The following is a 56592-nucleotide window of genomic DNA, read 5'->3' as shown; positions in this document are numbered from 1 at the left end:
AGGATCGGATACTCGTTCCCACCAAGAACGTTTCTCTTAATTCATTGTCTTTTACTGTTAATTATCAATGCTATCATACAATACGCGATCGCACGTCATACTTAACGACCAAATGCAATCATTTTCCGCTTCTCTCAATATTGTCGCAGACTGTGCGATCGCTCTCACTCACATTTGGGTTAGTTTTGAGATAATCTTGCAGCCAATTACAACCGCGTACCAGTAAATTAGCTAGAGTTAAATCCCACAGTTTCACAGTACCATCCTTACTAGCCGAAGCAATTATTTGACCGTCAGGACTGAATCTCACACTCTTAATAATCCGAGTTGTTGCTGCTGACGAATAAATGCGGCTAGATAATCATGAACTAATTGATACCGATCTGCCGGAATTTCAGGCAAGAGAAACACTAATCCTGATTCAACAAAAATCCTGAGTACCAAATCTAATTTACTCGCATCCGTCGTTAAATCATCAACGAATTCCTTTAAATCCCGTTCTAATTCAGCGCGAGTCTTTAGCGGACGAGTTCCCTTTTCATCCGTCAGCAAATACAACATTAATTCCGCTGCTTGCCGATTCTCAACACCACAATCCTCAATCACAGCTTCGACATAGTGCCTGACTAACTCTTCCTTTGTCCCTACCTCTCTATATTCAGCCAAGGTTTTAATAGTTTCGGCTTGCAGTTGCGCCCCGACAATCTGTAACTCAATGGGTAATATTTCCCCCGTTTTACCTGCTAAATCTTTGACCAATTCATCAATTAAGGCAGGTTCTAGATAAAAGCGCGATCGCGTGGTTAAATCTTCTATAATTGAGCGAGCATCTGCAGGTAAAAAATTCCCTAACCCATACAGCACATTTTTGCCTAAAATATCATGACTAATGACACTCATGCTATCGAGGCGATTGCACTCTAGTAGATAATGGAGGTAATCTTCCCGCAGCGATAAAATTACCTTGACTGATAAAATATTTAGACATTCTCCTAAAAAGTCCCAAAAGGGTCGCCGTTCTGCTAAATTGGGATAAACAAAGAAGAATTCTTCAAACTGGTCAAAAATTAGCACTGTCCTAATATTGTGCTGTTCATTTTGCTTTAACTGTTCCAGGATTTTGGCGTAAGGCGGGGTTTGTGGTGAGGTTGGTGTTTTTCTGGAAAAGTTATTGTCTACATCCTGAGAAGCTGAGGGCGGGTTTTGTTGAGAGGTTAGTGGTTTTCTAGAAACTTTATCTCCTAAACCCGCCCCTACAGAAGAATCGGGCGGGTTTTGTTGAAAGGTTGGTGGTTTTCTAGAAACGCTATCTCCTAAACCCGCCCCTACAGGATTTTTTGCCGTTTTTTCCTCCTCTAACTCATCCGTGACTAACTGCTTGCTCAAGTCATCTACCCAATTGGTATAAACTCGGATTAAAAGAGGTAAATTATTTTGAATACCAATAACTCTGTGCTTCAACGCTGGGATTAATCCCGCATTCACTAGGGAACTTTTGCCCACGCCAGATAGCCCATGAATCACGATTAACTTACTATCATTTCTGCCAATTCGCTCCAATAATCGCTCTAAATCTCGCTGTCGCCCTGATGCGGTAATTTCCGGCGCAACTGTCTCTTGATTATCGGTTTTGGCTGATGCTTCTTGTCGATGGGGTTGGAGTCTTCCCGCACCAATAAAAGCTCGAATGCTATATTGTTGTTCAATAGAGAGCCGCAGTTGCTTTGTGGAAAATGCTGCTAAATAATGCTTTTGTTCAAAATAAAGGTCGCGTAATTCGGTTAAAATTCGGATATATACTAAAGGATGTCCTTTATCACCTAAATCTCTGGCTTGCACCAAATGCGCGATCGCGTCGTGTTTATTCCCTAAATGGCGTTCGGCTTGGGCTAAAAATAGCAAGTTTAATCCCTGAACCCATCGCTTCTGTTCCGGGAGTTGCGCTAAAATATTCACAGCTTGTTGTGCAGCTTGGCGACTATCTTCCCTGCGCTGTTGCTGTAAGGCGACTTCTGCTAAAAAGCTATAATCTTGGGCTAATTTATTGGTAATTCCATACCGTTGATGCAAGGATACTGCCTTTCGCGCTATTTCTTCTAATTCATCCCAGGATTGCATCCGTTGCAAGACTCGTTCGAGTTGGGTAATGGATTTTGCCGCTAAATCGGGGCGGTTTTCTTGTTCAAAGATGTCCAAACTTTGCTGTAAGGGAATCTTGGCGGGTTGCCAATTTACTTCGCGGTGTTTTGTTCGATCAACGGCGTAATAGTGGTATAGTCCAATGTGAAATAATACTAACCCGACTTTTAATTTAGGGTTAATCGTTTCTCCGGGTTCTTCAATAAGGATTGGTTTATTTAGATTATCGGTTTGATTAGAACGAGTATCGGTAAAATTGACATCGACGGCTGGAAACGGGGCGGGTTTATTTACGTTATCTGTTTCAGCCGAAGGGTTAGCTGTAAAACCCGCCCCTACATGGGTTTGTTGTTGCCAAAATTCCAGGCTTTTCTGGAAATAATCTAAGGCTTCTGGACTATCCCCGGCATTTAATCCGCGTAGAAATGCTAAATCTGCCTCAAACTGGGGGGTTAAGTCTAGTTTCGGCTGGGATAATTCTTTTAAGGCTACCTCGAATTCTGAACTAGTTAAGTAATTTAGGTCTAAAACGTTGGCTAATTTATATAAAGATTGAGGAGAATTTACGGCTAAGGCTTTGGCGAATAGGAACTTGACAGCCTGCAGGAGAGCATTAATTAAGTCATCTGTTGGTATCGCAAAGGCGGTTGTTGTTGCCCAACTCTCGAAATCGGGTGCAATTCTCAACAGTCGAATATAAACCCGATCATTCATCCATAAGATGAAAGGAAAAGGAAAATTCTTGCGAAACTCTTCCCGCACCTGATTCATCGCCGCGAACATTTCGTCCACATTGTCTAAAGCGGCAAAGCCAGATACCATAAGGGCAGAAGGCATCTCTTGTCCTAGTTGCGATCGCACGGTGCTAAATAGGGTTCTGTCTTCTGGCTTCAGGTGAATGACTCGGATATCAAAGGTGCATTCCTCTTGCAGTTGCTGGATTAGGCGTTGTTGCAAATACCCATAGTTACAACGCGCCAACATCAGGCAAAACTGTCCCTGAGAGGCTTCCATTGCCCAGGCTAATTCATCTAAAGACTCCTGATTGGCTAGAGTAAAATCGTTCAAGTCTTCACTCCTACATCATTCATTTATTGTAGTGAGTTGAGGGAAAAAGGAACAAAAGATATGACAACTTATTCTGATTGAGGGTTCCTATCGGATTATTTACTACATTAAACCCGATCAAATCGATGTACTGGCTGTGATACATGGTTCCCAACAAATTACTGAAGATTATCCTCCATCATCTTTTAAGATTGGGGTTTAGGTAAGACTTGGAAGACAGGTAGACCAGTAGACAAGGAAGAGTGAGAACGAAAAATAGGGCGTTTCGGCTTTTAGAAGTTAGTTTGACCGAACCTAATTCTGTACGGTTTTTCCCCCTTGTCTTCTTTCCTTCCTTGTCTTCCTTGTCTTGCCCCAACCCCACAGTAAAAAACCTACACCTGTCAGCTGGGGGTGAGGGGTTGAGCTGAAGTTGACACGGATGACGGAGCCTGCGCCCCTACGGTTAACGCTTCACCAACTTCTTCGTCACCTTCCGCAACCGCACCGACTGCGGTGTGACTTCCACCAACTCTTCGGGTCCGATATATTCCAACGCCCGTTCCAAACTCATCTCGGCTGGCGCTTGCAACTGCACCAATTCATCCCCGGTGGCGGAACGATGGTTAGTTAACTGCTTAGTCTTACAAACATTCAAATCCAAATCTTGAGGACGGTTGTGTTCGCCAACAATCATCCCCTTATACACCCGCGTCCCCGGTGTAATAAAGAATACACCTCGGTCTTCGCCATTTTTCAAGGAATAGAATGTCGCCACCCCTTCCTCAAAGGCAATAATCACCCCATTGCGGCGGGTTTCCACATCACCGGAAAGCGGACGATAATCCAAGAAACTGTGATTCATAATCCCATCACCACGAGTCAGGCGCATGAATTCACCCCGGAAGCCAATTAAACCCCGTGCGGGAATCACAAATTCCAATTGAGTGCGACCATTACCACTAACGTGCATATTCTGCATTTCGCCCTTGCGCTGTCCCAACCGTTCAATACAGCTACCCACGGCTTCTTCAGGAATGTCTAGCGCCAAAACTTCGTAAGGTTCGCAGGGTTGACCCTTGACTTCCCGATAAATCACTTGCGGCTGAGACACCTGAAACTCATACCCTTCCCGGCGCATGGTTTCAATCAGGATACCCAGGTGTAATTCGCCTCGCCCAGAGACTAAGAATTTATCGGGAGAATCGGTTTCATCGACACGCAGAGCCACATTCGTCTCTAATTCTCGCATCAAGCGATCGCGCAATTGCCGGGAAGTCACGTAATCCCCTTCCTGACCCGCAAACGGCGAATCGTTCACCGAGAACGTCATCTGCAATGTCGGTTCATCAACCTTAATTAAAGGCAAGGCTTGGGGTTCATTAGGACAGGTAATCGTCTCACCGATATTAGCATTCGCAAAACCCGCTACGGCGACAATATTTCCAGCCGAGGCTTCCTCTAAATCAACCCGCTGGAGTCCATCAAACCCCATGAGTTTACTAATTTTCGTCTTGACAATTTCTCCACTTTCTGTTACTAGAGCCGCTTGCTGACCCGCTTTAATCGTGCCATTATGGATTCTACCAATCACAATTCGACCCAGATAATCCGAATAATCCAGCGTCGTGACTTGCAATTGCAGAGGTTTAGTCACATCACCCACAGGCGGCGGAACATGGCGCAGGATAGCTTCAAACATGGGTTGCATATCCACCCCTTCGCCATCTAAATCGTCTTTAGCGTACCCTTGTAACCCTGAAGCAAACAGGTAAGGAAACTCACACTGATCATCATCCGCCCCCAACTCAATAAACAAATCGAGGACTTTATCCACAGCACCGTATGGATCAGCTTGAGGACGGTCAATTTTATTCACCACCACAATCGGGCGCAGTCCTTTTTCCAAGGCTTTTTTGAGGACGAACCGGGTTTGTGGCATCGGTCCTTCATTGGCATCCACAATTAAGATACAACCATCCACCATACCCAATACCCGTTCCACTTCCCCACCAAAATCGGCGTGACCGGGAGTATCAACAATATTGATTAAGATATCTTTATAGTGAACTGCTGTATTTTTAGACAGAATCGTAATTCCCCGCTCTCGCTCCAAATCATTGGAGTCCATAACGCAATCGGGAACCTCTTCCCCTTCACGGAAGATACCGGATTGTTTGAGTAGGGCGTCAACCAAGGTGGTTTTGCCGTGATCGACGTGGGCAATAATGGCAACGTTGCGAATCGGAAGAGTCATAGAGGCGTTAGGCAATGAGTTGGGAGAGGTCAGATCTCTTAATATAGATTTCTTAATAATTGTAGCTTACTCAAAGGGGAGCCGGGTTGTAGGGGCGGGTTTTACCGATAACGTTTTGCAGACAACCCTTGTACAGACGCGCCATGGCGCGTCTCTACTAAACCCGCCCTTTTTCGGGGTGTCGGTGCATGTTTCAGACGTAAGGCGTGGAACGTCTGAAACCTCATCCCATAATTGAGCATGTCACCGTTGTCGGTTGGGTTGAGGAACGTAGTGGAAGAGATTTTACCGTTAAATAGGGCGCACGTCGGTTAAATAGGGCGCACGTCGGTGCGCCCCTACGGTTTGCGGGCGTCAGGTTAATTTATCTTGTTTAGGTGTGCTACGTCACTACAATGTGGCTGATTGAGAATCGTGCAACAGATGAGATATATCTGGTTTTGTTTCAGAAGTTGAATGATTCTCTCTCCTTTATATAAATGCTTCGCAGCCATTCTAGGGTTGCGCCAGACAGTCCAAATTGAATCCGGTTCACCAACTCCCCCCATTGATACAGTTCTGACAGAGATAGGGATTGCTGAAACTTCTGCTGGTAAAATTTAGCCCAAAAGTCCGGTGCTTTGTACCGATTCTTGCGCCAGCGCCTGCGCCAACAGAGGGTATCTTTCAGCGTGGGCGAGTCTACCCCTACAATTGGTGGGATATCAGCATAACTCACAAAAGTACTGATTCCCTTGCCAACAACGTGGATTACATATCGCCAGCAATCAATGCGATAAATCTCGTCAGGATGGAGATTGAGCAGAAGCGCAATGGCTTCTGGGGTAACAAACCGTTGTAAAGGATGAGTGGCTCTTGATTTTAGATGAAGTGTTGATAACATAAGAGATGCACCCCACACAATGGGGTTGTGTTTTGATAAGATACGGCGATCGATCTTTGGCTTCGTAAACTTAGGTGCGATCGCTTTTAATTTGCTTAGTGTAGACGAAATTTAAACTTTATGTCAAGAGGTGAACGAGTTCGGTTGCGGATTAGGGAACTAGCTGCCAGGGAGAACTGGACGTTGCTGGATGTCGCTGAACGGTCTGGAGTTCCCTATAGTACCATCAAAACCTACGCGCGATCGCCAGGAATGACGATGGTGGATATTGGGGCGCTGCTGAAGTTGGCACGGACATTTGATGTATTGATAGAGGATTTGTTTGAGATTGTGAAGGAGTAGGTCATTTGTCATTCGTCATTTGTCATTCGTCATTTGTCATTTGTCATACTCGCTTCCGAAAAGAAGCAAGTTACGTTTATGTAAGGATTTGAGGAATATTTTATTGATGAGCTTCACACCCGGAAAACGTAGGGGCGCACCGACGTGCGCCCTTTCCACCGACGTGCTAGCGTGAGTTCGGTTGATACTCTGGTGGTAAACCCGGATTAAACATCACCACAAATTGGGCATTCGGCATCAGACGGCGAAGTATGCGAAGATGACCATCAGCATCGGAACGGCTACGATACTGTGCTACAGTGACTCCTTGCATTTTGGGTAGCAGTCGAACCAGCACCCAAGGATAAAGGCGTTCTTTGTAAGGCATAATAAATGTGTCTCCATCTGAAATTGGAGCCAGAGCCAGTGCTAAGAGGTTGGTAGCCGGGATGCACTGGCTTTCTGACCATATGAAGTTATGCCTTCATACTACGGGCAAATTCTGGTTAAGTCAATTTAACCATGAGGATTTTGGAATAAAACAGTAATGACGAGTGTGGGGGAAAAGCTTAAACGCCAGCGTGAATCACTGCATCTGACGCAGCAGCAAGTCGCTGATCAATTGGGTGTGACGGTAACTACTGTGAAAAATTGGGAAGCTGGCAGACATATCCCAAAGCTATACCCCATCCAGACCAAAGCATTGTGTGATTTGCTCGATTTAACCTTAAACGAGTTGGCAGAGTATAGTTAATGATGCCCAAGAGTCAGACAGCAAACGTGAGTAACTGATTGGGAAAGGAATGTAGGTAAAGGCAAGACGCGATCGCTTAAAAATGGCTAATTTGGGAGAAAAGCTAAAACAACGACGAGAATCGTTGAATTTGACGCAACGGCAACTACCTCATGAATTAGATGTAATGATAACAATGGTGCAAAACTGGGAAGCTGGCAGGCACATTCCCAAGCTATACCCAGCACAAAGGAAAATATTGTGTGATTTGCTAAGCCTTACCTTGGAAGAGTTAGCCGAGTGGCATATTTAGTTGAGTTGTGGGTTATGAAAATTAACTAAGATTTAACCTTAGAAGTTACGCTCCGCTAACATGCCACTACTGGCTCGGCACGCTTACGTTACTGCCCCCTAGTTTTCAGTATCTCTATAATTGATAATAAACACCATTTTGGAGCATATCACTAATGCCACTTGCGCCAGCCGAAAAAAAAATGTGGGAAACTCACCCAGAGAAAGATCCCAAGAAAATGTCTGACGATGAGATTAATGCCAAGTATGAGAAACGAGAAAGAAGAATACTCACTGAAATGAATCGTGAGAAGCTGCCCAGTTTTGCCGATGCGCTCAAAAAACCTGGCTATATGGAGATTAGACCATTTTTCCAGCGTAGACCCCGTTGGAATAAAAAAATGCAATCACGCCTAATTGAGTCATTTCTAATCAACATTCCTGTTCCACCCATTATTCTGTACGAAAAGGAATATAACTCCTATGAAGTCATGGATGGTCAACAGAGAATCACTACCATTCAAGATTTTTACGACAACAAACTCAAATTGACAGATTTAGAACTTTGGCCCGAACTAGAAGGATGCACTTATAATCAACTTCCCGAAAAAATAAAGGCAGGAATTGATCGTCGGTCTATTTCATCTATAGTGCTGATCACGGAATCAGCCTCTGACCCCGAAGAAGCACTTTTCTTAAAACAGCTTGCTTTTGAACGCCTTAATACTGGAGGAGTGGCTCTAAGTCGTCAAGAAGTGCGAAACTGTTTATATTCCGGAGATTTTAACGATCTATTGGTCGAACTCGCTAAAAATCCTATATTTGCCCGATCTTGGGGAATACCCATTGACGACAAGGAAGCACTTGAGAAAAACAGTTTATACAAAAAAATGGAAGAGGTGGAATTAGTTCTTCGCTTTTTTGCTCTGCGTAATTATCATCAATTCCATGGAAAATTAGAGGAATTTCTTGATAAATACATGATTAAAAGTCTAAAATTTACCAAAGAAGACATTGTTTTTTTGAAAGATATATTCGTGAGAACTATTTCTATTGTCAACCAAGTTTATGAAGATAATTTATTTAATCCGAAACAATTTGAACCCAATAATATGAACTTTCAAGATCAGCCCTACAAAGCCTATTATGATGCGGTGATGGTGGGGTTTAGCAATCATTTAGATAGTGAGGATGTTTTAATTGCTCGAAAACAAAAAGTAATTGAAGCAACTCAAAAACTCTTTGAAGAAGACAAAAATAAACTTTTAACAGGTAAAGGAAAAACGAAAGCGGATATTCAGAAACGACTGGGACTATTCGATGATATGCTTGCTCAAGTCATCAACGAATAAGTTATGATGTTTCAAGAGCTTCTGAAAACCGTACAGATCAATATTTCTACTGTTCGTTCTATTATCCAAGTTAACGAAAGACTTAGAGAAAATGTTTTTGGAATCAAGAGTATAATCGCACAGGAACGGGGAACGCAAGCAAACTCTATCATTGATGAACTAACACAGAATGCCCCAGAAGCTAGAAACTGGAGAATTTACGATCATTGTGCTGTAGTAACACGCTTATACGCCATTTATGAGCGTTTTGTTGAAGACTTAATTCGAGAATGGATACAACTTCTGCCAGATTTATTTCCAGTTTATGCAGATTTGGGAGACAGAATTTGTAATACACATCGAGTAGGTGTAGCCCGGTTACTGTTAGATATAACAAAAAATAGATTTGGACATCTTTCTGTTGAAGAGGTTATTCGAGGATTATTTTATGGAGCTAGTGGTACTGGAGAAAAGTATGAACTACTCCCGGATGCATTTCTATTGCACGAGCAGAACTTACGCAAAAATACTTTAGATAAATTATTCGCTGATGCTGGTATTTCCCAGGCTTGGAGCTGGGTTGAAAAGCATAGAAAAATTAAGTATTTTGTTGAAGAAATTAGAGGGAGTGAAAATACAGCAGAAGGAGAACTCAATGAACTTATTGACTATCGAAATGATGCTGCCCACGGTGCTTTCATCGATACTATATTAAGTTCAAATGCACTGCTAGAATTGTGTGATTTTGTTGAAGCTTTATGTCAAGCGCTAGCTGAGTTGGTGACTTGTCAAATTATTGAACAGCAAACATCAACAGGTCAGGCTCAAGAAATTGGTCGAATTACGAAATGGTTGAAGAAACGCCAAGCGGCAGTTGCTAAGGTAGAGGAAACGACTTTATCAGTTGGAACAAGTGTTTTTCTTATGGGTGAAGCATACTGTCAATTGGCAAGGATTCAAAGTATTCGCATTAATGATGCTGATCAGGAGTCAGTACAGACAATCAGTGGCATGGAAGTGGGATTAAAATTTGATGTAGAAGCCCGAAACAACTTACGTTTATATGTGGTTAAATAAGCGAGGGCTAGTCTGTCAAACTAGGATAATTTTGACAAGGGCGATCGCGGCCTCAATCTCAAACCAAAAGAGCGGGATTATTCTCTGATTAATAAATTATCATTTTGCCGTTAGTCGATAATCTCAGTCCTGGGAAATTCATCCCACATTCTCTTCAGACTATGCCAAAATCGATGATATGTATCATGAATTTTGAGCAATGACTTGGTCTTCTGGACAGAAGTTGCATGGCAACAATTATATTCTGGAAAAAGAATTAAAACGCGGACAATTTAGCGTTACCTATCTAGCTAGCGATCGCAAGAAAACTCAATGGGTGGTCAAAACCCTGAGTGATCAGTTGATCCACGACTTCAGCCAACCGGAAGTCGATCAGCTTCAGGAAACGTTTTTGTGCGAAGCTGTAAAGCTGGTAAAATGCCGACATCCTAATCTGGTGCAAGTTAAAGAACCGTTGGTCGAAGGACACCAGGTTGGCATGGTTATGGAGTATCTCGATGGTGTCGATTTAGCCAGCCACGCCCAAAAGGGTTTGCCAGAATCAGAAGCGCTGCTTTATATCCAACAAATTGGCGAAGCGCTGAAAGTGATTCACGAGGCGGGGTTAATCCATCGGGATGTAAAGCCAAGTAATATTCGGTTACGAACGGGTCAATCAGAAGCCGTGTTAATTGATTTTGGCTTAGCGCGAGAATGTAATGATGCATCAACAACGGTTGATACTCATACAGCCGATGGGTTTGATGCCCTAGAGCTTTATAATGTAGAAACTCCCCTAGGAGCTTATACGGATGTTTATTCATTAGCCGCAACGCTATACTTTTTAGTTACGGGAGAAATTCCGCCAACGGCAATGGATCGCTGTCTGTCTAAAGCGCGATTAATTCCGCCAAAACAGATCAATGAACAAATTAGCGATCGCACCAATGAAGTGATCCTCATCGGTATGGCGCTACAGGTTGATGAACGCCCTCAAACCATACAGGAATGGCTAGATTTACTGGGATTGCAGCGCCAAATTCCTGGAGCAAAACGCCAGAAGTCTCCCCTGATCTGGATTGCTGCGATCGCCGCCGTCGTTGGTGTGTTAGGTCTAATTGCGGCTTGGTTCTTGTTTAAACCTGCATCAATCCCTCAACAACCCACACCGGTGCAAACACCAGTCTCTTCCGTGATGCATACCCCAGCGAGTAACGTTTACCCAATGACATTTTGGTCAAAGGTTTAACCGATATCCTCCGTCTTATGTCAAGGATGAAGGGTCATACCTCACGCCAATCCCTTTGCCGTTATATTTTTTTAACCAGGGTTTATTTTTTTTAAGAAATCTGGACATTAGCACCATTACTGTCAAACTAAATAATATCTCTACGTTGTAGGAGATTTGGCAGTGGACTATGAAATTCGCTACAAGCCAGCATTTGCCGCTATTTTCCTGACACTCAATCCCGGTGACAGAATCACAGCCCAAGCAGGTGCGATGACCAGTATGGATGGTAGACTCACCGTGAAGACGGAGTTTTCGGGTGGTTTTATCTCAGGCTTACTCAAAAAGTTCTTTGGGGGAGAATCGTTATTTGTTAATACATTTCATAATAAAACGCAACAACCCTTAACCTTGGTTCTCACTCAGTCCACCATTGGCGACATTGTTGGTGTGGACTTGGGCGGACGTTCCTTTTGCTTTCAACCCGGTGCTTATATTTGCCATACCTCTGGCGTCAAACTAAGTGTGCGGTGGGCGGGTTTGAAGAGTTGGTTTTCTGGAGAAGGGTTATTCAAACTTCAAGTTAAGGGTCAGGGTAAGGTATTTTTTGGTGCCTATGGTGGATTGACGAAAAAGCGGGTTAACGGTGATTTTATTGTCGATACGGGTCATTTAGTTGCTTATGAACCGGCGATTCGTATGAATGTTGGCTTAGCGGGCGGTTTATTTGGTTCAATGACTTCTGGCGAAGGATTCATTAATCGACTCACGGGTACAGGAGAAATTTATCTCCAGTCTCGCAGTATTAGTGGTTTAGTCAGCTATTTACAACCAAAATTGCGTTAATATAAAACTCCAAATTTTTCCACAATGAATATTGAACTGTTGCATCAACCAGATAGTGCGATCGCGCGTGTTGTTCTGGACGCTAATGAAGAATTAGTGGCGCAAGCTGGCTGCATGATTGCCATGAATGGTTCCATTAATGCGAGTACCACATTGCGCCAGGGAAAGGGTGGCGGTATTTTGGGCGGACTCAAACGCATGGTGGCGGGGGAATCGCTATTTTTAAGTGTTTTCCGTTCACCAAGGGCGGGGGGTGAAGTCTTTCTCGCCCCTAAACTTATGGGTGATCTTCTCCTCTATGAGATGAAGGGTAAAAAGTTAGTGGTTCAGGCGACATCCTATTTGGCTAGCGAGTCAGGAGTTGATCTTGATCTCGGCTTTCAAGGGTTTAAATCTCTGTTTTCAGGTGAATCCATTTTTTGGTTGAGTCTTAGCGGCTATGGGGTTGTCTTGTTAACTTCATTTGGCGGAATTTATAAAGTGCCTGTCAATGGAGAATATGTTGTGGACACTGGTCATATTGTCGCTTTTGAAAAAAGCCTGACTTTTGATATTACCAAAGCCGGATCGAGTTTGCTGAGTGCCTTTTTGGGCGGAGAAGGACTGGTTTGTCGATTTAAAGGACAAGGAAACGTCTATTGCCAAACTCACAACCCTGGTGCTTTTGGTCATCAGGTGGGTTCTCAACTACCGCCGCGATGATCACAGTAAAATAGTTAAGTTCAGTATCGTCCCTTACTTAACTGTAAGTGGACTGAAGTGGTGGGAAAAATAAATCAAGGATAAATTATCATGAGTCATCAAATTTCCTATAAAATAGAGCATTCACCGTCTTATGCTTCTTTGGTGCTTAACTTGAAAACCAATGAAACGGTTTTAGTTGAATCCGGTGCTATGGCAGCAATGGATACTTGTATAAAAATGAAGTCCAGGTCTAAGGGTGGCTTAATGAAAGGACTTGGGCGAATGGTGAGTGGTGAGTCTTTTTTTATTAGTGAGTTTACGGCTGAAGGCAAATCAGGAGAGTTGTATGTTTCGCCCGGAGTACCGGGAGATATTTGTCATTATTACTTGCAAGGGAATGGTTTAATGATTCAATCCTCTGGATTTGTCGCCGCTAGTCCCACGGTAGAGATAGATACCAAGTTTCAAGGGTTTAAAGGCTTTTTTAGTGGCGAATCATTGTTTTTAATTCGGGCAACTGGGACAGGGGATATTTGGTTTAGTTCTTATGGGGCGATTATAGAAATTCCCGTGGCTGGGGATTATGTGGTGGATACCAGTTACATTGTGGCATTTGAAGATACGTTAAATTACAACGTAGAAATGTTGGGCGGTTTATCGTTTCGTGGATTAAGAACGGGACTTTTAGGGGGGGAAGGATTAGTTTGTCGGTTTAATGGAGAAGGGCGTTTATGGGTGCAGTCGAGAGAACTCTATAGTTTGATTAATTTCTTAACTCCCTTCCGCCCGACGAAGAGTAATAATTAGTATGTAGTAAGCGCTTTAGCGCTTCTAGGCACTAAAGTGCCGACTACATACATACAAATAGCTTGTAGTAAGCGCTTTAGCGCTTCTAGGCACTAAAGTGCCGACTACATACATACATACATACATACACATACATACGAGTCATAATATTATGTATGAATATCGCCAACTAACTCCCACACAACGAGCTGAATTAGTTCAGCAACGTTTGTCTCGTGGTTATCCACCTCACGCGCCTCCCCATGTTGTGACTGACAAGGAATTTTATCTTTTAACAGCAGCTTGTTATGAACACAAGTGCCATGTTAAGGATGAATATCGCCGCCAAGAGTTACTCAATTTGCTATTTGATGCGTTCGTAACTGCTGGGATGGAAATCCGCGCCTGGGTTGTTCTGCCAAATCACTATCATCTCCTGGTACATCTGACTAATTTTGATGAGTTGAGTCGCCTGTTTCGCTTAGTACATGGTCGTACTTCTTATCAATGGAATCGGGATGATAATGTCACCAGTCGCAAGGTGTGGTATCGTTATAGCGATCGCGCTATTCGCTCAGAACGACATTATTTTGCTACCTTAAACTATATCCATTACAATCCAGTCAAACATGGCTGGAGCAAATCTTCCTATGAATGGCGTGAAAGTAGCATTCATTGGTATCTGGAAAATTTCGGACGCCAGTGGTTGAGAGATGCGTGGATTGAATATCCTGTGCGTGATTACGGTAAAGATTGGGATGATTTTGAGGAAGATGGTCATTATTAGAGCGCTAAAGCGCTCACTACGAACGAATTTTCTATGTCCAATGATCCAATAAATCGCAATCCCCCGCCGGGTAATCGCCAACTCCTAATTTTATTGGGGCTATTTCTTGGATTTATTGTGGCTGTTCTCTGGCTGTTGAATCTTCTGGTAAATGGTTTAATTGGGATGATTCCGCCCAGTGTGGAGCAAAAATTGGGTGCGGTAATTGTGCCAGTTTATGAGAAACAAGCTAAACCGTCCCCGACTCAAGATACCTTGAACCAATTATTAGATCGTTTAGAACAGGAACTTCCCCCGGAACAACAAAAAGCGCGGGATTATCAGGTGCTGTATTTGCCAGAGTCTACGGTGAATGCTATGGCGTTACCAGGAGATGCTATTGTTATTTATCAGGGTTTACTGCAACAAGCAGAGTCTGAGAATGAATTGATGATGGTATTAGCCCATGAGTTAGGTCATTTTGCTCACCGAGATCACCTGCGGGGTTTAGGACGAGTCTTGGTGGTACGGGTAGCCTTAGCCTATTTTATTGGGGACGTGGGAGCCTTGCAATCAGTGGCTTCGGCGGCGGTGGAGACAATTGCGCGATCGCAGTATTCTCAGTCTCAGGAAAAGGAAGCCGATGAGTTTGGCTTAATGTTATTAGATGACACTTACGGTCATGTCGCGGGAGCCACAGACTTTTTTGAACGAATGAATGAGAAAACCGGAGCAAATTTTGCCTTCCTGTCAACCCATCCATCACCTAAAAAACGGGTGGAAGAGTTGGAGCGTTTGATTCAAAAGCAAGGGTATGAAATTGGGACGCGATCGCCTTTACCAAAAACCTTGAAATGAACGATAAGTAGTGTCGTGGATAAGTAGTGTCGTGGCACACCTAAAATGGTAGATTAGAATTGTAGGGGCGCAAGGCTTGCGCCCGGTTTAACCCTGAGCGAAGTCGAAGGGTTAAACGTCAAATCTATTCCACAATTTTAGCTGTGTCAGTCCAGTAGTCAAACAAAATTACAGTTGATGGTTTAGATTATAAAGGAACAGGGAATAGATATTGCTCTGGCAATTTCTCGACTTCCCTATCTGACAGCCGTTTGTCAAGAAACCCTGCGAATTTATCCCATTGCTCCCAGTACTTTCCCTCGGATTCTCAAGTCACCCATGGAAATTATGGGGTATCAATTTGAAGCTGGTACGGGGTTTATGCCTTCTATTTATTTAGTCCATCATCGGGAAGATATCTATCCCGAACCGAAGCAGTTTAAACCCGAACGTTTTCTAGAACGGCAATATTCCCCTTACGAGTATTGGGAAGCAAACTAAGTTTTATGTAAGGGTTTGAGGGCGATTTACATAACTTAATATGAATAGCACGCTTCTTAAGGCTGGTGGGCAATGCCCACCCTACTTAGCACAGACTTAGCACAGACAGATAAGAGAGAGCGATTATCATAGAGGATGGCAACAGGATGGATTGATATCAGTTTCCTCCAGTTAGAGTAAATTCTTATGTCAGTTTTCAGTAAAATTATCAGTGTAATTATTGCCGTAATTATTGGCTGTGGCGGTGTACTTGGCGTATTTTATGCCATGAATTATCTAGCCAACACCCTACCCTATAAATGGCAATCGCGAATTCTACCTTGGATTTATCTCGCCCCCGCCCTGCTGGTGCTGACGGCATACTTGATTTTACCCACGCTGAATACAATTTACATCAGTTTTCTGGATCGGCGATCGCAAAATTTTGTCGGACTAGAAAATTATAAGTTTGCTTTCACCAGTGAGGCGATGCTGGTGGCGTTTCGCAATAACCTATTGTGGCTGGTTCTGGTGACGGGGTTTAGTGTTGGGTTTGGCTTGATTCTGGCGGTACTCATGGATAAGGTACGGTATGAACCTATCGCCAAGTCCCTCATCTTTTTACCCATGGCGATTTCTTTTGTCGGTGCAAGTGTGATTTGGCGGTTTGTCTATGCCTTTCGTCCAGCCGGATCAGAGCAAATTGGTTTACTTAATGGTATCATCACCAGCCTGGGATTTGAACCCGTGGGGTGGTTAGTGGAACGTTCGATTAACAATTTTGCCCTAATTGCGATTATGATCTGGCTGCAAACCGGGTTCTGTCTGGTTTTACTTTCTGCAGCGGTTAAAGGGATTCCCAAAGATATTATCGAAGCCGCCCGGATGGATGGGGCGAGTGAGGTACAAATTTTCTGGCGGATTACTATCCCGATGATTCGTTCCACCTTAGCGGTGGTGACAACGACGGTGGTGATTATGGTACTTAAGGTGTTTGATATTGTCTTTGTGATGACGGCGGGGAATCAAGGCACAGAAGTGATTGCCTCGCGGATGATTAAGGAAATGTTTAACTATCGCGACTATGGCAGAGGGAGTGCGATCGCGGTTATCTTATTACTAGCAATTGTACCAATCATGGTTGTGAATATCCGCCGCTTCCGTCAACAAGAGGCAAGTAGATGAAATCTAAACGTCGCCGTAAATCGAATTCTGTGAAACATCTGTCTCATCAGTTGCGAAATGCTTTCAATAGCCTTCCGGTTCATCTGAGTTTAATCGTCATTTCCTTAATTTGGACATTACCCACCGTTGGCTTGTTGATTAGTTCCCTACGCCCGAAGGATGACTTGTTGGAAAATGGCTGGTGGATGGTGTTTCAACATCCCTTTGATTTCACCCAATATCAGTTAGGGAATTATATTGATGTTTTGACAGCGGAAGGAATGGGACAAGCATTTTTAAATAGCTTTACCATTGCCATTCCCGCGACAGTGATTCCCATCGCTATCGCCACATTTGCCGCTTATGCATTTTCTTGGATGCAGTTTCCAGGGCGTCAGTTGTTATTTATTTTAGTCGTGGGGTTGTTGGTTGTCCCCTTACAGATGACGCTGATTCCTGTATTGCGATCTTATAATCATTTGGGATTATCGGGTTCGTTTTTAGGCGTGTGGTTAGCCCATACGGGATATGGTATGCCGTTAGGGATTTATTTACTCAGAAATTATATCGGTTCCCTACCCAAGGATTTAATCGAAGCGGCGGCGGTGGATGGGGCGTCGCACTTAACCACGTTTACTCGCTTAATTGTACCCCTTTCCCTCCCCGCGATCGCATCCTTTGCCGTGTTTCAATTTTTATGGGTATGGAATGATTTATTAGTCGCCTTAGTGTATCTGGGAGGAACACCCGATGTCGCCCCCTTAACCATGCGCTTAACTACCTTGGTAGGTTCTCGTGGCGAAGCTTGGCATTTGCTGACAGCCGGGGCTTTTATCACCATGATTGTACCCCTGATTGTGTTTTTTGCCCTGCAACGGTATTTTGTGCGGGGGATTTTGGCAGGTTCAGTTAAAGGGTAATGTCATTTATCATTTGTCATTTGTCCTTTATCAAGCAAGTATTAATATTTTATAATAGCATACCATTGGGGCATCTACGTCTAAATTCCCAACTCAGGTTCTAAAATGGCTAGTGTTGTTTTTGAAGGCGTCAACAAACAATTTAATGAATTTATCGCGGTAAATAATTTAAATTTGACTATTGACGATGGTGAATTCCTCGTCTTTGTTGGTCCCTCTGGCTGCGGTAAAACTACCTCCCTCCGGATGCTGGCGGGACTTGAAGATATAACCCAAGGTAGTATTTATATTGGCGAGCAGCTAGTCAATGATGTTCCGCCCAAAGAGCGGGATATTGCCATGGTTTTCCAGTCTTACGCCCTGTATCCCCACATGTCTGTCTATGAAAATATGGCATTTAGTCTAGAATTACAAGGGAAGCGGAAAGGCGAAATCAAAACCCGTGTTGAAAGTGCTGCCAAGCAATTAGGAATTGACCATTTACTGTCCCGCAAACCTAAAGAACTTTCCGGAGGACAGCGCCAGCGAGTTGCGGTGGGTCGCGCCATTGTCCGGAATCCGGCTGTTTTTTTAATGGATGAGCCGTTATCCAATTTAGATGCTAAATTACGGGTACAGGCGCGGGCAGAAATTAGTAAATTGCATCATGAATTAGGCACTACATTTATTTATGTCACCCATGACCAAGTGGAAGCAATGACCATGGGAAGTCGCATTGCGGTGATGAATCAGGGAGTTTTACAGCAAGTTGATACCCCAGAAAAGCTGTATAATTATCCGAATAATGTCTTTGTTGCGGGTTTTATTGGCTCTCCAGCCATGAATTTTTTTGAGGCTAAATTAATTAGTAAAGAGGAAAGCTTATATGTAAAAACAGACTCATTTGAGCTCCAGATTCCTCCAGAAAAAGCCCTATTCTATAAACATTATTCAGGGGAAGAAGTTATCTTTGGGATTCGCCCAGAAAATATCCATGATCCTGACTATATTCCCCCAGGTATTCGTCCCGCCTCTGTTCAAGCCACAGTATCCGTGACGGAAATGATGGGGAATGAAATCATTGTTTATCTAACGACGCCAACAAATCACGAATTTATTGCCAGAGTTGATCCGCGATCGCGCATGAGTGTGGGACAATCGATTAGTGTGGTGTTTGATCGGTCTCAGTTTCACCTGTTTGACAAGCACAGCCAACAAGCGATTACTTGAAAAACTATGTCATTTTCGGTGATAAAACATAAGGAGCTACCCTATCTGAGTGATATCAATTCCTCCCCCAAACATTTTACCTGTGCAGAGTATTTTGCCGGAATTGGTTTAATCAGACTGGGGCTAGAGCAAGTCGGCTGGAAAGTTGTCTTCGCCAATGATTGGGCACATGAAAAATTTGAGATGTATTCGGCTTACTTTCAGGATGCAAGCAAGCACTATAGAGTTCAAGATATTTTTTCGGTTTGCCATAACGACATTCCCAATACAATGCTGGCTACAGCCTCATTTCCCTGTATTGATTTATCCTTAGCTGGAAATTTAAAGGGGATGGGTGGTCAACATTCTAGCGCTTTTTGGGGCTTTACTAAAATTCTAGAAAATCAAGTCAAAAAACCTCGTCTGGTAATGCTTGAAAATGTTATGGGTTGGCTTACGTCAAATAATGGGCAAGATTTCCGAATTACAATTCAGGCGTTGAATCGTTTGGGTTATACCTGTGATGTTTATACCATCAATGCGGCCCATTTCGTCCCTCAAAGTAGACAACGAATTTTTGTGATTGGGGTGTATACATCCCATCCGAATCAGAACATGGTCATTTTTACAAGACGTTCTTCATCATTGAAAACTCAGGCACTTGAAAAAGCGATTGCCGCTAATAATGATCTGCGGTGGAACTTTATAGACGTTCCACCACTGCCTGAAACGGTGAACACTGGCTTAAATTCTGTTGTCGAGAAGATATCAGACGATGACGAACGTTGGTGGCTTGAAAATAAAGTGCAACATCACTTAACTATGATGTCGCCTGTCAATCTAGCCTATCTCAAAGCATTTCAGAATTTACCCGATTACACCTACTGCACGATGTATAGGCGTGTTCGTGAGGGAAAGCAACGAGCGGAACTCAGGAAAGACGGGATTGCAGGCTGTTTAAGAACGGCTAGAGGTGGTAGTAGTCGGCAAATGTTGGTCAGAGTTGGAAAAGGAACGATCAGAATGCGCTTGATGACACCGCGTGAATATGCAAGGCTACAAGGTGTTCCCGATGATTACCCTATTCCATCACACATCAATCAAGCGTTGACTGGATTTGGTGATGCTGTTTGTGTACCTGTGATTACCTGGATTGCTTCGCATATCTTGAATCCTTTGGTTAAGTCGATTCAAGACAATACGTTAGTAATCCCTCGCTAATCCCCAAAAGCTGAATACCTTGACGTTTGACAAACCGATAAGTTACTGAGCGTCGAAATCGCTGTCTCGCTTTAGCTTCATAATTTTGACAGAGTTCGGGCAGCCATTGATCAAATGTGGAAAGCATTTTTGCTCGCTCGACTAACCACACTTCAATATTGGTATACACTTCATTTCTGGCAATAAAGATGTGATTGACAGATTTATCATTGGCTAACTTATCCAGTCCGTGATTCCGATGGTACTGGTACTCAAAGCTACTTCCAATAACAGCCGATTTAACTTCATAGTTCATCAAATCGGCTCCGTCTCCTCTTCTGGCTCTGTCATTGAGCAAGATTGCCGCAAATACCTCCCAATCTTTTGAACCAACGCTTCCTTGTACCGTAAAACCATATCTTTCGTATATTTCAGCCTTATCTTGACTATATTCGAGAATAAATCTTCGATAAAAAGAATAAGCGTCTTGGACTTGCAGAGTCGGCACGTCAATATTCCTCATCAAGGCTACGTGTCAAGAATGACCAATGACAATGACTAATGACCGATATTAAGACTTCCCACTCCCCATCAGATAAAGTAGCGCCATGCGTACCGCAACACCACTGGTTACCTGTTGAGAAATTAAACTGAATTCCGGATCATCCATTAACTCTGAACTAATTTCCACACCGCGATTGACGGGTCCGGGGTGGAGAATTTTGACTCCAGGATGGCAAAGTTTCAAGCGATCGCGCGTTATCCCATAACGCTGATGATATTCTCGCAAACTGGGCAGTAGATGCGCTGTCATGCGTTCTTTTTGTAGCCGTAAGGTCATGACAAAATCCGCATCTTTCAGGGCGGGTTCAACATCCCAATGCAAGAATAGCCGACGATTGGGGATTGGGGATTGGGGATTGGGGGTTGGGGATTGGGGGTTGGGGATTGGGGATTGGGGATTGGGGGTTGGGGATTGGGGATTGGGGATTGGGGATTGGGGGTTGGGGGTTGGGGATTGGGGGTTGGGGATTGGGGGTTGGGGATTGGGGATTGGGGGTTGGGGATTGGGGATTGGGGGTTGGCGATTGGCGATTGGCGATTGGGGGTTGGGGATTGGCGATTGGGGGTTGGGGATTGGGCGAAGCATTCGCGCTCTTGTGTTAGCAGAAATCCGATACATTGGGGCGCGAATGCTTCGCCCCTACATATTATCTTCCCCATCACCCCATCACCCCATCACCCCATCACCTATCTCCCCGTTCCCTATTTGCGACAATTATCGCAATGCCCACATTTTAATCCCATCGCCTCCTTTTTAAACCCAAACGCTTTTAATAAAAACTGCCAACGACATTGGCGAGTTGTCAGGTATTGTGTCATCAGTTTCTGTACTTGGATTTGGTGAGAACTTAAGTTAGCCAAAGCGCGGGAATCTGGGGATGGGTGTTTGTGATAGTGAAATGGATCTTGCCATTCCAATTGTTCAGCACTGTGCAGCAGAGCTAATGCGACTTCACCCTGGCGAAATTCCTGGGAGACGGCGGCTACATTCCCCTGTTCGGGTAGCTTTTTGACTAAGCGTTGTGCCTGTTGGTATTGCGATCGCATCTGATCGACAAAAAACTGACGCTTTTGCTTATCCTCTGAATTTAACCACCCTGTTGGCTCACTGATCAACGTCAGCGCGTCTGCGGGTTTGCCATCTCGTCCACCGCGACCGACTTCTTGGATATATTCTGATAATAATTGGGGGGGCTGAAAATGTACCACCCAACGTACATCGGGCTTATTGATGCCCATCCCAAAGGCGCAAGTACAAACCACAAATTGAGTTTTGCCACTCAACCAACTCTGTTCAACATCTCGGCGTTCCTGGGAACTTAACCCGGCGTGGTAGGGGGATGTAGCATAACCCCGTTCCCCAAACCATTGGGCTAATTCTTCACTATCTCGCCGCGAACGGACATAAACTAACCCAGATTGGCGATTTCTGGCTTGAATGAACTGTAACATCTTCTGGCGGCGTCCGCGTGGTGTCCAGACGATTTGCACGTCTAGGTTGAGATTTTGGCGATAGGGGCTGATTAAAAAGGCTTGGGGGTGTTTTAATTGCAACACCTTACTGATGGTGTCTTGGGCGCTAGGATCAGCCGTCGCCGTAAATGCCGCGATCGGGATTTGGCTGCCGGGGGGTTTAGATTTGAGTAGGGTGGGTCGTACTGCGCCTAGGCGTCGATACGCGGGTCGAAAGGTATCACCCCATTGAACCAGACAATGTGCCTCATCGAGAATTAATCCATTAATTTTTAGATGGGGCTGAGAAAGTCGTTCCCAAACGGGCGCACTTAATAGGGTTTCTGGGGAGAGGTAGAGTAATCGGAGTTGCTGGTTTTCTAGGGCTTGCAGGGTTTTTCGGCGTTGTTGCGGGGTTAATTGACTATGTAACAGGGCGGCGGGTAAGTTGCGATCGCGTAATTCCTGTACCTGATTTTCCATTAGAGCAACTAATGGGGAAATCACCAAGGTTAATCCGGTTTGTAAGAGGGCGGGAAGTTGAAAACAAATCGATTTACCACCACCTGTCGGTAAGACAATCAGTGCATCTCGCCCTTCCAAAATACTCCGAACAATCTCACCTTGAGGCGGACGGAAATTATCATATCCCCAGATTTTTTTAAAGGCGAGGCGGACATCGTTCCAGGATGTGGTTTCGGTAATGCTCATGGGTATAGAGAGACGTTAGGGACAGTTGTAGATATCTGAACCTGATCCTTGTTTGTCTTTATAGGTTAATTTTTACTGACTCAGGGAACAATGCTTTAGGGTTCGCTAGTCAGTCACTACACTAGCATAAGCCTGTTTCCATCAAATTTTATAAAGACTTCCCCTGCTTCCAGACGTACCAATTGCCTATTTCTACATGGCTGCCGCTGTTTCTTCTATTGAGAATTTAGCCAAGGTTTTGATCGACTTGTTTCAGTGCTATTTCCAGATCCGTGGTGAGCTGTTGAGCGCCTTTTTTAGCCGACTGGGTGCAATACTTGGCGACATCTAAAGGAGATCCAATATTAATCTGAATATCAGAACCCCGATGAGGAATGGGTTCGCTATAACGGATGCTAACAGGTACAATTTTTAATCCCAAACCGAGTTGATTGGATTCTGCTTGCAGGGCAATTCTCGCCATACCGGGTTTAAGTGGATTAACCTCACCATGTCGAAAAATATTACCTTCGGGAAACATCACCAGTGCTTCGCCACGACGCAGGAGTTCAACACTATGCCGGATACTGCTGATTCCCGGGTGTTTCGTATTCACCGGAAACCCACCCAGGCGCCGGATAAACCAACCTTGTAATCCTTTAATTTCATCTTGCGACACCATAAACCGCAAATCCCTTCCGGTGACAGGTTTCCCAGCGGCATAAGCTATGGTTAACCCATCCCAACGTGATCGATGGGTGGGTGCTAGAATAACTGGACCCGTTTGGGGAATATTGTCTTGTCCTGTAACTTGCAGCCGCCCAAAATAAAGGGGCATGAGGATACGACGCCCCAACGGATAGAAGATTGAGGTTAACCAAGGGGAAACACTGGAGTTAACGGGAACTGCTTTGGCGGAATTAACCGTCTTTAGATCGGGTTTGTCCAAGGTTAAGGGCGTTTGGTTCTGTTCACGGGATTGGAGTTGCATCATGGGATTTGGTTTTTGCTGTGTTTCGACTCTCCACTTTTACCTTATGAGGTCTGACAACCCCTGTCGTCTACTGAAGGGACAGTTATATTAATGTCATGGTTAAGCGTTGATTGTCGATCGCGCTGGCGTCGTTGGGCAAACCAGGATTGAAGTTGCCCTCGACACTCTGATTCCATAATGCCAGCAAGGACAGGTAAGTGATGGTTGGAGTAAGCGCTATCGGGAATATTGGCAACGGTTCGGATTGTGCCAGTTTTGGGTTCATCAGCACCGTACACCAGCAAACCTAGTCGCGCTAAAATGATCGCCCCGGCACACATGGCGCAGGGTTCTAAGGTGACGTAAAGGGTACAGGTGTTTAAATGCCAGGTGTTTAAGGCTTGACCGGCTGCACGCAAGGCGAGGATTTCGGCGTGGGCGGTAGGATCATGATCGCGTTCTCGCCGATTTTCTCCGGTGGCGATGAGGTTATCCTGATCATCAATAATCACTGCACCAACGGGGACTTCCCCCGCTTCACCGGCAGATTGTGCGATCGCGAGGGACCTGTTCATCCAGTAGCGATGCTTTTGATAGGCAACTTGATTGATAGACGGTAACATTTAGAGTAGATATATGAAGAAACTTTAAACAAACCTTGACGATTTTACTCTAGTGGGAATTAAAAGCTTGTACTCTCAGAATCAATCGAGTCATTCAGCGTCTGTAGCTTCCCCAGCTTCCCAGACGCGCCATGGCGCGTCTATACATGCTTCCCCTCACCCCAATACTGATTCAGCCAGCCCTAACTATTTGGGTTTTCTGGTGCTGTGGATTATTTTACTTGTACCGTCTCTCACTGGATGTGGGATTAGTCCCAAGACAGAAGCTGGGGCGCAACCCAAACCCCCTGGTGCAGAAGAGAAAACCAGTACAGCCGTGGATGTCGCGATCGCACAAACGGGATGGGTGTTAGAACCAATAGAATATACAGGTCGAACTCAACCGTTGCGAGATATCTCACTGCGATCTCAAATGGAAGGGCGAGTGTTGAACCTCAATGTTGATATCGGTGATCCGGTTAAACCAGGACAAATTTTAGCTCAGATTGATGACGCCTTATTGCAAACCGCTGTAACTGAAGCACAAGCCGAACTCGCCGCCCTAAATTCAGAAGTCGCCCGCGCTCAAACTCAGGTGGGAAATGCCCAAGCCAGGGCAGAACAAGCCCGGTTAGAATTGCAGCAAGCTAAAGTAGATGCGATACGGCTACAAAACCTAGCGCAAGAAGGAGCGATTTCTCGCCAACAAGCAGAATTAGCCCAAACCGCCGCCGCAACCGCCCAACAAAACCTACAAGCCACCCTTAAGCAAATTAGCACCGAACAACAAGCTGTCGCGGCGGCGCAAGAACGAGTGAAGGCGCAGCAAGCAATTTTGGCTCAAAATAAGGAACGTCAATCCTATTCTTTACTCGCCTCCCCGATTAACGGTGTGGTATTAGAACGAGTCACCGAACCAGGAAATTTAGTTACACCGGGAAGTGAACTTCTCAAGTTAGGGGATTTTACTCAGGTGAAGGTAGAAGTACGGGTTTCAGATAGAGAACTAGCGAATATCAAAGTGGGACAATCGGTAACGGTGAATTTAGACGCACTTGCCAATGAATCGTTTTTGGGAAAAGTGACCCGAATTTCTCCCGCAGCGGATAGTGAAGCCTTACAAATTCCTGTAGAGGTGACGATTCCTAACCCGAATCGTCAAATTAGTAGTGGACTTTTAGCACGAGTTAGTTTCACACCAAATACCCAAGCCCAAGTTGTTGTTCCACAAACGGCGCTAGAAGTTGGCGGAGAGTCAGGGCGTGGAGATACTCAGATGGCGAAAACGAATCAGCCGACTCAAACATCAGAGAAATCAACGGTGTTTGTCGTGGTTGAAAATGGTGCTGAATCTACAGTTAAAGCACGTCAAGTAGAAATTAGCGATCGCGCCAAGGGTAGAGTCGCTATTGTATCCGGTTTAAAGCCAGGGGAACGGTTTGTAGTTCGCACTGATGCGCCGTTAAAGGATGGCGATACGGTGCGTTTGAGTATTTTATCAGCAAGCTCTTTGTAGGTTGGGTTGAGGAACGAAACCCAACAAGTTATCCCCTTTTTGGAGGCGATTGAAATCGCTGCTACACAAACTCGCGTCCGCCTACGCGGACTTTTTCTAACCGGGGTGGGAAACCTATATTTATAGCAGTAGACACATCGATTAGGACTTTCCCCACCATTGTAGAGACGCGCCATGGCGCGTCTCTACTAAGCGGATGTATAGCATTACTTGTTTAAAAACACAACCCAATCTGAATAGGTTTTCCCCTCAATCTCTCAAATAGTCTGATCACAGGCGTTACAGTTAAGAAAATAGGCGCAATAGAAAAGAAAAAACCATGTCTCAAACCACGATTGAATCGGCTCCTGTTGATTTAGCTCTACCGCCAACCCAGTATGACTTACCCTGTGATGACGATATTCCCATGGAAACTCAGCGACATTTCCTGCAAATGCAAATGCTTAGGGATACTCTCGTCGCGTGGTTAGCTCAACGAGAGGATGGCTATGTTGGCGGTAATATGTTCCTCTATTTCAGTGCGGCTCAAATCAAAAACCAAGACTTTCGCGGTCCTGATGTCTTTGTCGTGTTGGGAGTTCCCAAAGGTGAACGACTCAGTTGGGTTGTGTGGGATGAAGGCAAAGCACCGGATGTTGTAATTGAATTAATTTCTGATAGTACAGCCACTAAAGATAAAACCGAAAAGAAACAAATTTACCAAGACAAGGTGAGAGTTCCGGAATATTTTTGGTACAATCCCTTTGATTCAGAGGATTGGGCTGGATTTAGTTTGCAAGGTGGCGTATATCAACCTATCAATTTGGATGAACAAGGGCGATTTGTCAGCCAAGTATTAGGTTTAGCCTTAGTGCGTTGGCAAGGTTCCTATAAAGATATTCAAACAACCTGGCTGCGTTGGGCGACATTAGCAGGAGATTTGTTACCCACTCCTGAAGAAGAAGCGGCACAAGCTCAACAACGAGCTGAACAAGCTCAACAACGAGCCGAACAACTGGCTGAACGCCTACGAGAAATGGGAATTGATCCGGATGAAGTTTGAAAAGACTTAAGCCCTGAACTAAAGTTCTTATCTCAAAGCTTAAACCTATTCAAATGGGTTCAAAGTCTTACCCCGTAGGGTGGGCAATGCCCACCCGCCAAAATTTCAGTACCATTCATAATCTTTAGGGTCAGATTATCGATGCAAGAACTTAGGTTCTCAATCCTATCAAGTCAACTGTGAGATTATAGATTGTCCTTGACCCAAGTTTTAAAGGCTTGAATGGCTTGGCTACCACCAGAAACTCGACTCTGCTGAACGTAACGATTGACTAACTCAATGATGGGGATATCTGGAAACGTGGGACTCGAATCAGACTCTATATACTGCCCATCTTGCCAAACATTAATCTTTAGCCCTCCTCCTGCATATCGCCAGAGTTCCGGTACTCCTAGAATTTGATAATTATCCAACTTAGTGCGAGAAGTCAAATCAATTTCTATGGCTAAGTCTGGTGGGGGATCTACCGTCAAATCAAGCCGATTTTTACCGATAATTAAGGCAGCATTTTGAATGTAAAAGCAAGTATCCGGTTCTACGCCTTGAGTCATGCGCTCATTTTTCAAGGTTGTTGAACCCAAGGATTCATAATTAATCCCTCGTTCACTCAATAAGATTTTTACCATGTCGCCAATAATCTCTTTGGCTTTTTCGTGTTCAGGAAGGGGAACCATAATTTCTAATCGACCATTACTATAGGACAATCTCGCCGCGCGATGTTCTCCTAATTCGGTTAAAATTGTTTCAAATTGCTGCCAGCTAACATCCTCTAGCAGTAATTGGTTTCCCGGTTGAACCTTTAATTGTCTTAACTCCAATAGCATGAGGATTCATCCTGTTTCTTGACGATATATCTGCCTCGCAATACACCAATCGCCGCATTCATTCCCTGACGATTCATTTCAAACATAGGTAATAAACGGGCAATTTCTCCAGCCGTGGTATTTTGCCACCATTGATTTGGCATTGGATTCAGCCAAGCGCAATACCGTACTGACGGCTGTACCTGCTTAATCCATACTTTAGTGCTTTCAATCCGTTTGCCCACACCAGACAGCAAAGCTGCTCTAGTTCCTCACGAGTACCGATACCAAAGCCAGCCTGAAGCGATCGCAAGACAACTAAATACTCATCCACCCCCAACGGCAAACCATGTCGCTGTCGCAGGCTGTTAAAAATAGTCAGCAGTGGTAATTGATTGGGGTTCATTGTTCAAGTTTCATGTTCAGAAGGCGAAGTTTCATGTTCAGAAAGCGAAGTTTTATGTTCAGAAAGCGAAATTTCATGTTCAGAAGGGGAAGTTTTATGTTCAGAAAGCGAAGTTTTATGTTCGGAAGGGAAAGTTTTGTGTTCGGAAGGGGAAGTTTTGTGTTCGGAAGGGGAAGTTTCATGTTCAGAAGGGGAAGTTCCATGTTCAGAAGGCGAAATTTCGTGTTCAGAGGTATAGCAACCGCCAAAAGGGTGAAGACACCATGGATTTGTAGAGACGTTCCGGTGGAACGTCTCCAACCTATTGTTTTAAATAACGCAGATGATCCTCCCATTTCTTCAGCAACACGGCTCTCCCGTACTTAGAGTTATAATAAAGTCTTATGAATGAAGCTAACGTCCCACGGTGTCATGCTTGTAGGTTGGGTTGACAAAGGAAACCCAACTAATCCAGCTTAAAAGCTAGGTTTTCCTCAAATCAAGCCAATCGCCACACACATAAGTAAAATTTATCACACCATGTACGGGAGAGCCAAAGTGCGGGTTGACCCGGGGTAATTTCACCAAAGATCACTAGTTCCTTGATCATACCTGTGATGAAAGCATCCACAGGCGTATTCCAGACAAGACGACGCAACACGGGTGCATCCATCCCCAACGCCCTCATCAAATATCCTCGACGCTGGTTTTCATCCTCCATAAGGGGTCTAAGTAGAAGCAATAATTTTTGAATTGTATCGCTACTGATTGCCATCGCCTAACAGTTTTGCCAAGATTTCAAATGCAAAAGCACTAGCGTGTTGTGCCGCTTTCTCCTGAGAACCAGCCGCATCAGCATTGCTTTTACCATCAATGAGATCAGAGATACCACGGATAATTAATGCATTGATTTCTGGATTAGCACGAACAGCCTTGAGAAAACCATGACTTTCCATTTCCACCGCCAGCGCATCACCGTAATTTGTCCGCAGAAGCTGATACACATCAGACTTCGTTGAAGCCACCACTTTGTCCCCTGCGGCTATGGCTCCCGTGAAAGCGCGAGGTTTTGGTGTTGGAATCGATTCTCCAATCCTGTTTAACCACTCTTCTTTCCTAACTTCAGCCTTAGCTCTCTGTTCTAAACGATAACTTACGAGGCTGGTATTGGGTCTAGGTTGGAACGTTTCTTCGACAACTTTTCCGGATTCGTACCCATAAACTTTCGTCGCCGCCACCACGTCACCAAGGGCAACATCTTTGATTCCCCCTGCTACACCAACAAAGAGTACAACAGTTGGCTTAAAGTAATCAATGGCTCGCTTAGTTTCTACCGCCGCCTCAGCATTACCAGCCCCGATTTCAACAATTCCTATTTGCCATGATTGACCACTGGATAAGAAGTTTCCTCGTTCATAGATAGTGCCTTCGGGATGTATCTCTTCCTGGAGATTTGTCAAGTGAGCGCGAACAGCTCTATATTCAATAGGAATAGCCGTGAGGATAACAGCGCACTGCAAATTGTGAGCGTCTTGTTTTGATGATACGGATTCTTGAGCAACGGGTGTCTCAGTTAACTCCTCTCGAAGTTGTTGAAGTAGTTTATCTATTTTTGCCTTCTTGTTTACGCCCACATCTTCACGAACCACTTCCAACAAGGCGCAAAGTGCTGGTTGACCTGAGGATATTTCGCCGAAGTCTACCAGTTCTGTCACCATGCTAGTGATAAAAGAATCCACAGGTGTATTTAAAACCAGGCGATTCAACACAGGTGTATCCATGCCTAACGCCCTGAGCAAATAGGCTCGACGCTCATTCTCATCCCGTAAATAGGGTCTGAGTAGAGGCAATAATTTTTCAAAGCTATCGTTACTTATTGCCATTGCCTAACTATCCTTATCGAGATTTTCTTCAGGTGTCCGCCTGAATGCTGAATAATTGCCACGCGATCGCCTCTCCGCATTTGCTTACTATTGAGAACGATGTAGCAGCAGGTTGAGCCGTCAATTGTGCTGTGCTTTACTGGCTAAAATTGCCAATTTAAATGCCATATTTATAGTTCTCGCCCATTCGTAAAGACAGATTGGAACAGAAACAAAGACAACCCATTGCTTATTCAGAAATTCTTCAATGTCATCATCAGCAGATGAAATCACAATGGGGATGGTTTGAATCAAACTATTTTCACGTAAGTCTTTTAAAAATTGGACTCCATTTATATAGTGCCAGCCTTGTATGTAGATGATATGGACAAATTTTTTTGGGTTGATTTCTTGCTGTATTTTGTATAATAAATGACCATTTGCTAAATTTGTATAGTTGGCATCTATTACAATTAACTCAAAATTTTCAAATCCAGCAAAATACGCCAAAGCATCTTCAAACACAGATCTCATGGCTTGATGATACTTGGGGACATTTATAAATATAATTTTACGTTTTAATTTCTGACCATTCATAGTGAAAATATAGCTCATGCTGAGTACATGATTCTGCTCATCAGCATACAAACGTGCCATTGGCTAGACAACCTCATTATTGGCGCGAATCGCTGCTGCAATTTCTTCGGGATGAGCATCTGCATACACCCAAGCATTGACCAGATCAGCCGCACTGATGTGAGGATAGTCTTGTAGAAGTTGGGCTTCACTGATGCCAAGCTGTTGGGCTTCAACTAATAACCAAACGGCAATTCTGGTTCCGGCAATACAGGCTTCTCCACCACAAATACCAGGAGTTTTGCTGATTCCTTTGCCGCCCGTTCTCAGGGTTTTGGTCAGACTCTGAATGATGTCTGTTTTGTCAGCAGGGAAAAGAGCCATTATGTTGTTTGTGGATGAGGTGGTGGATATTCTCCGTTCATAATGAGTTGCTCGCGTTCGAGGATGCGTTCTGGAAGGTTAAATTGTAGAATTTTAGCGGTTACGCGCCCTTGGGCAGTTAGTGGAATGATCGTTCCTCCATCTAGCCGGAAGTGGTCTGACCATTTCTGGAGACGGGGATTAAAAAAGGGGGTTAGCTGTTGTGTCTCAGGGTCGAGTGAACCGAGGTCAGTTCCTTTGAAGCGGTTGCAGTAAGGACAAGATAAAGCTAGGTTTTCAGCTTCAGTGATGCCATCATGTTTTTCGGCAATGATATGTTCCATTTCAAAGGCGAAAAGTGAAGCTGTTTGAGGAAATCGGCAATACTCGCATTGCTCTCCGGCGCGTTGAGTCACTAGCCGACGCAGAGTTGCTGATACATAACTCATGCTGCTGTTTGTAAGTGTTTGTAAGCATGAGCTTTGGCTAAACGCACCCAATGTTCTAGAAGCAAGTATCGATCGAGTTCGGCTTCTTCCGATCGCGAGAGTGTACCCGATTTATTGCGATCGAGCAGTTCCCTCATGCGGGTTTGTAAAGCAGGCGTAGGGCGGATGGCAAGGATAACTTCTGGACTGGGTTGACTAGCAAGCAGTTCGACGATCTGGAGTTCGTCTTGGTAGCAGATGGTTTCTGGGGGGGTAAGTTCCTCAATTGCGCGATCAAGGGCTTCTGGGAGGCGATCGCCCAATTGTTGCAGTTTTTCACCCAGGCGATCGGGGACTTCTAGGATAATTTGCATTGGCGGTAATGTATTGTTTAAGCTTGCTTTGATTGTAGCAGTAGGGGTAGGATGAGCCTAGGCAACCTCTCGCCCATTTCCTTGAAATCCTGCCATAAGTCCTGCAATTCTGACCAACAACTACTGCTCAACGCTTCCAGAAGATTGGCGTCCACGAACAAATCACCCAAGGGTACGCAATGATCCACGTCCAAAAGCCGCATTGTGCCATGCCAGGATTGGATATCATCATGGTGTTCGGGTCTAATTTCACCGTCAAATTAACCTTGGCTGTGCATTCCCATAAGCCAACTATAGCTTGCTTGCTGGGACATCTGTGAGTGCGATCGCGCTATGGGGCATCGCGTCTGCACGGCTAGCCATCTTGAGATTTTTTGCCTTGCTTATTGGAGTATCTTTATCAATTTAATTTACCCAAACTCATAGCCTTGATTCACCCAGTAATGCCAATCTGCGATCGCCTGTTGGGTTTCTGCATCTGCCTCTGGTGCCTCTAGCTGAATCAACGGCACTGCTAGCGTATCGTCATCCCAGGTAATCTCCACAAACATTTCCTGTTCGCACTCCTCCTCTGGTGCCATTCCCACCACTTCTACGGTTGCCTTTTCTTTCAGAGGGGAAATGCGTCGCTTACTGATGCAGACGGCTGTGAAGGGAAACTGCATTGTATCCTGTAAATAGTAGTACCAGCCCATTGCCTGCTCTTCTGGGCTGTATGCATCTACCACAATTTCCATTGTGATCCGCTCTTCTCGTTCTGCATCCCGTTCCAATTTCACCATAACCTAACTTCCATTCGTTGCTGTATGGTACACCCCGATTAAAGGTTAACGCCCCTCTGCCAAGTCAGCATAAATAAACATCTCGACTCCCAACACAATTAAAAGTAGAAGCTCTACCCAGGACAAAATTGTCACCCCTAAAGGAGGTTTGGCAACCAGAAACCAGAATGCGCTTAGAGCAATTATGCCGGAAAAGACAAACGTAATTTCATCTACAATTAATTGCTGAATCTTGCGGCGTTTGCGGTGCTTATCACTACGGTGGGCAATCTCCCAACCAAAGAGGGTTTCTAGATCCCCATAGCCCGTGTGTTCCTTGACCTTATTGACCAACTTGTTGCGAATGTATCTGCCGATCGCTGAAATCTTCTCATCATTGACTACATACGTCCAGCCCAGAATCAGGCATACCCAGGGAATCACCAGCAGGGCATAATAGTTGGACGGGTTAGAAACGGCAAAGGAGACAACCCCGCCAAACACACCCAGCGTCACATATAACAAGTTATCCCGAAAGCCAATCCGTTGAGCTTGCTCCGACTTCAGCTTGTCATATTCTTTAAAGAAAATTTCCAGAATTTGGTCTTTATCGCTCATGGCTGACTCCCCAGTTCCTAAAACCCTGCATCTATTGTGACGGATGAGAAACTATAAAGCCTTGCTCGAAACATCTAGAGTGCCGCTTCCAGTAATCCCAGCCATCACGCAACTTGGGGTAAACTTTCTAACGCCCCTGCAACTAAGTGTCTGCGATCGCGCACATTGGCAAAGTCAGGTAAATTCTGAACAATGCGGGTGAGTTGTAGGAAGTCTGGCTGAGATAGCTGAACAGTCACAGTTACTACTCATACGGCAAGAAGACTGTTCTATTCTGGCTTAGGGTAATATTTAGTTATTACAGCTAGCATAATCCATCAGGTGTGCGTTTATTCGTCTATTTCAAAGACGATACCTTCATAGAGCAATTCAATCGGAAATTCAAATTCAATGCTGGGTAGAGTGATAGTATCTCCCGCCTGATAAGGATAGTAAAGCCACATTCTTCCCTCTCCGCGAGAGTAACGTTCGACAGAGATTGTTCCCGAGTCAATCAAGATATACTCTTGCAAACTGGGAATTGTCAGGTAGTAAGTGAATTTTTCCCCTCTATCCTTAGCACTTGTACCAGGAGAGAGAACTTCTACAATAAGTTTAGGGTTTTGAATAAACTTGCGAGCGTTAAGGTCTTCAGGGTCGCAACTGACGATAACATCAGGATAGTAGTAAATGCTCTTAGGACTCACTTGCACCTTCACATCTGAGACATTCACCCGACAACCTCTGGAACGCAGATGAGGACGTAAGGCTGTGTAGAGATTGAGAGCAATATCATTATGAGGAATCGTACCGCCTGTCATGGCAAAGGCTTCACCCTTGACATATTCATAGCGAATCTCTTGCTGAGATTCCCATTCGAGATAGTCCTCAAAGCTCATTTTCGGCGGTTGTTGGGGAGTGGCTATCATAACCCAGATTGTTCAAGATTGCTTTGATTGTAGCAGTAGGGGCATAGGATGACCCTAGGCAACCTCTCGCCCATTTCCTTGAAATCCTGCCATAAGTCCTCCAATTCTGACCGACGGCTGCTGCTTGACGCCTCCAGAATAACGGTTGCTACTCCTATAATGGTCAAAGACTAGCACGGGGAAATTTTGGACGAGGGAATTCTGATGGCGATTCGCGAAACCACCATTGCCAAATTGCAACAATTACCGGAGCCACTCTTACACCAAGTCAGCGACTTTATCGACTTTTTGAGGTATAAGCAACAACACAGCACAGCTACGGATAAGCCCAACAGTGATGTGAAGAAAGCATGGCTACAATGGTTTGAGTCGGTCGTTCAGCTAGAGGTTTCTCCTCATCAACCAGCCAGTAACTATCAACAACTTTTTCTGACTAAGTATCGAAAACAGGGAGTCATAACTTAACCAGATACGATTAATAATAAATGAAAGAAAACCATCCTTTGAGTAAAATCCCGGTCAACACCCTCTCACCTTTCCACCCCCAACCTCTCAAATAAATCCGTGAAATCAGTGTCATTCCCCTCTCACCTCCCCACCCCAATCTCTCAAATAAATCCGTGAAATCAGTGTTTTGACAAATGACAAATGACAAACTCAGTATTAGTGCGATCGCGATTCGCCGCCATATCGGTACCCTCGTCTTAACCCTAGCCGTAATTGTGCTGGGGATATTTTTCATTCTCCAGATTCAGGTCGATTTATTACCCTCGATTACCTATCCCCGTATTGGTTTACGTTTGGGGGCGCCAGGTATCTCACCAGAGGTGGCGGTTGAGGAAATTACTAAACCCTTAGAAGAAGGATTAAGCGCGACTGAGGGCGTTGTCCAAGTCTTCTCCCAAACTCGCGAGGGACGAATTAGTTTAGACTTGTTTTTTCGACCAGGGGGTGATATTGACCAAGCACTAAATGATGCAACAGCGGCATATAACCGCGCTCAGTCTAATTTACCCGATATTATTGAGGAACCGCGTTTATTTAAATTTGACCCCTCTCAATTACCTGTTTATGAATTGGCGCTGAAATCTCCATCCCTAAAAGATGTGGATTTGCGCGTATTTGCGGATGAAGAACTCAGCCGTGAACTGAGTGTTGTTCCCGGAGTCGCCTCCGTGGATGTGTCTGGCGGGGTAACCGAAGAGGTCAGAGTGTTGATTGACCCGAATCGTTTACAGCGATTAGGATTAGGATTAACCAATGTCCTAGATGCCCTAGATGAGCGCAATCAAGATGTAGCCGGGGGACGGATACGGGGGGAAGAGTCAGAACCATTGACGCGAACGATGGGACGTTTCCAAGATGCGGAAGAACTGCGGAATTTGTCCTTTGAAATAGAAGATACAGACGCAACAAATCCTTCTCGTCGTGTCTATCTGCGCGATTTTGCTGAGGTTATTGATGGAACGGAAGACCAACGGGTATTTGTCTTTCTGAATGGAGAACCAGCGGTTAAACTTAGTATTCAGAAGCAACCGGATGCGAATACGATCGAAGTTGTGAATGGGGTAAAAAAACGCCTTGAACAGCTACGGCAATCTGGTTTAATTAAAGAGGATATTGAATTAGTCGCCACCTTGGATGAGTCAATTTTCATCCAGAATTCTATTGCAAATGTGACGAGTTCAGGGTTAGTGGGAGCCACGTTAGCGGCGTTTGCAGTGCTGTTGTTTTTGGGTTCATTGCGGCAAACCTTAATTATTGTAATTGCGATTCCCCTAGCCACCCTAGCCGCTGTGATTTTAATGCAGTTATTTGGTTTATCCCTGAACGTGTTTAGTTTAGGGGGATTGGCGTTAGGAGTCGGGATTGTCGTGGATAACGCGATCGTTATGCTAGAAACGATCGCGGCTGGGGTGTCTGATAATCCAGGTGTAGGGGCGGGTTTGACCGATACCATGGTAGACAAAACCCATAACGGAACTAAACCCGCCCCGTCTCAATCCATCATTTCCCAAGCCGAAAAATGTTCCCAAGAGGTAGAATCAGCGCTGATTGCTTCCACCAGTACTAATTTAGTCGCTGTCCTACCCTTTTTGCTCATTGGTGGGTTTTTCTCCCTCCTGTTTAGTGAATTAATTTTAACCATTAGCTTTGCTGTCGCCGCCTCTTTGGTTGTCGCGCTAACAGTTGTACCAATGCTTTCGTCTCGCCTTTTGGCAATCCCTTGGTCAAGTGGCTTAAGCCGATTTTGGCTACTGCAAGCTTTTAATCGTCGGTTTGAAGCCGCCACCCTAGGTTATCAAGGGTTCCTGGCGCGGGTGCTGCGGTATCGGCTTTTAGTCATCGCCCTGGCTGTGTTAATTCTGGGCGGCGGAAGTTTAGCCTTAGCCAGTCAAATTCCCCAAGAAATTCTGCCCCGAATTGATACCGGACAAGCCCGAATGTTTGCCCAATTTCCACCAGGAACTACCCTGGAACAAAATCGACAAGTGATGATGGCGGTGGATGATATTCTCTTAGCGCAGCCAGAAGCCGAGTATGCGTTTACCACATCTGGCGGGTTTTTGTTTGGGGGAAATACATCAGAAAACCTGTTACGCGGGACGAGTACAATTGCGCTGAAATCTGATAGTAATGTCGAGACATTTATTGAACGAGTCAATCAGGAATTGCAGACGTTAAATTTAGTCCAAACTCGTCTGCGCCTGAGTCCCGGTGAAGTGCGGGGAATTATTTTAAGTAATTCGCCGGTGCGCGGGGCGGATTTAGATATTGGATTGCAAGGAACCAATACGCAGCAATTAGAAGCCGCAGGGCGTCAAGTGTTAAAGGCGTTAGATGAGCGCGTTACCTTAGCAGCGTTTCGCCCCGATGCAGATGATCGCCAACCCGAAATTCAGATTCGTCCTGACTGGGAACGAGTCGCCCAATTGGGTTTAACCGCACAGGAAATTGGCGATACAATTCAAACCGCGATCGCAGGTTCGGTATCGACTCAGTTACAACGGGGCGATCGCTTGGTGGATGTGCGGGTACAGCTTGATCAATCGGCGATTCAGCGCGTGTCTCAGATTAAAGAGTTACCCCTATTTAGCAATAATAATCGCCAAATTTATCTAGGTGATGTAGCGGCGATTGATCAAGGACAAGCGCCGGGTGAAATTCAGCGGATAAATCAGCGCCAAGTGTTCTTAATAGCAGGGACATTAAATGAAGGTGCAACCTTGAGTGAGGCGATAGCGGAAACTGATGCGGTGTTAGCCGAATTAGATTTACCGGATGGTGTATCTATTTTACCCAGTTCCGCTAGTGAAACCAATCAACAACTCCAAAATTCCCTGAAAGTGCTGGGAGGATTAGCCGCGTTTATGGTATTTGTGGTCATGGCGGTGCAGTATAATTCCCTGATTGACCCCTTGGTGATTATGCTGACTGTACCCCTCGCCTTAGCCGGGGGAATTTTGGGACTGTATCTCACCCAAACCGCCATGGGCGCAACGGTTCTAGTGGGGGCGGTACTCCTGGTAGGGATTGTGGTGAATAACGCGATCGTTATGGTCGAGTTTGCCAATCAAATTTATGAGCGAGAAAAGGTTGACCGCCAAACGGCAATTTTGCAAGCCGCACCGCAACGTTTACGACCCATTTTAATGACCACAATTACCACAGTTTTAGGCTTGTTTCCCCTGGCGCTGGGGATTGGGCAAGGGTCAGAGTTTTTACAACCGTTAGGTGTGGTGGTATTTTCGGGATTGTCCCTAGCAACGGGATTGACGCTATTTATTATTCCCTGTTTCTATACATTGCTTCATGATAGTTTTGGGGATAATAATAGGAAAAAAAGAATGAAGGGAAGAACCGAGAAGAAGCTAGAGGTAACAGAGAACATAGGTAAGACTAGAGCATCAGTGTAGATCCAGAAGTAGAGACGTTCCAGCGGAACGTCTCCAATTGTCGGGAGTTGATTCTAGGATGACTTAAAGCTAAAATAATAAATTGTTGAATTAATTTTAAAGAGGGTTGATCCAGAAGAGGAAGGTGGATGTGCATTTATTTGCACGGAACCAAAAGAGCAGATACACCTGTTTTGGAAGTATACAAGTCATCCAACCCCATGCATTTTGAAAAATACCGCTATTTTTTGATAAAAATTTGGGGAGATAGTAGAAAATTATAATTGTTATAACCCGCGAAGGCGGGTTTGGTCTGTGTAGCTGCGGTTTAAACCGCCCAGCTTGATTCTGTAACTAGCGATCGCACTTAAGGCTGGTGGGCATTGCCCACCCTACGCTAGTGTAGTAATAGCCGTTAGACGTAGAGGCGTTCCGCTGGAACCTCTGCCAATTGTCGGTACTTTTCTACTGTATTGTACATACAGCGCTTCGCGCTCTTATGGAGTACAGTATTAGCCCGCTATCCCTCAAACTGCTAGATTGATGTTGTACCTCATAGCAGAGGAAAGCGCTGTATAATAATAAATTTACATTGTGGTGGGACATAAACCGCCAAGATGAGTTATTGTCTAATCAAGGCGGTAATCGCAGATAAAGTGTCCCCATCTATCATGGGAAGTCAAATGGAGATCTTGAGGTGATGAATATAATCCTAACGCCAGAAGCAGAACAATTGATTAAAGAAAAGCTTAAAAGCGGTCAATATCAAACGGCTTATGAAGTAATTGTTGAAGCTTTACAATTATTAGAGAAGCGAGATCAACAGTATGAAGTGTGGTTAGAAGAAATTACTCGCAAAGTAGAAGTTAGTCTTAAACAGCTTGCGCTTGACGAAGAGACGGATAGGGCGGTTGTAATTGCTGGACTGCGGGAGCAAGTTACGAGTGAAGATTTAGATCCCCTAGTCATTGAGAAACTGAAGGGGCTAGCTCAAAAACATCAGCGCTCACTGCAAGCCGAGTTAACGCACATTATAGAAGCCGCCATTCAATCCCGCATACTTAACCAAACTAATGCGAAAGCAATTCCTAAAACACCCGAAGAGTTGGGCTGGTCTCCTAGTTTTTTTGAGAGGACAGCAGGAAAGTGGCAAGGGGAACCACTGACACGAGGGGAACAAGGAGAATATGAGCAGCGGCTTTGGGAACTTTTGTGATTTATCTGTTAGATACGAATACGTGCATTCTCTATCTGACTCGTCGAAATTCAGCAGTGGTTGAGAAATTGATGACTATTCCACGGCAAGACATAGTGCTGTGCGATATTGTCAAAGCTGAACTCTATTATGGTGCTTATAAAGGTACTCGCCTAGAGAGTAATTTGGCGTTGTATCAGGAGTTTTTCAGCGAGTTGATCAGTCTTCCGTTTGATGGCAATGCAGCAGAAGTCTACGGGCGTATCCGGGCGCGACTAGAAGCTTTAGGGACTCCTATTGGTCCGAATGACCTCCAGATTGCAGCAATTGCTCTTGCCAACAACTTAATCCTAGTCACCCACAATACCCGCGAATTTAGTCGTGTCGAAGGGCTACGCCTGGAAGATTGGGAGTTGTCCGTGTGAAGTGTTCGCCACTGTCGCCGCCAAAGACGCGATCGCACTTTATCTTTATTCCCACTTTCCCTATGGCAATGTAATTATGGTTGATCCAGAAGAGGAAGGTGGATGTGCATTTATATCTCATTATCTGCACGGAACCAAAAGAGCAGATACACCTGTTTTTGAAGTATACAAGTCATCCAACCCCATGCTTTTTGAAAAATACTGCTATTTTTTGATAAAAATTTTGGGAGATAGTAGAAAATTATAGTTTTTATAACCCGCGAAGGCGGGTTTGGTCTGTGTAGCTGCGGTTTAAACCGCCCAGCTTGATTCTGTAACTCTCGCTACATCGAAATACCTGACGTTAGTCGCTGATCAGGCTAAATTCGATTACTAATGACAATTTGGCAACACTCCCGCGATCGCACTTAAGGCTGGTGGGCATTGCCCACCCTACTCATCAGAATCCCCGTAAAGGACTAACTTCCAGCACACCATTCGGCTTAAACACCACCTGAAACTGAGCTAAGGGTTGGTCGGGAACAAATCCAGTTTCCTCACTGCCAATACCAGCCGCTTCTGGGTCAGCTAATTCTGCCAACGGTGTTTCCGCTACATAATCCCAAGCCGGTTGATTAGTCGGTTCGTAGTCCGCGATCGTGCCATCTTCAGTGACAGCCACTCGGTAATTTAATGGTCTTCGTGATAGCGGTGTTCCTTCCCAACGTTCGTCTAACGTACTGTAGAGTTGGTTATTTAATTGTCTCAGTAACCTCCGATCCGTGATTTCGGGTCCTAAACCAGGTTCTTCCTGATAGCCTTGCCAAGGACTGATTTGCAACACACCACCTGGGGTAAATACCACCCGGAACAGAGCAAAGGTTTCTCTGCTTGCTGTACCGCCTTCTGTGGGAATATAGCTCAACTCCGGTAAGGGAGTATTTGCCGCACTATCAATAGGCGTATCATCAACAGGTTTATACCCTAGAATATCTCCGTCTCCGCCAACCGTAACCTGATACTCTAAATTCTGACTTAACCCTTCCCGGTTATCCCACTCTTGATCAAGTTCTCTGTGCAGATAACGCTTCAAATAACTCAACTCCGTTGGATTCGTAATCTCTCGAGTTGAGGTTAATTCGTCCTCCAGTTCAGCCGCCGAAGGGGGACTTGAGGTGGGGGTTGGCGTGACTTGACCTGGGCTATCTGGGGTTGGAGACGTTGTTTCCGTAACATTAGACTCAGAGGCTGGCTTGGGAGGACGCACTTCTGGGACGGGTACAAAGAATAAAGCCAACGCCGCTACAGCTAAACTCGTCACACCAATCGCAGCGGGTGCGGTTCGCTGGGCGACGGATTGGTCAGCTTTGCGATACCGTCGGGAAATTGGTTGTAAGGGTACAGCCAAATCAGGCAACGTGTGCTGATCCGCAAGGAACTGATCGATCGCCTCAACTAGGTCAAATAGCTGTACCGTTGTCAAATCAAGCTGTACAGGATTTTTGCCATCTATCCCTCCCGCAGAAGTCCCTGATGCGCTATGGGAATCAGAGGTAACACCCGAAAGAACTTCTGCGGTTTGCCCCACCCTTAAATGGTGCAAGTTTTTATCCGGAAGTTGTTGTAACTGCACCAAAGGTGGTTTAGCGCCATCAAGTTGAGGGTGAGGGACGTGACTTAAAAATTCTTGAGCATACCGATTGACAGACTCAACCAAGCTCTCAAAAAAATCTCGTCCGCCGCTAATGGGCTGCGGCTGACCCATAAAACGGCATTCTGCATTAACCAGAATCGTCATCAGTGGGCGAGGATCAAGCTGGTCTCCCCCCCCTGCGGTTGTATCACTTAATCCCTCTAGAATCAGCGTACAGTTGGGCAAACTGTACTGGCGTCGAATTGTCATCGTTTTTTCCCTATGGAACCCACAATTATAGCTACGGACGCTCTCAACCTCTGGTTCGGATCATTCATCAAACTTCTCCATCAAACAAACTAATCCAAAATCGCTGCATACCAGAGGTTCCTGTACAAAAGAGCAACTGAGCTAACAGCGACAATGCTAGCTCATTTAACTTTTCATCGGTATTGTAGACAGAGACCTTTGCCCGTCGTGGGTTCATCCGGCTACGGAAATGCGCCCGGAACCGCTCTAGATAGGAGGACAAGCGAAAATGTTGTTCGATGGGAACCTGCTTTTGACTCAGTTGTTCGTAAGCCAGAAGCAGTTGTCGAATCACAACCGTCATGCGGCGAGCCAGATAACTAGCTATAATCACTAAGGCTTTAGCTTCTTCTAGATTCAGGGGACGGCGCGTGTGAGAGCGTCGCAAGGGATTGGTGCAGCGTAGACGCCAAAGAACCACACGATTATTGATAATGTCCTGAAGTTCTAGCTGTTTGGCGACTAACAGCATCGCTTCAGAACCTCCCAGTTCCAACGCTTCAATGGCAAGTAAAATCAGGTCAATCTGCTGCCGACTTCGTGACGGGCATCCCCGATCTGAGATACCGGGATCGGGTAAATTATCTAAAATTACGGGATGGGATGGAGCAGTAGAAGTGTTTGTCGGCATTACGCTTACAGAAAGAATCATTCTAAGTAGCGATTGTAGGTGAACTCGTCTTCTATACAGAAAGAATTTGCAAGTGAACTACCCAGCACTGACCTTGATCCTTCGCTCTTCTCAGAACAGGAGGTGTAGTGTGGGCTTCTAGATTCAGCGGGGAATGCCTCATGAGAGACTTACGTCCCCTCTTGGGTATTACTTCCCCTCCACTAGCAGAGACGGCTGTTCCATCCGCCTGTAATATTCTGATACCTTCTGCTCTAATATTGGTCGAGGCGTTACTATCTCTATGATGATGAATACCATAGCTGGGACAAGTCCACTCCCTCATCTCCAGTGGCATCTCATCAACCTGGTAGTAGCAATTAGAGCAACGTTTAGAGCGAGGAAACCATCTATCAATCTCAACTAACTTACCGCCCTTTTTCTCAAGCTTGTAAGATAGGAAGTTAACAAATATTCCCCAACCCAGATCAGATATTGCCTTGGCTAGCTTGTGCTTACAAACTATGCCCTTGACATGCAGATTCTCTACTACAACAACTTGACTTTCGTTGATGAGCTTACGAGAAAGCTGATGTAGAAAATCCTGTCGTGAGTTACTAACTTGTTTATATACCCTAGCTACGACTTTTTTATATCTGTTCCGTGAATTAGTCACCTTCTGTTTTTTAGCTAATTTCTGCTGTTTACACTTTAGGTTTTTCTCATGTTTGGCTAAATGTTTAGGATTTCCGTACTTTTAAACTTTACTCCCATCGCTAGTGATGGAAAAGTAGTTTAATCCTAAATCAACACCAATTATTATGCCTTCAGTCGATGTTTTGGGATTTTCTCCCTCAATTTCGGTCAGGATAGATGGATAATACTTACCTGATGGCTCTTGGCTGACTGTTACGGTTTTTATTGTTCCTTCAATTGGTCGATGTATTTTAGCCTTGATATTGCCTACAAGTCTAGCAAATTTAACTGTATTGCCTTCAACTTTGACCTTTTGAGGATACTGAATCGACTGCCTACTTTGCTGTTCAGACGTTAGGTACAACCAGACTTTGACGACTTTACGCAGCACTTAATATAACCTCCTTATTGTCTATGTTACCATTACCACTTAGCTACAGTCGGTGTTAACACACTTACTGATTCGCCCTTTCCGATGCCATCATGGCACAAGGACTCACCATTGGTCTGCTTCCATCCATTTAATTGTTAAACTGTTTAGTCAAGCCCCTTATCTACCTATGGATTTAAAGTCGCTGATTCGGGATATTCCAGATTTTCCTAAACCTGGAATCATGTTTCGGGATATCACCCCCCTGCTGCGCCACCCAGAGGGACTACGCTACACGATTGACATTCTGGCTCAAACCTGTAAAGAAGCAGGACTCACGCCAGATTATGTCGTTGGGATGGAATCCCGTGGCTTTATTTTTGGTCCTCCCCTCGCCTATAAACTCGGCGCTGGGTTTATCCCTGTCCGTAAACCCGGTAAACTCCCATCCGCCGTGCATACCATTGAATATGAACTCGAATATGGTATGGATCGCTTAGAAGTTCATCAAGATGCCTTTGATTCCGGTTGTCGTATTCTGATTGCCGATGATTTAATCGCTACAGGAGGCACCGCCGCCGCTACCGCCAAGCTGGTGCAAAAAATTGGCTGTGAACTGGTGGGCTTTAGTTTTATCATCGAACTAAGGGATTTACAGGGGCGTCAGAAGCTGCCTGATGTGCCGGTTGTTACCTTGATTGAGTATTAAGGGCATGAGCAATGGGTGATGGGTTACATTCTTGGGAGCATGTCAGGGAAAGCACATAACCTTCAAGCTAACCTGCTCTGGTTGGGTTTCGTACCTCAACCCAACCTACTTGCGTTGACATGCTTCCACATTCTTCAGTAAAGCAATAAAGACGAATGACTTCTTCAACACAGAATTCTTCAACTCGCCATGGCTTAGATGAGGCGTGGGCGGGGTTCATCCGGATTGTCTCCAGTGAGACGTTTCTCTACATCGTCAAACGTCTCTTGCAAGCCTTATTAACCTTATTTCTGGCATCGGCGCTCAGTTTTGCCATCATTCAATTTTCACCGGGCAATTACTTGGATACCCTGCGGCAAAATCCCCAGATTTCCCCGGAACGCATTGAGGAACTCCGACAGCAATTTGGCTTGGATCAACCTGCCTACAAACAATATTGGCGTTGGCTGGTGCGAGTTGTGACTCAGGGAGATTTTGGTGAAAGTTTTGTTTATTTTCGTTCCGTATCATCCCTCCTCTGGGAACGCATCCCAGCCACCTTACTGCTTGCCATTTCCTCGATTATTATCACTTGGGCGATAGCGATTCCGTTAGGGATTATTGCCGCCGTCAAGCAAAGCCGCTTTGCCGATCGCGCCTTACAGGTGATTAGCTATACCGGTCAAGGCTTTCCTAGCTTTATTACTGCCCTGTTGCTGCTCATTATCGCCCAATACACCTCACCGCTTTTTCCGGTGGGTGGCATGACCAGTATTAATCATGCCGATTTGTCACCCATTGGTAAAGTCCTCGATATTGGATGGCACATGATTTTACCAACCCTTGCCCTCTCAATCACCAGTTTTGCCGGACTTCAACGAATTACCCGAGGGGCAATGTTGGATGTTTTGCGGCAAGATTATATCCAAACCGCCCGTGCCAAGGGACTTCCAGAAAATCGGGTGATCTATGTCCATGCCTTACGGAATGCGGTTAATCCCCTGATCACCATCCTGGGTTTTGAATTTGCTAGTTTGTTAAGTGGTGCGTTTATTGCCGAATTTTTCTTTAATTGGCCCGGTTTAGGACGGTTGACGTTACAAGCTGTCACCGCCAAAGACACCTACCTGGTGATGGCAGCCTTGATGATGGCGGCGGTGATGCTCATTGTCGGTAACTTACTCGCTGATTTGCTGCTCAAATTTGTTGATCCGCGCATTCGCCTAGAAAATCTCAAATAATTAATCGGAAGTCGAATGACAAATGACAAATATAGGGAACTAACTTTCAGTGTAATCAGTGTGACTAACTCCTCACTCCCCTACCCCAATCTCTCCAATAAATCCGTGAAATCAGTGTTTTGACGAATGACCAATCAAAATGTTTAGCCAAATCTATTACTTAATTCTTTCTCGAGTTGACGGGCGCTATCTTGCTGCCAAACCTACCCCTAGGGGTAGTGAGATGGGAGCAGGGTACTTATTGATGTTTCGCGAACAGTTTGAAGCCCTCAGCTATCTGAATACCCACGCGGCTGATCTGAGCGATCGCTTTGCCGTTGAGTCTGTTTCCGGAACTCAGCTAAAAGGATTGCTCCAACGCTGGGGATTTCATGGCGTGGGTATTGTTCAAGACCCCCTGATTCCCAAAATAGAGTTTCTATCTTATGAGGGGTGATATCGATTGCTTCGTTCTAAGGATAGATATTCTCAGCAGATTCTTAAAAAAAATAATTCAACATGGCTCTAAATTCTATCTTTAGATTAGCTACAAGACTGATGCCATTAGTCCAAAATGAACGAATATATTATCGCTCAACCAATATCCTGACAATCATAATCTGAGATTGATGAGTGTAATGCCTGTAGCCGAATCTCGTACCTGCCTCACCACAACAAACAACCGTTGGGCGGTTGCGTTTTTGCATCAGATGGTGTAATACACGAAGCCGTAATACCGCTTGACGACGTGCTTTGTAGGGAAAGCAGATGTATTTTTTAGCGATAGCAGCAACAAGGCAACGGAAACTTATACATAAGGCGTTGGGTCGCTTTAATTGAAACTCTTTATCTTTCAACTTACACCCCAGTCAAATCAGTACATTATGACGTTTCAAGTCAATCGGTTTGATAGCCAAGACTCTCGGCGTACTCAACCTAGAAAAGGAGTGAAGTCCAGAGGGCTAATCCAAAAACTTAAACACTATATCTTTTTATTGGGCGTAGGAATTTCTTGGGGAATCGCCACCCCCCTGAATGCGGCTGAACGAATCACCTTGCAATTAGGACCGTTTCAGCAATCGGTGGCAATCGAGGATCTAGAAGCATGGGCGCAAACGGGTCAGTTACCGCCGACTCTCACACCCTACCGTTCCTTACTCACCCCCCAAGTCCAGCAGGTACTCAACAGACGCCTGCAACTCGACCCCAATCTGGCTGAGAAATTTATCAATGACTTGCTGCTTTCAGCAGATGGCGCCCGCTTACTGGATCAAATTGGTGGGGTACTTCCTGATAGCAGTCTCGATCAGTTAAAAGCCGCTCTATTTTTAGCTGCACGCCAAGCGAATGGATTGTCGGTGCTAAGTTTTTTAAGAGCTTACCCGGAGGAGACAGTCACGATCAATGCCTCATCTGCGATCGCGATTGTTTTGCAAATGAATAGACCTTACTTACAAAGTCAACTGGTCAATCCGATCCTGGAGGAGGAACTCACTGTTGCGGATACACCAGAGTTTTCGGCGGACTTTGATCCGACGGTGACCGGTTATCAATATGTACGAGAACGAACCCTGAGGCTACGCGATCGAGATCGCGATCGTTCTATTCCTGTAGATATGTACTGGGTTGGTGATACTTCAGGACCTTTGGTCATTCTCTCCCACGGTTTTGGTTCTGACCGCAAATTTTTAACCTACCTAGCGCGTCATCTGGCGTCTAATGGTTTAACCGTTGCGGCTATAGAACATCCCGGCAGTAATTTTAGCTGGCTCAGTGGGGTTTCTCTAAGCAGTAACATTGGGGAGGTGCTACCCCCATCGGAGTTTATTGACCGTCCTAAGGATGTCAGCTTTGTCTTGGATCGTCTGGCGAGAATTAATCAAGGCTATGGAGCATTTCGGGGCAAATTGAATACGGAACAAGTTACTGTTATCGGTCACTCTCTAGGCGGCTACACGGCTTTAGCTTTAGCAGGAGGACAACTAAACCTAGAGGAATTGCGACAATTTTGTCACCAGCGTAGTCCTCTAGAACGCTCACCCGCTGACTGGTTTCAATGTTCCGCCACAGACTTACAGGAAGACTTGGTGGAGTTACGCGATCGGCGGGTGGTTCAGGTGATGGCTCTTAATGCCGTCACTGGACATTTATTTGGCAATACGGGTCTAGCTGAGGTAGAAATTCCTACTTTGATGTTAACGGGAACCGATGACGCGATCACTCCCTCTGTGGAACACCAACTTCGAGCCTTTGATCAGTTAAGCGGATCTAAGTATCTGCTGGTGGCGCTGGGGGGGACTCACTTAAGTGTGACAGATCGCGCCAGTCTCAATGAAGCGATAACTAACAGTACGTTGGTGAGGGAACTAACGGATAAAGAAGCAGAACCCCTGCGCCAGCTTTTTCGAGGTGTGAGTTTAGCCTTTATTAAACAGCTAACCCCTGAAGCCCAACTCTATAAACCCTTCTTGACACCAGCTTACGCCCAATCTCTTTCGAGTCCCAGCTTATCCCTACGCCTGAGTACTCAACTCCCGCCAAGCTTAACCACTTGGTTCCAAGTGTTAACCGTGAGTAACCAGAAGATTGCCATCCGCTTCCCCACCCTAAATCACGGTGCGATCGGGACGCTTTTTTCACCCTTTGCCAACTCTCCCAAGGTTCTTACCCAGACAGATTGCTGCACAGGACAACTTAATCAGATTTTTACGAATTTCATGAATACCTATAATCGGCGTTTAACGGGTATTAGTTAACCGCTTCTATCCCTTGCCAGCTTAAACTACACCCTCTAGAGCGTTGATCCAGTCACCACTGTTAACCGGGGTAAGAAGTACCGGGACTAGCGCTCTAGGAGATTTCAGAGGTGGACTCGATTGGCTTAATTGTACGCTATTGATATATAATCAAAAGTTGGCAATATTAAACGAGCTGACCCCAGGGTAGGCTAAATCAAATTTATTTGTGATCGGACTTGCCAACACTTGGTTAAGTTTGCTACCTTAGTTAAGCGAGTTAAGCGCCAAGGATAACAAGCCGGGATAGCTCAGTCGGTAGAGCAGGGGACTGAAAATCCCCGTGTCGGCGGTTCAAGTCCGCCTCCTGGCATTCCTAAAGGCTTATTTTATATAGATTTAGGTAGGGCGGTAACGGTTTATCACCACAAGTACGGGAGAGCCGAATTAATGGTGCATCTGTTTGATATAGATGCGACAGTTCACTGCCCAATCCCTAAACATGCTAATTGTTGTTGTAATTTTCAATCTGCTGATCTCGCTATTTGGTTTTTATCTGGCGTGGCGGATTTGGAAGTTACGACGGGTGCTAGCAGCGGCGGCTGATATTGTCGCCCTGGCTGAACGAAGTACCTATAGGGTCTTACATGGCGCTCCCCAAGCCATCTCTAGAGGGCAGATCGGTGTCCATGGATTAAAAAAACGCTATCAGCATTTAGAGTTTCAGTTACAACGAGTGCAGCGGGTCTTGATGGTGTTGGGCTTGATCCAAAAGACCTATAGGTCTAGGCGACGCCGTCGTGGGAAGCGAGCGCCTGCCAAAAGTTCAAAACTGTGAACCTTACGCCAAGTTCCCCCCTTTATCAGAGTCCGGCGAGAAGACCTACATCATAATCTAAGATTTGATGTGGGATAAATCGCCAGTAATTGAGTTAAAATTGCAGCATGATAACTCTAAACTACTGCTACCGGATCTATCCAGACGTCGCTCAACAAAGGTTGATAACCGAGTGGCTGGAAATCTGTCGTGGTACATACAACTATGGACGGCGACAAATCAAGGATTGGTGCAATAGTAGAAAGAGTCCAATTGATAGGTGTTCTCTAGTCAAGGATTACATAACCCCTGCCGATGAACCGTTTGCAGACGAGTACAGGCAGATAAACAGTTTGCCTAAAGCCAAGAAACAGTACCCTCAACTGAAGAAAGTGCCCTCCCAAGTATTGCAGCAAGCGATTAAGCAGTTGCATAAAAGTTGGGAATTTTTCAGAAAAAGAGGGTATGGGCTTCCGAGGTTTAAGAAATACGGGCAGGTTAAATCCTTACTGTTTCCCCAGTTCAAGGAAACTCCGGTAATTGGCAATCAATTAAAGCTACCCAAACTAGGGGCAGTAATAATCAACCTGCATCGCCCGATACCCGATGGATTTAAGGTGAAGCAGGTGCGGCTGGTACGGAAGGCAGATCAGTGGTACGCGGTACTGGCAATTCAATGCAATGTAGACGTCCCAGACTTTGAGCCGACGCCAGGGGGACACGCCATCGGGGTGGATATTGGGTTAGAAAAATTTTTGGCAACCAGCGACGGTGAAATTGTAGCGCCATCAGGCTTTTTCAGAGAACTACAGAGCAAGTTGAAATTACTGCAACGTAGGCTAGCCCGGAAAAGTAAGCGGTCAAGTAACTACGAACAAGCCAGGTTAAAGGTAGGTCGGACACATCACCAAATCGCTAACACTCGCAAGGAATTCCATTATCAGGTAGCCCATGCCCTGTGCGATAGCGCGGACATGATATTCATGGAGGACATTGACTACCGCACCACCGCCAAAGGGTTTTTAGGGAAACAGATGCTGGATGGGGCATTTGGGCAATTCAGGTCAATCGTTGAGTATCTGTGCTCCAAGCGTGGGAAGTTTTTTGGTGAGGTTAACCACCGGGGAACATCCCAGGAATGTCCAGAGTGTGGCAGCCAGGTAAGAAAAAACCTAAGTGTCCGAGTCCACGAATGTCCCCATTGCCAGTACCGAGTTGACCGAGATGTGGCATCGGGAAAGGTAATCAGAAACCGAGGGTTAGCGTCAATTAAAGAGAAAATAGTACCCGTGGACGACGGGGAACGGAAACAGCCTGTAGCAGTCGGTCTACCGGGGACTTCAGCTAAGTTGTTGAAGTCTAGGCAAGAGACGAAATCCCGGAAGGGAGTAACCAGGAAATCTAAGTAGCGATACTTAGAAGCCCTCACTATATTTTTAGTTAGTGAGGGAGAATGTCACGCTAAAAGGGAGCTATCGAGAACACAAGTTAGCTGTGATCTGCGTTCTTGAGCAGAGTCTTCAGGGATTTCTCATCAAATTCCCCGAGCAAATCTGCCTAAAATTGGTGTAAGGATAGAGATCAAACGATGTCAAAAAAGAGTGCTGGAGCATTTATTGGGGGTTTAGTCGTGGGGGGTGTCATTGGCACCCTAACCGGATTGCTAATTGCCCCGCGTCCAGGTCGGGATACACGACGGTTGTTGAAAAAGTCCACAGATGCCCTACCTGATTTGGCTGAAGATCTATCAACAACTGTACAATTACAAGCCGATCGCCTTTCAGAATCTGCCCTACGCAACTGGGATGGAACCCTGACACGACTGCGAGACGCGATCGCAGCGGGACGAGAAGCTTCCGCCCGGACACGAGACGAACTCAACTCGTCTCCATCTGACGTGGCGACTGAATCCCCCATGTCCGCTTCTGACCATCAAGTGTAGGCAACCTGTCGGTGATTGATCCTCTATTTTGGCTCGGACTATCCATTTTATTAGTAGCGGTCAGCTTAACGGCTGTTTTAGTGGCAGCATTACCGGCGCTGCAAGAGTTAGCACGAGCAGCCCGTAGTGTGGAAAAGTTAGCGGATACGCTGCGGCGGGAATTACCGCCAACTTTAGAGTCGATTCGCCTGACGGGTTTAGAAATTAGTGATTTGAGCAATGATATGAATGAGGGCGTTAAAAGCGCCGGTCAAGTGGTGCAACAAGTTGATCAAAGCATCCAGGGTGCAAAAAATCAGGCGAAAAAAGCCCAAATCGGCACTCGTAGTGTTGTCGCCGGTGTCAAGGCGGCTTGGAAAACCTGGAGGAACCCTGCTACTAGTCGTCGCTCCCTTGATCGCTTACCTCCCTCTGAACGCAAGGCTGTTGATCTGCAAGAACAAGATGCTGAACTGGATAGGGTTGAACCGCAGTATGAGCGTTCCTACGAGGAAATTCAGGATAATGCTCCTGTTCCTCGGCAATATGAAGGTATCAAATCTTCTGAGGAACCCTTGGAGTAGGAGTGCTCAGGAGAGCGGAGGGGCTTCAGGAGCAGGGGAGCAAATAAAGGACGAGTGACGAATGACAAATCCCAAATATTAGAGTAAAGTAAACAAGTGTAAAGAAATCTTTACCTTAACCTGACCTTATCTCCCTTTTAAGATATCCCGTCCCTGTCCATTGTTTTGTGTATCGCAATGCTGGATCTTTTAAAACGATTTTTGGTAATCTTGGCAGCATTTTGTATTGCTGGCTCTGTTTGGGCGATCGCACCATCCGCCCAAGCTTATAACAACCCCGACCTACTCCCGAAAACCCAGACTCCCATTATTGATTTGGCGAATCTGCTGCCTCAGCTTCAGGAAGAAGCCCTAATTCAAGACATAGAAACGTTTGAGGCACAAACCGGTTGGAAGCTGCGGGTATTAACCCAATATGACCGTACACCCGGTTTAGCCGTTCGCGATTACTGGGGACTCAATGATAAAAGCGTTTTACTGATTGCTGACCCACGAGGCGGTAATCTGTTGGGCTTTAATGTGGGCGACGATTTATATCAATTTCTACCCCGTACCTTTTGGGTAGAATTACAGACACGCTTTGGTAACCTCTACTTTGTGCGCGAGAATGGGGAAAACCAGGCAATTGTCAATGCATTAGATACGGTTAAAACTTGCCTAAATAAAGGTGGATGTCAGGTTGTTCCAGGCTTGCCTCAAGAACAGTGGATTCTCACCCTGATTACCTCCTTGGTAGGTGGTGTGGTTTTAGGATTTGCGGCGATTCCTCGCAAAGATGGACAACTTGTGGCTTGGCAATGGGCGTTAATCTTTTCTCCCTTATGGGGTATTCTCTTCATTGCTTTCGGAATCGGTCCAGTTGTCACTCGAACGGCTGAATGGTTGCCTTTATTCCGAAATGTCCTGGCTTTTGCACTAGGGGCGTTAGTGGCTTACCTGTCACCATTCATTGGTCAAACGACAGCGTCGGAAATGTAATTATAAGTTGGCTGAATCAGTAATAACTTGGTTGGGGCGCATGTCTATGCGCCCTGATCATGTCTGCTTGCTGCTCTGGAGCCTTATTTGCTGACAATTCCTGACCACTGCACATTTTTTTGCTGAGTGCGACGATAGGAGAAGAAATACTCGGGTTGCTGATAGGTACAGTGAGACGCGATCGCAACTTGCTCGTGATCTAAGCCGAGTTGTTCGAGTTGTATGGCGTTCACCCGTCGCACATCTAAGCGGACTCGTCCCGGATGGGGATCATCGAAAATGGGGGAATGGGGAAGCTGCTGTAATTCATCCAAAATCGATTCAGGGGTATTTGTTTTATCCGTAGGGATAATAGTAGAACCCACTTCTATGGCAACGGTTTCCGAGACTTGATACACTTCTGGCGCGATCGCAGGTCCCATGGCAACCCGGAGATTTTCTAGGCGGCTACCTACCTCCAGGAATCGCGCGATCGTATTTGGCACAATTCGAGTCGCGGTTCCTCGCCATCCCGCATGAATAGCCGCGACTCGTCCCGTTTTTTCATCTCCAATCAGCACGGGCGTACAGTCAGCCGTGCAAACCCATACAGCTTGCTGGGGCTTTTCAGTGAAGATACCATCAGCCGCAGGTTTTTCAGGTGTCTGATTCTCCCCTTGACCAACTGCACCAATCGTGATACACTCCGACGGCGTTAGGACAGTATTGCCATGAACTTGGCGCACCCGATAAACCGTCGCTTCGGGTTGCAGGGCTTCAACGATTTGGTCAGGGGGACGGGGTGAAAAAGCGGAGGTAAAAAAGCCATGATGCCAAGGTTCTAGAAGGCTACAGGTTAGATACGGTAAGTTGTCCCAAGTTTGCCAGTGCCACGTATGCATTGTTCAGGATAAAAGGTGTAGAAGGGCAGTACAATAAGCTAGCTTAGCTAACCTTTAAGCTGTAGTGGTACTTAATCAACAAGCTCTGGAAATAGCCATCCAAACCGTCACGCAACAGCTATCCCACTCTGGACTCCCAGGACTTCAAGAAATCCGAGGGCTTCCCGTCTATTTATTTGATAGCCTATCCTCTACAAATCGAACCCTTTGGGAATTGCTGGATAGAGGAACAACACCGCCCATCGTGGTTATCGCCGATCAACAGACGGCAGGACGAGGACAGTGGGGACGGCAATGGCAATCCGCTCCGGGTGGGTTATACTTATCCTTGGCTTTAACCACTAATTTGGCAGCATCCAATAGCGCCCAGCTCACAATGTGCAGCGCTTGGGGCGTTGCTACTGCTTTGAGAAGCTATGGTATTCCCGTCCTGATTAAGTGGCACAATGACCTGCTGTTGCTGGGCTATAAGTTAGGTGGAATTCTTACCGAAACCCGCCTATCTCAGGGGCAAATAACCAAAGCTGTTATCGGTATAGGCATTAACTGGAGCAATCCTGTGCCAGAAACAGGGATTAATTTACAATCCTTTTTTGAGACTCAACCAACGAGTCCAGCCGTAACCTCAAGAGAAATGTTAGCGGCAATCGTGATACAGGGATTGCGATCGGGGTATCACTACGGGTTAGAATCAGGCATTGACAATTTACGGTTGTCCTATCAAGGGTTACTGTTTCATCAGGGAGCCTCGATTCAGGTCAACGGAAATCCTGGCATCGTCAAAGGAGTCACGTCAATGGGTGATCTAAGGGTTGGGTTGACCTCAGCTAATGCAACGGACGCAAATGCTGACGCCGCAATCCGTCCAGAAATTCACCTTAAGCCCGGTACAATTAGTCTGGGTTATCCTCAAGACGTGCCTTGAATGTCCTTGTCTGTCAAACGTCAACAACTGAGCTTGGAGTCGCCAATGTTACTGGGTTAAGACGCTTCAGTTTATGGTTTTGATTAATGAATCGGTGTTCTAGTCCCATTAAATCCCTTTAAATTGACTGAAAATTTTTACTCGCTATTGATAGACAGTGAGGATGAGGAGTGAGTCGCAAATGAATAAAAAAACCGTCGCCAATTCCACCCCAACGGGCGTATTTTACCGATATCCCTGGCTTAAGCAAGGAATCAGTTTGATGGGAGGGCTGGGTGTGCTCAGTAGTGGTCTAGTCGTTGCTCAAACTGATGCACCAATAGATACAGGTATAGCCCCAGCTGCACCGCCTGCTCCCCCAGCGATTAAATTTACCCCGCCGCCCCCAGAACCGCCAGCCCAACCTAAACCCGCAGCGCCAGCAGTCGTTGTCGCCCCCCCAGCACCTGCACCTAAACCCGCGTACCAACCGCCTGCTCCCCCTGTCCCTAAACCCCCAGCCCCCGCACCGGTTAGTGTTAGCAAGCCTCCAGCTCCGGCTCCGGCTCCCGCCGCACCTACACCAACCGTGGCGACACCCCCGGCTGCCAAACCGAGACTTGACGCGCCTAATCTATCCATTCCAGCTCCCGCCACCCTAGCCAAACCTCCGAAAGTTATTATTAATCCTTCCCCCACTCAGGAAGCTGCTCAAACCCCAGCTACACCGAATAATAGCTATATTGACCGGACAAACTATAGCCTGGGCGCAACCCAAAGTCCTGCCAAACCAGCCGTGATTCTTACCGAGCGGTCAACGGGTTGTCAAACGGTGTCGCGCAATGGACAACTGGTGAGTGGGAGCTGTGGGGGTCAAGCTGCGCCAAGACAACAAACACAAACGGTTCAGGCGGGGGTTCAGGCGGGGGTTCAGGGGAGAGTTCAGAGGGGAGTTCAGACGGGGGTTCAGGCGGGACGCATTCAACGTCAACCCCATCAACTCCCAGGAGGAACTGGAACCCAAATAACTCGACTCCCTGCACCTCCGGTTACCTTCAGCGCCAGTGTGAGTCCGCCAGTCAGGTCAGTTCAACGGGTGGCAGCGTCTGTGAATCCTCGGATCAGACAGTTTACTCGCCCTCCTGGTGTCTCCTCTATGCCCACAACGGCATCACCCAAAACCACTCCCACGGGTCTGACTTACTATAATTTCTCTAACCGACCTCTAGGGCGTCCTCTAGTCGGCAATGCCAGCTTTATCTTCCCTTTAACCATTCCGGCGGCAATTAGCTCAGTATTCGGTTGGCGGATGCATCCAATTGCTGGGACTTATCGTTTCCATTCCGGTACAGATATAGCCGCCCCGACAGGTACACCTGTTTTGGCTGTTGCTCCTGGTGAGGTGGCGACGGCTGATTTCTTGGGCGGCTACGGGCTGACGGTGATCTTGCGCCATGAGGAAGGCACTCAAGAAAGCCGCTATGCTCACCTGTCGGAAATTTTTGTTCAACCCGGTGAATCGGTGGATCAAGGCAGTGTTATCGGGCTTGTCGGTAGTACTGGTTTTTCTACTGGTCCCCATCTCCACTTTGAGTGGCGTCACCAAACCACCGATGGTTGGGTGGCGGTTGATGCTGGCGCTCATTTAGAATATGCTATGGCTCAACTGATTGAGGCGCTGAAGGTCGCTCAGGCGATCCAGCAACCGGACTCCTGAATATACAGGTAATGTAGAGACGTTGCATACAACGTCTCTACATTCACAAAGGGCAGGTTCTGTACAAAGGTTTAGCTAGACTTTGGCTTCCAGAGACTTGAGATATTCGGTATTGACACCGGATTCGCGGATCAGGGCGATTTTTCCAGTCCGGGCTATTTCCCGAAGTCCGAACTTGCTCAAAATCTGGATAATCGCGACCATTTTTCCAGGGTCTCCCACAACTTCAATCGTCAGGGAATCCTCGGCAATATCCACCACCCGCGCTCGGAACACTTGGGCAAGTTCAATGATCTCTGATCGCGTGGAACTGGTGCCGTTGACTTTGATCAGCATCAATTCCCGCTCAACACAAGGGGTGGTGGTAATGTCTTGAACTTTGATCACGTTGATCAGTTTGTAGAGTTGCTTGGTTAGTTGCTCAATTGATGGCTCATCCCCAGGCACTACCATCGTAATCCGGGAAATCCCAACTTTTTCAGCAGGACCAACGGCGAGACTTTCAATATTGAAGCCGCGACGGGCAAATAAACCAGCAATGCGAGTTAAGACACCGGCTTCATCTTCGACTAAAACTGAAAGGGTGTGTTTCATCAGTTAACACCAAAATGGCACAAAGGCGTTTGCCTCTTCCTTTTGTATAATCGGGTTTTGGTATGAGGCTTTTATATCTTACCGTGGTCTGAAAAAATGACAAGACTTAATTGATTGATGGTTTGATTTGGGTCAGGGCGAAGCATTCGCGATGAACACTTAGCTGTACAACCACCAAATCAAGGCGCGAAGGCTTCTCCCCTACAGGGTTAATCTATTGATGGTTTGACTTGGGTCAGGGCGAAGCATTCGCGATGAACACTTAGCTGTACAACCACCAAATCAAGGCGCGAAGGCTTCTCCCCTACAGGGTTAATCTATTGATGGTTTGATTTGGGTCAGGGCGAAGCATTCGCGATGAACACT

The 56592-nt window shown here is 45.7% G+C and carries 59 protein-coding genes, 1 tRNA gene and 3 pseudogenes; 35 read left to right on the top strand and 28 right to left on the bottom strand.

Going from position 1 to position 56592, the window contains the following annotated elements; translation table 11 throughout:
* Positions 1-118: 118 nt before the first annotated feature.
* The 4 genes from RIM23_RS13315 to RIM23_RS13300 all read right to left on the bottom strand — a co-directional run bounded on the left by RIM23_RS13315 (position 119) and on the right by RIM23_RS13300 (position 6326).
* Positions 119-310 (bottom strand): hypothetical protein, encoded by a 192-nt coding sequence (locus tag RIM23_RS13315; RefSeq protein WP_446367734.1) that lies wholly within the window; start codon positions 308-310, stop codon positions 119-121.
* Entirely contained in the window at positions 307-3207 is a 2901-nt protein-coding gene (locus tag RIM23_RS13310; protein WP_446367733.1) for an nSTAND1 domain-containing NTPase, read from the bottom strand. The genes RIM23_RS13315 and RIM23_RS13310 overlap by 4 nt, the downstream gene beginning before the upstream one ends.
* A gap of 445 nt (positions 3208-3652) precedes the next feature.
* Complete coding sequence (gene typA, locus RIM23_RS13305) at positions 3653-5443, bottom strand: translational GTPase TypA (protein WP_446367732.1); 1791 nt, start codon at positions 5441-5443, stop codon at positions 3653-3655.
* Between the two features lie 445 nt (positions 5444-5888).
* Entirely contained in the window at positions 5889-6326 is a 438-nt protein-coding gene (locus RIM23_RS13300) for a hypothetical protein (protein WP_446367731.1), read from the bottom strand.
* Positions 6327-6446: 120 nt separating this feature from the next.
* Here RIM23_RS13300 and RIM23_RS13295 point away from each other — a divergent pair, with 120 nt between their 5' ends.
* Entirely contained in the window at positions 6447-6668 is a 222-nt protein-coding gene (locus RIM23_RS13295; protein ID WP_044210723.1) for a helix-turn-helix domain-containing protein, read from the top strand.
* Positions 6669-6834: 166 nt separating this feature from the next.
* Here RIM23_RS13295 and RIM23_RS13290 read toward each other — a convergent pair whose 3' ends face one another.
* A complete protein-coding gene (locus RIM23_RS13290; protein ID WP_446367730.1) occupies positions 6835-7035 on the bottom strand; it encodes a hypothetical protein in 201 nt (66 codons plus the stop codon).
* Between the two features lie 159 nt (positions 7036-7194).
* On the opposite strand from RIM23_RS13290, the gene RIM23_RS13285 reads away from it, so the two are divergent.
* From RIM23_RS13285 to RIM23_RS13215, 15 genes and pseudogenes are all read left to right on the top strand, one after another.
* Complete coding sequence (locus tag RIM23_RS13285; protein ID WP_446367729.1) at positions 7195-7401, top strand: helix-turn-helix transcriptional regulator; 207 nt, start codon at positions 7195-7197, stop codon at positions 7399-7401.
* An 82-nt stretch (positions 7402-7483) separates the two neighbouring features.
* Positions 7484-7693 carry a helix-turn-helix transcriptional regulator gene (locus RIM23_RS13280; protein WP_446367728.1) on the top strand — a complete coding sequence of 70 codons (210 nt, stop codon included), beginning with the start codon at positions 7484-7486 and terminating at the stop codon, positions 7691-7693.
* Positions 7694-7847: 154 nt separating this feature from the next.
* On the top strand, positions 7848-9023 hold the full coding sequence (locus RIM23_RS13275; protein ID WP_446367727.1) for a DUF262 domain-containing protein: 1176 nt from the start codon (positions 7848-7850) through the stop codon (positions 9021-9023).
* 3 nt (positions 9024-9026) lie between these two features.
* On the top strand, positions 9027-10079 hold the full coding sequence (locus tag RIM23_RS13270) for an MAE_28990/MAE_18760 family HEPN-like nuclease (protein WP_446367726.1): 1053 nt from the start codon (positions 9027-9029) through the stop codon (positions 10077-10079).
* Positions 10080-10278: 199 nt separating this feature from the next.
* Positions 10279-11307, top strand: coding sequence for a serine/threonine protein kinase (locus RIM23_RS13265; RefSeq protein ID WP_446367725.1), 1029 nt, complete (start codon positions 10279-10281; stop codon positions 11305-11307).
* A 162-nt stretch (positions 11308-11469) separates the two neighbouring features.
* On the top strand, positions 11470-12132 hold the full coding sequence (locus RIM23_RS13260) for a TIGR00266 family protein (RefSeq protein ID WP_446367724.1): 663 nt from the start codon (positions 11470-11472) through the stop codon (positions 12130-12132).
* A gap of 24 nt (positions 12133-12156) precedes the next feature.
* Entirely contained in the window at positions 12157-12834 is a 678-nt protein-coding gene (locus tag RIM23_RS13255; RefSeq protein WP_446367723.1) for a TIGR00266 family protein, read from the top strand.
* A gap of 90 nt (positions 12835-12924) precedes the next feature.
* Positions 12925-13623, top strand: coding sequence for a TIGR00266 family protein (locus tag RIM23_RS13250; protein ID WP_446367722.1), 699 nt, complete (start codon positions 12925-12927; stop codon positions 13621-13623).
* Between the two features lie 151 nt (positions 13624-13774).
* Complete coding sequence (locus tag RIM23_RS13245) at positions 13775-14389, top strand: REP-associated tyrosine transposase (RefSeq protein WP_446367721.1); 615 nt, start codon at positions 13775-13777, stop codon at positions 14387-14389.
* Between the two features lie 33 nt (positions 14390-14422).
* The gene (locus RIM23_RS13240) at positions 14423-15226 is read left to right on the top strand and encodes a M48 family metallopeptidase (protein WP_446367720.1); all 804 of its coding nucleotides are present in this window, start codon (positions 14423-14425) and stop codon (positions 15224-15226) included.
* Positions 15227-15448: 222 nt separating this feature from the next.
* A pseudogene (locus RIM23_RS13235) lies at positions 15449-15691 on the top strand (cytochrome P450); the annotation flags it as partial.
* A 201-nt stretch (positions 15692-15892) separates the two neighbouring features.
* Positions 15893-16870, top strand: a complete 978-nt coding sequence (locus RIM23_RS13230; protein WP_446367719.1) for a carbohydrate ABC transporter permease — start codon at positions 15893-15895, stop codon at positions 16868-16870.
* The gene (locus tag RIM23_RS13225; RefSeq protein ID WP_446367718.1) at positions 16867-17769 is read left to right on the top strand and encodes a carbohydrate ABC transporter permease; all 903 of its coding nucleotides are present in this window, start codon (positions 16867-16869) and stop codon (positions 17767-17769) included. The genes RIM23_RS13230 and RIM23_RS13225 overlap by 4 nt, the downstream gene beginning before the upstream one ends.
* 105 nt (positions 17770-17874) lie before the next feature.
* The gene (locus RIM23_RS13220) at positions 17875-18978 is read left to right on the top strand and encodes an ABC transporter ATP-binding protein (protein ID WP_446367717.1); all 1104 of its coding nucleotides are present in this window, start codon (positions 17875-17877) and stop codon (positions 18976-18978) included.
* Positions 18979-18984: 6 nt separating this feature from the next.
* Positions 18985-20178, top strand: a complete 1194-nt coding sequence (locus RIM23_RS13215) for a DNA cytosine methyltransferase (protein WP_446367716.1) — start codon at positions 18985-18987, stop codon at positions 20176-20178.
* Here RIM23_RS13215 and RIM23_RS13210 read toward each other — a convergent pair.
* The 5 genes and pseudogenes from RIM23_RS13210 to tadA form a co-directional block, all read right to left on the bottom strand.
* On the bottom strand, positions 20138-20680 hold the full coding sequence (locus tag RIM23_RS13210; RefSeq protein ID WP_446367715.1) for a hypothetical protein: 543 nt from the start codon (positions 20678-20680) through the stop codon (positions 20138-20140). The genes RIM23_RS13215 and RIM23_RS13210 overlap by 41 nt on opposite strands.
* Before the next feature lie 48 nt (positions 20681-20728).
* Positions 20729-21070: pseudogene (locus RIM23_RS13205) on the bottom strand (aspartate carbamoyltransferase); the annotation flags it as partial.
* A gap of 353 nt (positions 21071-21423) precedes the next feature.
* Entirely contained in the window at positions 21424-22884 is a 1461-nt protein-coding gene (locus tag RIM23_RS13200) for a RecQ family ATP-dependent DNA helicase (protein WP_446367714.1), read from the bottom strand.
* 226 nt (positions 22885-23110) lie between these two features.
* Entirely contained in the window at positions 23111-23854 is a 744-nt protein-coding gene (locus RIM23_RS13195) for a lysophospholipid acyltransferase family protein (protein ID WP_446367739.1), read from the bottom strand.
* 44 nt (positions 23855-23898) lie between these two features.
* Positions 23899-24459 carry a tRNA adenosine(34) deaminase TadA gene (gene tadA, locus RIM23_RS13190; RefSeq protein WP_446367713.1) on the bottom strand — a complete coding sequence of 187 codons (561 nt, stop codon included), beginning with the start codon at positions 24457-24459 and terminating at the stop codon, positions 23899-23901.
* Positions 24460-24511: 52 nt separating this feature from the next.
* Here tadA and RIM23_RS13185 point away from each other — a divergent pair, with 52 nt between their 5' ends.
* Positions 24512-25954, top strand: a complete 1443-nt coding sequence (locus RIM23_RS13185) for an efflux RND transporter periplasmic adaptor subunit (protein ID WP_446367712.1) — start codon at positions 24512-24514, stop codon at positions 25952-25954.
* 319 nt (positions 25955-26273) lie between these two features.
* The gene (locus tag RIM23_RS13180) at positions 26274-26996 is read left to right on the top strand and encodes a Uma2 family endonuclease (RefSeq protein ID WP_446367711.1); all 723 of its coding nucleotides are present in this window, start codon (positions 26274-26276) and stop codon (positions 26994-26996) included.
* A gap of 185 nt (positions 26997-27181) precedes the next feature.
* On the opposite strand, the gene RIM23_RS13175 is transcribed toward RIM23_RS13180, so the two are convergent.
* From RIM23_RS13175 to RIM23_RS13115, 13 genes are all read right to left on the bottom strand, one after another.
* Positions 27182-27820: a Uma2 family endonuclease gene (locus tag RIM23_RS13175; protein ID WP_446367710.1), complete on the bottom strand. Its 639-nt coding sequence runs from the start codon at positions 27818-27820 to the stop codon at positions 27182-27184.
* Positions 27805-27963: a hypothetical protein gene (locus RIM23_RS13170; RefSeq protein WP_446367709.1), complete on the bottom strand. Its 159-nt coding sequence runs from the start codon at positions 27961-27963 to the stop codon at positions 27805-27807. Before RIM23_RS13170 ends, RIM23_RS13175 begins: the two co-directional genes overlap by 16 nt.
* Before the next feature lie 5 nt (positions 27964-27968).
* Complete coding sequence (locus RIM23_RS13165; protein WP_446367708.1) at positions 27969-28205, bottom strand: hypothetical protein; 237 nt, start codon at positions 28203-28205, stop codon at positions 27969-27971.
* 478 nt (positions 28206-28683) lie between these two features.
* Positions 28684-28959: a hypothetical protein gene (locus tag RIM23_RS13160; protein ID WP_446367707.1), complete on the bottom strand. Its 276-nt coding sequence runs from the start codon at positions 28957-28959 to the stop codon at positions 28684-28686.
* Positions 28946-30067 carry a phosphorylase family protein gene (locus tag RIM23_RS13155; RefSeq protein WP_446367706.1) on the bottom strand — a complete coding sequence of 374 codons (1122 nt, stop codon included), beginning with the start codon at positions 30065-30067 and terminating at the stop codon, positions 28946-28948. Before RIM23_RS13155 ends, RIM23_RS13160 begins: the two co-directional genes overlap by 14 nt.
* Positions 30068-30187: 120 nt before the next feature.
* Positions 30188-30703, bottom strand: a complete 516-nt coding sequence (locus tag RIM23_RS13150) for a hypothetical protein (protein WP_446367705.1) — start codon at positions 30701-30703, stop codon at positions 30188-30190.
* A 3-nt stretch (positions 30704-30706) separates the two neighbouring features.
* The gene (locus tag RIM23_RS13145; protein WP_446367704.1) at positions 30707-31006 is read right to left on the bottom strand and encodes a DUF433 domain-containing protein; all 300 of its coding nucleotides are present in this window, start codon (positions 31004-31006) and stop codon (positions 30707-30709) included.
* Complete coding sequence (locus RIM23_RS13140) at positions 31006-31434, bottom strand: HNH endonuclease (protein ID WP_446335930.1); 429 nt, start codon at positions 31432-31434, stop codon at positions 31006-31008. Before RIM23_RS13140 ends, RIM23_RS13145 begins: the two co-directional genes overlap by 1 nt.
* A complete protein-coding gene (locus RIM23_RS13135; RefSeq protein ID WP_446367703.1) occupies positions 31431-31787 on the bottom strand; it encodes a hypothetical protein in 357 nt (118 codons plus the stop codon). The genes RIM23_RS13140 and RIM23_RS13135 overlap by 4 nt, the downstream gene beginning before the upstream one ends.
* A 410-nt stretch (positions 31788-32197) precedes the next feature.
* The gene (locus RIM23_RS13130; RefSeq protein WP_446367702.1) at positions 32198-32569 is read right to left on the bottom strand and encodes a calcium-binding protein; all 372 of its coding nucleotides are present in this window, start codon (positions 32567-32569) and stop codon (positions 32198-32200) included.
* Between the two features lie 45 nt (positions 32570-32614).
* Positions 32615-33166: a hypothetical protein gene (locus tag RIM23_RS13125; protein WP_446367701.1), complete on the bottom strand. Its 552-nt coding sequence runs from the start codon at positions 33164-33166 to the stop codon at positions 32615-32617.
* Positions 33167-33270: 104 nt separating this feature from the next.
* Positions 33271-33405: a hypothetical protein gene (locus tag RIM23_RS13120; protein WP_446367700.1), complete on the bottom strand. Its 135-nt coding sequence runs from the start codon at positions 33403-33405 to the stop codon at positions 33271-33273.
* A 90-nt stretch (positions 33406-33495) separates the two neighbouring features.
* Positions 33496-34074, bottom strand: a complete 579-nt coding sequence (locus tag RIM23_RS13115; RefSeq protein ID WP_446367699.1) for a Uma2 family endonuclease — start codon at positions 34072-34074, stop codon at positions 33496-33498.
* Between the two features lie 204 nt (positions 34075-34278).
* Between RIM23_RS13115 and RIM23_RS13110 the strand changes: the two genes are divergently transcribed.
* From RIM23_RS13110 to RIM23_RS13090, 5 genes are all read left to right on the top strand, one after another.
* Positions 34279-34539, top strand: coding sequence for a DUF2281 domain-containing protein (locus tag RIM23_RS13110; RefSeq protein WP_446367698.1), 261 nt, complete (start codon positions 34279-34281; stop codon positions 34537-34539).
* A 176-nt stretch (positions 34540-34715) separates the two neighbouring features.
* The gene (locus RIM23_RS13105; protein ID WP_446367697.1) at positions 34716-37991 is read left to right on the top strand and encodes an efflux RND transporter permease subunit; all 3276 of its coding nucleotides are present in this window, start codon (positions 34716-34718) and stop codon (positions 37989-37991) included.
* 676 nt (positions 37992-38667) lie between these two features.
* Complete coding sequence (locus RIM23_RS13100) at positions 38668-39186, top strand: ribbon-helix-helix domain-containing protein (RefSeq protein WP_446367696.1); 519 nt, start codon at positions 38668-38670, stop codon at positions 39184-39186.
* Complete coding sequence (vapC, locus tag RIM23_RS13095) at positions 39183-39590, top strand: type II toxin-antitoxin system tRNA(fMet)-specific endonuclease VapC (RefSeq protein ID WP_446367695.1); 408 nt, start codon at positions 39183-39185, stop codon at positions 39588-39590. The genes RIM23_RS13100 and vapC overlap by 4 nt, the downstream gene beginning before the upstream one ends.
* 1 nt (position 39591) lies before the next feature.
* Positions 39592-39837: a hypothetical protein gene (locus RIM23_RS13090; protein ID WP_446367694.1), complete on the top strand. Its 246-nt coding sequence runs from the start codon at positions 39592-39594 to the stop codon at positions 39835-39837.
* A gap of 192 nt (positions 39838-40029) precedes the next feature.
* Here the strand turns inward: RIM23_RS13090 and RIM23_RS13085 are convergent, their stop codons facing one another.
* The 3 genes and pseudogenes from RIM23_RS13085 to RIM23_RS13075 form a co-directional block, all read right to left on the bottom strand.
* Positions 40030-41472, bottom strand: a complete 1443-nt coding sequence (locus RIM23_RS13085; protein ID WP_446367693.1) for a DUF4335 domain-containing protein — start codon at positions 41470-41472, stop codon at positions 40030-40032.
* A 67-nt stretch (positions 41473-41539) separates the two neighbouring features.
* The gene (locus RIM23_RS13080) at positions 41540-42163 is read right to left on the bottom strand and encodes a DUF3038 domain-containing protein (RefSeq protein ID WP_446367692.1); all 624 of its coding nucleotides are present in this window, start codon (positions 42161-42163) and stop codon (positions 41540-41542) included.
* Between the two features lie 31 nt (positions 42164-42194).
* Positions 42195-43163: pseudogene (locus RIM23_RS13075) on the bottom strand (RNA-guided endonuclease InsQ/TnpB family protein); the annotation flags it as partial.
* A 214-nt stretch (positions 43164-43377) separates the two neighbouring features.
* Here RIM23_RS13075 and RIM23_RS13070 point away from each other — a divergent pair.
* The 10 genes from RIM23_RS13070 to RIM23_RS13025 all read left to right on the top strand — a co-directional run bounded on the left by RIM23_RS13070 (position 43378) and on the right by RIM23_RS13025 (position 52130).
* Positions 43378-43896 (top strand): adenine phosphoribosyltransferase, encoded by a 519-nt coding sequence (locus tag RIM23_RS13070; protein WP_446367738.1) that lies wholly within the window; start codon positions 43378-43380, stop codon positions 43894-43896.
* A 155-nt stretch (positions 43897-44051) separates the two neighbouring features.
* Positions 44052-45116: an ABC transporter permease gene (locus RIM23_RS13065; RefSeq protein ID WP_446367690.1), complete on the top strand. Its 1065-nt coding sequence runs from the start codon at positions 44052-44054 to the stop codon at positions 45114-45116.
* A gap of 139 nt (positions 45117-45255) precedes the next feature.
* Positions 45256-45552 carry a hypothetical protein gene (locus tag RIM23_RS13060; RefSeq protein ID WP_446367688.1) on the top strand — a complete coding sequence of 99 codons (297 nt, stop codon included), beginning with the start codon at positions 45256-45258 and terminating at the stop codon, positions 45550-45552.
* A gap of 427 nt (positions 45553-45979) precedes the next feature.
* On the top strand, positions 45980-47851 hold the full coding sequence (locus RIM23_RS13055) for an alpha/beta hydrolase (protein WP_446367686.1): 1872 nt from the start codon (positions 45980-45982) through the stop codon (positions 47849-47851).
* 279 nt (positions 47852-48130) lie between these two features.
* Positions 48131-48203 (top strand) — tRNA-Phe (locus RIM23_RS13050).
* Positions 48204-48332: 129 nt separating this feature from the next.
* Entirely contained in the window at positions 48333-48668 is a 336-nt protein-coding gene (locus tag RIM23_RS13045) for a hypothetical protein (RefSeq protein ID WP_446367684.1), read from the top strand.
* 107 nt (positions 48669-48775) lie between these two features.
* Complete coding sequence (locus tag RIM23_RS13040) at positions 48776-50056, top strand: RNA-guided endonuclease InsQ/TnpB family protein (RefSeq protein ID WP_446367682.1); 1281 nt, start codon at positions 48776-48778, stop codon at positions 50054-50056.
* A 179-nt stretch (positions 50057-50235) separates the two neighbouring features.
* The gene (locus tag RIM23_RS13035) at positions 50236-50589 is read left to right on the top strand and encodes a YtxH domain-containing protein (RefSeq protein WP_446359876.1); all 354 of its coding nucleotides are present in this window, start codon (positions 50236-50238) and stop codon (positions 50587-50589) included.
* 11 nt (positions 50590-50600) lie between these two features.
* Positions 50601-51152, top strand: a complete 552-nt coding sequence (locus RIM23_RS13030; RefSeq protein WP_446359877.1) for a DUF948 domain-containing protein — start codon at positions 50601-50603, stop codon at positions 51150-51152.
* A 177-nt stretch (positions 51153-51329) separates the two neighbouring features.
* Positions 51330-52130 (top strand): TPM domain-containing protein, encoded by an 801-nt coding sequence (locus RIM23_RS13025; RefSeq protein ID WP_446337340.1) that lies wholly within the window; start codon positions 51330-51332, stop codon positions 52128-52130.
* A gap of 83 nt (positions 52131-52213) precedes the next feature.
* Here RIM23_RS13025 and pgeF read toward each other — a convergent pair whose 3' ends face one another.
* Positions 52214-53011, bottom strand: a complete 798-nt coding sequence (gene pgeF / locus RIM23_RS13020; protein ID WP_446367680.1) for a peptidoglycan editing factor PgeF — start codon at positions 53009-53011, stop codon at positions 52214-52216.
* A gap of 64 nt (positions 53012-53075) precedes the next feature.
* Here pgeF and RIM23_RS13015 point away from each other — a divergent pair, with 64 nt between their 5' ends.
* Both RIM23_RS13015 and RIM23_RS13010 read left to right on the top strand, forming a co-directional pair.
* Positions 53076-53936 (top strand): biotin--[acetyl-CoA-carboxylase] ligase, encoded by an 861-nt coding sequence (locus RIM23_RS13015; protein WP_446367678.1) that lies wholly within the window; start codon positions 53076-53078, stop codon positions 53934-53936.
* Positions 53937-54117: 181 nt separating this feature from the next.
* On the top strand, positions 54118-55632 hold the full coding sequence (locus RIM23_RS13010) for a M23 family metallopeptidase (RefSeq protein ID WP_446367676.1): 1515 nt from the start codon (positions 54118-54120) through the stop codon (positions 55630-55632).
* 75 nt (positions 55633-55707) lie between these two features.
* Here RIM23_RS13010 and ilvN read toward each other — a convergent pair whose 3' ends face one another.
* Complete coding sequence (ilvN, locus tag RIM23_RS13005) at positions 55708-56226, bottom strand: acetolactate synthase small subunit (protein WP_446337344.1); 519 nt, start codon at positions 56224-56226, stop codon at positions 55708-55710.
* Positions 56227-56592 lie beyond the last annotated feature (366 nt).

Source organism: Coleofasciculus sp. G3-WIS-01, assembly GCF_040223135.1.
Lineage (GTDB): Bacteria > Cyanobacteriota > Cyanobacteriia > Cyanobacteriales > Coleofasciculaceae > Coleofasciculus.
Note: the sequence above shows the minus strand (reverse complement) of the source record. Positions and strands in the feature narration are given on the sequence as shown.

Bases quoted from the DNA above. Each gene is read 5' to 3' on its own strand.
- RIM23_RS13275 (WP_446367727.1), top strand. From the start codon at position 7,848: ATGCCACTTGCGCCAGCCGAAAAAAAAATGTGGGAAACTCACCCAGAG.
- ilvN (WP_446337344.1), bottom strand. From the start codon at position 56,226: ATGAAACACACCCTTTCAGTTTTAGTCGAAGATGAAGCCGGTGTCTTA.
- RIM23_RS13065 (WP_446367690.1), top strand. From the start codon at position 44,052: ATGACTTCTTCAACACAGAATTCTTCAACTCGCCATGGCTTAGATGAG.
- RIM23_RS13055 (WP_446367686.1), top strand. From the start codon at position 45,980: ATGACGTTTCAAGTCAATCGGTTTGATAGCCAAGACTCTCGGCGTACT.
- RIM23_RS13215 (WP_446367716.1), top strand. From the start codon at position 18,985: ATGTCATTTTCGGTGATAAAACATAAGGAGCTACCCTATCTGAGTGAT.
- RIM23_RS13265 (WP_446367725.1), top strand. From the start codon at position 10,279: ATGACTTGGTCTTCTGGACAGAAGTTGCATGGCAACAATTATATTCTG.
- RIM23_RS13040 (WP_446367682.1), top strand. From the start codon at position 48,776: ATGATAACTCTAAACTACTGCTACCGGATCTATCCAGACGTCGCTCAA.
- RIM23_RS13150 (WP_446367705.1), bottom strand. From the start codon at position 30,703: ATGGCACGTTTGTATGCTGATGAGCAGAATCATGTACTCAGCATGAGC.
- RIM23_RS13175 (WP_446367710.1), bottom strand. From the start codon at position 27,820: ATGCTATTGGAGTTAAGACAATTAAAGGTTCAACCGGGAAACCAATTA.
- RIM23_RS13210 (WP_446367715.1), bottom strand. From the start codon at position 20,680: ATGAGGAATATTGACGTGCCGACTCTGCAAGTCCAAGACGCTTATTCT.
- RIM23_RS13010 (WP_446367676.1), top strand. From the start codon at position 54,118: ATGAATAAAAAAACCGTCGCCAATTCCACCCCAACGGGCGTATTTTAC.
- RIM23_RS13080 (WP_446367692.1), bottom strand. From the start codon at position 42,163: ATGATTCTTTCTGTAAGCGTAATGCCGACAAACACTTCTACTGCTCCA.
- RIM23_RS13045 (WP_446367684.1), top strand. From the start codon at position 48,333: ATGCTAATTGTTGTTGTAATTTTCAATCTGCTGATCTCGCTATTTGGT.
- RIM23_RS13300 (WP_446367731.1), bottom strand. From the start codon at position 6,326: ATGTTATCAACACTTCATCTAAAATCAAGAGCCACTCATCCTTTACAA.
- RIM23_RS13160 (WP_446367707.1), bottom strand. From the start codon at position 28,959: ATGGCAATCAGTAGCGATACAATTCAAAAATTATTGCTTCTACTTAGA.
- RIM23_RS13230 (WP_446367719.1), top strand. From the start codon at position 15,893: ATGTCAGTTTTCAGTAAAATTATCAGTGTAATTATTGCCGTAATTATT.
- pgeF (WP_446367680.1), bottom strand. From the start codon at position 53,011: ATGCATACGTGGCACTGGCAAACTTGGGACAACTTACCGTATCTAACC.
- RIM23_RS13155 (WP_446367706.1), bottom strand. From the start codon at position 30,067: ATGGCAATAAGTAACGATAGCTTTGAAAAATTATTGCCTCTACTCAGA.
- RIM23_RS13130 (WP_446367702.1), bottom strand. From the start codon at position 32,569: ATGGTGAAATTGGAACGGGATGCAGAACGAGAAGAGCGGATCACAATG.
- RIM23_RS13250 (WP_446367722.1), top strand. From the start codon at position 12,925: ATGAGTCATCAAATTTCCTATAAAATAGAGCATTCACCGTCTTATGCT.
- typA (WP_446367732.1), bottom strand. From the start codon at position 5,443: ATGACTCTTCCGATTCGCAACGTTGCCATTATTGCCCACGTCGATCAC.
- RIM23_RS13035 (WP_446359876.1), top strand. From the start codon at position 50,236: ATGTCAAAAAAGAGTGCTGGAGCATTTATTGGGGGTTTAGTCGTGGGG.
- RIM23_RS13060 (WP_446367688.1), top strand. From the start codon at position 45,256: ATGTTTAGCCAAATCTATTACTTAATTCTTTCTCGAGTTGACGGGCGC.
- RIM23_RS13225 (WP_446367718.1), top strand. From the start codon at position 16,867: ATGAAATCTAAACGTCGCCGTAAATCGAATTCTGTGAAACATCTGTCT.
- RIM23_RS13110 (WP_446367698.1), top strand. From the start codon at position 34,279: ATGGCGATTCGCGAAACCACCATTGCCAAATTGCAACAATTACCGGAG.
- RIM23_RS13170 (WP_446367709.1), bottom strand. From the start codon at position 27,963: ATGCCAAATCAATGGTGGCAAAATACCACGGCTGGAGAAATTGCCCGT.
- RIM23_RS13280 (WP_446367728.1), top strand. From the start codon at position 7,484: ATGGCTAATTTGGGAGAAAAGCTAAAACAACGACGAGAATCGTTGAAT.
- RIM23_RS13125 (WP_446367701.1), bottom strand. From the start codon at position 33,166: ATGAGCGATAAAGACCAAATTCTGGAAATTTTCTTTAAAGAATATGAC.
- RIM23_RS13295 (WP_044210723.1), top strand. From the start codon at position 6,447: ATGTCAAGAGGTGAACGAGTTCGGTTGCGGATTAGGGAACTAGCTGCC.
- RIM23_RS13270 (WP_446367726.1), top strand. From the start codon at position 9,027: ATGATGTTTCAAGAGCTTCTGAAAACCGTACAGATCAATATTTCTACT.
- RIM23_RS13135 (WP_446367703.1), bottom strand. From the start codon at position 31,787: ATGCAAATTATCCTAGAAGTCCCCGATCGCCTGGGTGAAAAACTGCAA.
- RIM23_RS13145 (WP_446367704.1), bottom strand. From the start codon at position 31,006: ATGGCTCTTTTCCCTGCTGACAAAACAGACATCATTCAGAGTCTGACC.
- tadA (WP_446367713.1), bottom strand. From the start codon at position 24,459: ATGTTACCGTCTATCAATCAAGTTGCCTATCAAAAGCATCGCTACTGG.
- RIM23_RS13085 (WP_446367693.1), bottom strand. From the start codon at position 41,472: ATGACAATTCGACGCCAGTACAGTTTGCCCAACTGTACGCTGATTCTA.
- RIM23_RS13255 (WP_446367723.1), top strand. From the start codon at position 12,157: ATGAATATTGAACTGTTGCATCAACCAGATAGTGCGATCGCGCGTGTT.
- RIM23_RS13070 (WP_446367738.1), top strand. From the start codon at position 43,378: ATGGATTTAAAGTCGCTGATTCGGGATATTCCAGATTTTCCTAAACCT.
- RIM23_RS13220 (WP_446367717.1), top strand. From the start codon at position 17,875: ATGGCTAGTGTTGTTTTTGAAGGCGTCAACAAACAATTTAATGAATTT.
- RIM23_RS13285 (WP_446367729.1), top strand. From the start codon at position 7,195: ATGACGAGTGTGGGGGAAAAGCTTAAACGCCAGCGTGAATCACTGCAT.
- RIM23_RS13140 (WP_446335930.1), bottom strand. From the start codon at position 31,434: ATGAGTTATGTATCAGCAACTCTGCGTCGGCTAGTGACTCAACGCGCC.
- RIM23_RS13165 (WP_446367708.1), bottom strand. From the start codon at position 28,205: ATGAACCCCAATCAATTACCACTGCTGACTATTTTTAACAGCCTGCGA.
- RIM23_RS13115 (WP_446367699.1), bottom strand. From the start codon at position 34,074: ATGATAGCCACTCCCCAACAACCGCCGAAAATGAGCTTTGAGGACTAT.
- RIM23_RS13025 (WP_446337340.1), top strand. From the start codon at position 51,330: ATGCTGGATCTTTTAAAACGATTTTTGGTAATCTTGGCAGCATTTTGT.
- RIM23_RS13200 (WP_446367714.1), bottom strand. From the start codon at position 22,884: ATGAGCATTACCGAAACCACATCCTGGAACGATGTCCGCCTCGCCTTT.
- RIM23_RS13105 (WP_446367697.1), top strand. From the start codon at position 34,716: ATGACAAATGACAAACTCAGTATTAGTGCGATCGCGATTCGCCGCCAT.
- RIM23_RS13290 (WP_446367730.1), bottom strand. From the start codon at position 7,035: ATGCCTTACAAAGAACGCCTTTATCCTTGGGTGCTGGTTCGACTGCTA.
- RIM23_RS13245 (WP_446367721.1), top strand. From the start codon at position 13,775: ATGTATGAATATCGCCAACTAACTCCCACACAACGAGCTGAATTAGTT.
- RIM23_RS13180 (WP_446367711.1), top strand. From the start codon at position 26,274: ATGTCTCAAACCACGATTGAATCGGCTCCTGTTGATTTAGCTCTACCG.
- RIM23_RS13195 (WP_446367739.1), bottom strand. From the start codon at position 23,854: ATGCAACTCCAATCCCGTGAACAGAACCAAACGCCCTTAACCTTGGAC.
- RIM23_RS13240 (WP_446367720.1), top strand. From the start codon at position 14,423: ATGTCCAATGATCCAATAAATCGCAATCCCCCGCCGGGTAATCGCCAA.